At 45.5% G+C, this 57671-nt stretch carries 53 protein-coding genes (1 of these 53 running past the window's edge); 19 read left to right on the forward strand and 34 right to left on the reverse strand.

The genetic code is table 11. From position 1 onward, the window contains the following. Window positions 1-85 precede the first annotated feature (85 nt). The gene (locus GVO63_RS15455) at window positions 86-898 is read left to right on the forward strand and encodes an NAD-dependent epimerase/dehydratase family protein (RefSeq protein ID WP_159581082.1); all 813 of its coding nucleotides are present in this window, start codon (window positions 86-88) and stop codon (window positions 896-898) included. A gap of 109 nt (window positions 899-1007) precedes the next feature. On the opposite strand, the gene GVO63_RS15460 is transcribed toward GVO63_RS15455, so the two are convergent. The 3 genes from GVO63_RS15460 to GVO63_RS15470 all read right to left on the reverse strand — a co-directional run bounded on the left by GVO63_RS15460 (window position 1008) and on the right by GVO63_RS15470 (window position 3809). Beyond that, the gene (locus GVO63_RS15460) at window positions 1008-2429 is read right to left on the reverse strand and encodes a sodium-dependent transporter (protein WP_159581085.1); all 1422 of its coding nucleotides are present in this window, start codon (window positions 2427-2429) and stop codon (window positions 1008-1010) included. 269 nt (window positions 2430-2698) lie between these two features. Continuing rightward, window positions 2699-3424 carry an SDR family NAD(P)-dependent oxidoreductase gene (locus tag GVO63_RS15465; RefSeq protein WP_159581088.1) on the reverse strand — a complete coding sequence of 242 codons (726 nt, stop codon included), beginning with the start codon at window positions 3422-3424 and terminating at the stop codon, window positions 2699-2701. Then, window positions 3414-3809 (reverse strand): thiol-disulfide oxidoreductase DCC family protein, encoded by a 396-nt coding sequence (locus GVO63_RS15470; RefSeq protein ID WP_159494332.1) that lies wholly within the window; start codon window positions 3807-3809, stop codon window positions 3414-3416. Before GVO63_RS15470 ends, GVO63_RS15465 begins: the two co-directional genes overlap by 11 nt. 240 nt (window positions 3810-4049) lie before the next feature. On the opposite strand from GVO63_RS15470, the gene msrA reads away from it, so the two are divergent. Continuing rightward, window positions 4050-4595 (forward strand): peptide-methionine (S)-S-oxide reductase MsrA, encoded by a 546-nt coding sequence (msrA, locus tag GVO63_RS15475; protein ID WP_159581091.1) that lies wholly within the window; start codon window positions 4050-4052, stop codon window positions 4593-4595. Between the two features lie 102 nt (window positions 4596-4697). On the opposite strand, the gene GVO63_RS15480 is transcribed toward msrA, so the two are convergent. Further along, a complete protein-coding gene (locus GVO63_RS15480; protein ID WP_159581094.1) occupies window positions 4698-5819 on the reverse strand; it encodes a hypothetical protein in 1122 nt (373 codons plus the stop codon). Window positions 5820-6239: 420 nt separating this feature from the next. Between GVO63_RS15480 and GVO63_RS15485 the strand changes: the two genes are divergently transcribed. The 5 genes from GVO63_RS15485 to GVO63_RS15505 all read left to right on the forward strand — a co-directional run bounded on the left by GVO63_RS15485 (window position 6240) and on the right by GVO63_RS15505 (window position 11656). Then, entirely contained in the window at window positions 6240-8105 is a 1866-nt protein-coding gene (locus GVO63_RS15485) for an alkaline phosphatase family protein (RefSeq protein WP_159581097.1), read from the forward strand. Window positions 8106-8122: 17 nt separating this feature from the next. Then, entirely contained in the window at window positions 8123-8659 is a 537-nt protein-coding gene (fldB, locus tag GVO63_RS15490) for a flavodoxin FldB (RefSeq protein ID WP_159494335.1), read from the forward strand. 22 nt (window positions 8660-8681) lie between these two features. Next, the gene (locus tag GVO63_RS15495) at window positions 8682-9470 is read left to right on the forward strand and encodes a CLCA_X family protein (protein ID WP_159581242.1); all 789 of its coding nucleotides are present in this window, start codon (window positions 8682-8684) and stop codon (window positions 9468-9470) included. A gap of 142 nt (window positions 9471-9612) precedes the next feature. Next, entirely contained in the window at window positions 9613-10023 is a 411-nt protein-coding gene (locus GVO63_RS15500; protein WP_159494337.1) for a biopolymer transporter ExbD, read from the forward strand. 220 nt (window positions 10024-10243) lie between these two features. Beyond that, on the forward strand, window positions 10244-11656 hold the full coding sequence (locus GVO63_RS15505) for a collagen-binding domain-containing protein (protein WP_159581100.1): 1413 nt from the start codon (window positions 10244-10246) through the stop codon (window positions 11654-11656). Between the two features lie 40 nt (window positions 11657-11696). On the opposite strand, the gene GVO63_RS15510 is transcribed toward GVO63_RS15505, so the two are convergent. The 8 genes from GVO63_RS15510 to GVO63_RS15545 all read right to left on the reverse strand — a co-directional run bounded on the left by GVO63_RS15510 (window position 11697) and on the right by GVO63_RS15545 (window position 22444). Next, window positions 11697-14138 carry a cellulose synthase subunit BcsC-related outer membrane protein gene (locus GVO63_RS15510; protein WP_159581102.1) on the reverse strand — a complete coding sequence of 814 codons (2442 nt, stop codon included), beginning with the start codon at window positions 14136-14138 and terminating at the stop codon, window positions 11697-11699. Next, window positions 14135-15235: a glycosyl hydrolase family 8 gene (locus GVO63_RS15515; RefSeq protein ID WP_159581105.1), complete on the reverse strand. Its 1101-nt coding sequence runs from the start codon at window positions 15233-15235 to the stop codon at window positions 14135-14137. Before GVO63_RS15515 ends, GVO63_RS15510 begins: the two co-directional genes overlap by 4 nt. Beyond that, window positions 15229-17505 (reverse strand): cellulose biosynthesis cyclic di-GMP-binding regulatory protein BcsB, encoded by a 2277-nt coding sequence (locus GVO63_RS15520; RefSeq protein WP_159581108.1) that lies wholly within the window; start codon window positions 17503-17505, stop codon window positions 15229-15231. Before GVO63_RS15520 ends, GVO63_RS15515 begins: the two co-directional genes overlap by 7 nt. Continuing rightward, window positions 17502-19727: a UDP-forming cellulose synthase catalytic subunit gene (bcsA, locus tag GVO63_RS15525; protein ID WP_159581110.1), complete on the reverse strand. Its 2226-nt coding sequence runs from the start codon at window positions 19725-19727 to the stop codon at window positions 17502-17504. The genes GVO63_RS15520 and bcsA overlap by 4 nt, the downstream gene beginning before the upstream one ends. Beyond that, window positions 19705-20277 (reverse strand): hypothetical protein, encoded by a 573-nt coding sequence (locus tag GVO63_RS15530; protein WP_159581113.1) that lies wholly within the window; start codon window positions 20275-20277, stop codon window positions 19705-19707. The genes bcsA and GVO63_RS15530 overlap by 23 nt, the downstream gene beginning before the upstream one ends. Window positions 20278-20468: 191 nt before the next feature. Further along, the gene (locus tag GVO63_RS15535) at window positions 20469-20957 is read right to left on the reverse strand and encodes a YgjV family protein (protein WP_159581116.1); all 489 of its coding nucleotides are present in this window, start codon (window positions 20955-20957) and stop codon (window positions 20469-20471) included. A gap of 28 nt (window positions 20958-20985) precedes the next feature. Further along, entirely contained in the window at window positions 20986-21738 is a 753-nt protein-coding gene (locus GVO63_RS15540; RefSeq protein ID WP_159581117.1) for a tRNA1(Val) (adenine(37)-N6)-methyltransferase, read from the reverse strand. Window positions 21739-21823: 85 nt separating this feature from the next. Next, a complete protein-coding gene (locus GVO63_RS15545) occupies window positions 21824-22444 on the reverse strand; it encodes an NAD(P)H-binding protein (RefSeq protein WP_159494346.1) in 621 nt (206 codons plus the stop codon). Window positions 22445-22514: 70 nt separating this feature from the next. Here GVO63_RS15545 and GVO63_RS15550 point away from each other — a divergent pair, with 70 nt between their 5' ends. Both GVO63_RS15550 and GVO63_RS15555 read left to right on the forward strand, forming a co-directional pair. Continuing rightward, a complete protein-coding gene (locus tag GVO63_RS15550) occupies window positions 22515-24725 on the forward strand; it encodes a S9 family peptidase (RefSeq protein ID WP_159581120.1) in 2211 nt (736 codons plus the stop codon). Window positions 24726-24930: 205 nt separating this feature from the next. Continuing rightward, window positions 24931-26778 (forward strand): S8 family serine peptidase, encoded by a 1848-nt coding sequence (locus tag GVO63_RS15555; protein WP_159581122.1) that lies wholly within the window; start codon window positions 24931-24933, stop codon window positions 26776-26778. A 134-nt stretch (window positions 26779-26912) separates the two neighbouring features. Here the strand turns inward: GVO63_RS15555 and GVO63_RS15560 are convergent, their stop codons facing one another. Both GVO63_RS15560 and GVO63_RS15565 read right to left on the reverse strand, forming a co-directional pair. Then, window positions 26913-27287 carry a PH domain-containing protein gene (locus tag GVO63_RS15560; RefSeq protein ID WP_014950757.1) on the reverse strand — a complete coding sequence of 125 codons (375 nt, stop codon included), beginning with the start codon at window positions 27285-27287 and terminating at the stop codon, window positions 26913-26915. Window positions 27288-27298: 11 nt separating this feature from the next. Then, window positions 27299-27499 carry an EAL domain-containing protein gene (locus tag GVO63_RS15565; protein ID WP_268891654.1) on the reverse strand — a complete coding sequence of 67 codons (201 nt, stop codon included), beginning with the start codon at window positions 27497-27499 and terminating at the stop codon, window positions 27299-27301. 314 nt (window positions 27500-27813) lie between these two features. Here GVO63_RS15565 and GVO63_RS15570 point away from each other — a divergent pair, with 314 nt between their 5' ends. From GVO63_RS15570 to GVO63_RS15585, 4 genes are all read left to right on the forward strand, one after another. Beyond that, the gene (locus GVO63_RS15570) at window positions 27814-28854 is read left to right on the forward strand and encodes a serine/threonine dehydratase (RefSeq protein WP_159581125.1); all 1041 of its coding nucleotides are present in this window, start codon (window positions 27814-27816) and stop codon (window positions 28852-28854) included. Between the two features lie 73 nt (window positions 28855-28927). Then, window positions 28928-30619 carry an amidohydrolase gene (locus GVO63_RS15575; protein WP_159581128.1) on the forward strand — a complete coding sequence of 564 codons (1692 nt, stop codon included), beginning with the start codon at window positions 28928-28930 and terminating at the stop codon, window positions 30617-30619. Then, the gene (locus tag GVO63_RS15580; protein WP_159581130.1) at window positions 30616-31959 is read left to right on the forward strand and encodes an APC family permease; all 1344 of its coding nucleotides are present in this window, start codon (window positions 30616-30618) and stop codon (window positions 31957-31959) included. Before GVO63_RS15575 ends, GVO63_RS15580 begins: the two co-directional genes overlap by 4 nt. A gap of 3 nt (window positions 31960-31962) precedes the next feature. Further along, window positions 31963-32604 (forward strand): MBL fold metallo-hydrolase, encoded by a 642-nt coding sequence (locus GVO63_RS15585; RefSeq protein ID WP_159494352.1) that lies wholly within the window; start codon window positions 31963-31965, stop codon window positions 32602-32604. Between the two features lie 125 nt (window positions 32605-32729). Here GVO63_RS15585 and GVO63_RS15590 read toward each other — a convergent pair whose 3' ends face one another. Beyond that, window positions 32730-33245, reverse strand: coding sequence for a lactoylglutathione lyase family protein (locus GVO63_RS15590; RefSeq protein WP_159581144.1), 516 nt, complete (start codon window positions 33243-33245; stop codon window positions 32730-32732). 262 nt (window positions 33246-33507) lie between these two features. On the opposite strand from GVO63_RS15590, the gene GVO63_RS15595 reads away from it, so the two are divergent. Next, window positions 33508-34506 (forward strand): LysR family transcriptional regulator, encoded by a 999-nt coding sequence (locus GVO63_RS15595; protein WP_159581147.1) that lies wholly within the window; start codon window positions 33508-33510, stop codon window positions 34504-34506. A gap of 99 nt (window positions 34507-34605) precedes the next feature. On the opposite strand, the gene GVO63_RS15600 is transcribed toward GVO63_RS15595, so the two are convergent. From GVO63_RS15600 to GVO63_RS15615, 4 genes are all read right to left on the reverse strand, one after another. Further along, window positions 34606-35439: a class II glutamine amidotransferase gene (locus GVO63_RS15600; RefSeq protein WP_159581150.1), complete on the reverse strand. Its 834-nt coding sequence runs from the start codon at window positions 35437-35439 to the stop codon at window positions 34606-34608. A 189-nt stretch (window positions 35440-35628) separates the two neighbouring features. Then, window positions 35629-36087, reverse strand: coding sequence for an inner membrane protein YiaA (gene yiaA, locus GVO63_RS15605; RefSeq protein ID WP_159581153.1), 459 nt, complete (start codon window positions 36085-36087; stop codon window positions 35629-35631). Next, on the reverse strand, window positions 36071-36907 hold the full coding sequence (locus GVO63_RS15610) for a DUF2145 domain-containing protein (protein ID WP_159581156.1): 837 nt from the start codon (window positions 36905-36907) through the stop codon (window positions 36071-36073). Before GVO63_RS15610 ends, yiaA begins: the two co-directional genes overlap by 17 nt. Before the next feature lie 166 nt (window positions 36908-37073). After that, complete coding sequence (locus GVO63_RS15615; RefSeq protein ID WP_159494358.1) at window positions 37074-37493, reverse strand: hypothetical protein; 420 nt, start codon at window positions 37491-37493, stop codon at window positions 37074-37076. A 131-nt stretch (window positions 37494-37624) separates the two neighbouring features. On the opposite strand from GVO63_RS15615, the gene GVO63_RS15620 reads away from it, so the two are divergent. Next, window positions 37625-38359, forward strand: coding sequence for a helix-turn-helix transcriptional regulator (locus GVO63_RS15620; RefSeq protein ID WP_159494359.1), 735 nt, complete (start codon window positions 37625-37627; stop codon window positions 38357-38359). Window positions 38360-38456: 97 nt separating this feature from the next. Here GVO63_RS15620 and GVO63_RS15625 read toward each other — a convergent pair whose 3' ends face one another. From GVO63_RS15625 to rutA, 9 genes are all read right to left on the reverse strand, one after another. Continuing rightward, window positions 38457-39956 (reverse strand): NCS1 family nucleobase:cation symporter-1, encoded by a 1500-nt coding sequence (locus GVO63_RS15625; RefSeq protein ID WP_159581159.1) that lies wholly within the window; start codon window positions 39954-39956, stop codon window positions 38457-38459. Window positions 39957-40228: 272 nt separating this feature from the next. Further along, window positions 40229-42547, reverse strand: a complete 2319-nt coding sequence (locus GVO63_RS15630; RefSeq protein ID WP_159581162.1) for a TonB-dependent receptor — start codon at window positions 42545-42547, stop codon at window positions 40229-40231. Window positions 42548-42839: 292 nt separating this feature from the next. After that, window positions 42840-44330, reverse strand: a complete 1491-nt coding sequence (locus GVO63_RS15635) for a CoA-acylating methylmalonate-semialdehyde dehydrogenase (RefSeq protein WP_159494362.1) — start codon at window positions 44328-44330, stop codon at window positions 42840-42842. A 19-nt stretch (window positions 44331-44349) separates the two neighbouring features. Then, window positions 44350-44880, reverse strand: a complete 531-nt coding sequence (locus tag GVO63_RS15640; RefSeq protein WP_159494363.1) for a flavin reductase — start codon at window positions 44878-44880, stop codon at window positions 44350-44352. Window positions 44881-44902: 22 nt separating this feature from the next. Next, on the reverse strand, window positions 44903-45523 hold the full coding sequence (locus GVO63_RS15645; RefSeq protein WP_159581165.1) for a malonic semialdehyde reductase: 621 nt from the start codon (window positions 45521-45523) through the stop codon (window positions 44903-44905). 40 nt (window positions 45524-45563) lie between these two features. Then, entirely contained in the window at window positions 45564-46409 is an 846-nt protein-coding gene (gene rutD, locus GVO63_RS15650) for a pyrimidine utilization protein D (protein WP_201281919.1), read from the reverse strand. Between the two features lie 58 nt (window positions 46410-46467). Next, a complete protein-coding gene (gene rutC / locus GVO63_RS15655; protein ID WP_014950778.1) occupies window positions 46468-46851 on the reverse strand; it encodes a pyrimidine utilization protein C in 384 nt (127 codons plus the stop codon). 134 nt (window positions 46852-46985) lie between these two features. Then, on the reverse strand, window positions 46986-47720 hold the full coding sequence (gene rutB / locus GVO63_RS15660; RefSeq protein WP_159581168.1) for a pyrimidine utilization protein B: 735 nt from the start codon (window positions 47718-47720) through the stop codon (window positions 46986-46988). After that, window positions 47720-48808: a pyrimidine utilization protein A gene (gene rutA / locus GVO63_RS15665; RefSeq protein WP_159494366.1), complete on the reverse strand. Its 1089-nt coding sequence runs from the start codon at window positions 48806-48808 to the stop codon at window positions 47720-47722. The genes rutB and rutA overlap by 1 nt, the downstream gene beginning before the upstream one ends. Before the next feature lie 309 nt (window positions 48809-49117). Here rutA and rutR point away from each other — a divergent pair, with 309 nt between their 5' ends. Both rutR and GVO63_RS15675 read left to right on the forward strand, forming a co-directional pair. After that, window positions 49118-49789, forward strand: a complete 672-nt coding sequence (gene rutR, locus GVO63_RS15670) for an HTH-type transcriptional regulator RutR (RefSeq protein WP_159494367.1) — start codon at window positions 49118-49120, stop codon at window positions 49787-49789. An 85-nt stretch (window positions 49790-49874) separates the two neighbouring features. After that, complete coding sequence (locus tag GVO63_RS15675; RefSeq protein WP_159494368.1) at window positions 49875-50093, forward strand: VF530 family DNA-binding protein; 219 nt, start codon at window positions 49875-49877, stop codon at window positions 50091-50093. On the opposite strand, the gene GVO63_RS15680 is transcribed toward GVO63_RS15675, so the two are convergent. The 4 genes from GVO63_RS15680 to dinB all read right to left on the reverse strand — a co-directional run bounded on the left by GVO63_RS15680 (window position 50086) and on the right by dinB (window position 55796). After that, entirely contained in the window at window positions 50086-53250 is a 3165-nt protein-coding gene (locus tag GVO63_RS15680) for a glycoside hydrolase family 2 TIM barrel-domain containing protein (protein WP_236552179.1), read from the reverse strand. The genes GVO63_RS15675 and GVO63_RS15680 overlap by 8 nt on opposite strands. Before the next feature lie 122 nt (window positions 53251-53372). Then, window positions 53373-54263, reverse strand: a complete 891-nt coding sequence (locus GVO63_RS15685; protein WP_159581170.1) for an MBL fold metallo-hydrolase — start codon at window positions 54261-54263, stop codon at window positions 53373-53375. Between the two features lie 63 nt (window positions 54264-54326). Beyond that, window positions 54327-54575, reverse strand: a complete 249-nt coding sequence (locus GVO63_RS15690) for a DUF1653 domain-containing protein (RefSeq protein WP_159581173.1) — start codon at window positions 54573-54575, stop codon at window positions 54327-54329. 147 nt (window positions 54576-54722) lie between these two features. Continuing rightward, window positions 54723-55796 (reverse strand): DNA polymerase IV, encoded by a 1074-nt coding sequence (dinB, locus tag GVO63_RS15695; RefSeq protein ID WP_159581176.1) that lies wholly within the window; start codon window positions 55794-55796, stop codon window positions 54723-54725. Window positions 55797-56048: 252 nt separating this feature from the next. Here dinB and GVO63_RS15700 point away from each other — a divergent pair, with 252 nt between their 5' ends. Beyond that, window positions 56049-56291 carry a type II toxin-antitoxin system ParD family antitoxin gene (locus GVO63_RS15700; RefSeq protein ID WP_044583775.1) on the forward strand — a complete coding sequence of 81 codons (243 nt, stop codon included), beginning with the start codon at window positions 56049-56051 and terminating at the stop codon, window positions 56289-56291. Continuing rightward, window positions 56291-56536: a type II toxin-antitoxin system RelE/ParE family toxin gene (locus GVO63_RS15705; protein WP_159581179.1), complete on the forward strand. Its 246-nt coding sequence runs from the start codon at window positions 56291-56293 to the stop codon at window positions 56534-56536. The genes GVO63_RS15700 and GVO63_RS15705 overlap by 1 nt, the downstream gene beginning before the upstream one ends. A gap of 425 nt (window positions 56537-56961) precedes the next feature. Here the strand turns inward: GVO63_RS15705 and nqrM are convergent, their stop codons facing one another. Both nqrM and GVO63_RS15715 read right to left on the reverse strand, forming a co-directional pair. Next, a complete protein-coding gene (gene nqrM, locus GVO63_RS15710; RefSeq protein ID WP_014950791.1) occupies window positions 56962-57195 on the reverse strand; it encodes a (Na+)-NQR maturation NqrM in 234 nt (77 codons plus the stop codon). 9 nt (window positions 57196-57204) lie between these two features. Continuing rightward, window positions 57205-57671, reverse strand: the final stretch of a protein-coding gene (locus GVO63_RS15715; protein ID WP_159494689.1) for an FAD:protein FMN transferase. The gene runs 559 nt beyond the window's last position; the window shows 467 of its 1026 coding nt (coding positions 560-1026); its start codon lies off the right edge, out of view; the stop codon is at window positions 57205-57207.

A 57671-nucleotide genomic window follows, 5' to 3' on the forward strand; every position in this document is an offset into this window, starting at 1 on the left:
CAACTATCTATGCGGATTGGTATAAATGCCATAGTTTATGAAAATTGATGTACCCTAGCGTGACAACAGAAAAGGTATATAAACGATGACACAACATTTAGTAATTACTGGCTATGGATGGTTAGCAGGATATGTCGGCAAGGCGCTTGCGGGTAATGTTAAGATTACCGGAACAACAAGAAGTCACGAAAAATGCTTAACGTTGAAAGGTCAAGGTATCGACTGTATTGAATATGCGCTCGGTGATGATACTGAGACTCTTTGTCATTATCTGCCAAACGCAACGCTACTGCTCAATATACCGCCGGGCCGAAAAAGTACCCACTTAGAGACATTTACTGCCAATATGCTTGAACTCGTAGATGCGGCCGTGAGCGCTGGCGTTGCCCATATCGTGTTTATTAGTACCACGTCAGTCTATGGGGATAGCACTGATGAACATTTAAATGAGGACAGTGCTACGGCTCCTCAAACGGCTTCAGCCAAAGCGCACGTTGCTATAGAGAACCACTTGCTTGCAAAACGAGACCAAATTGACGTGAGTATTATACGATTAGCAGGTCTTGTTGGCCCCGACCGTCATCCTGCTCGTTCACTCAGTGGTCGTCAACTGGACGCAGGCAACAAAAGAATCAACCTTGTTCACATACAAGATGTTGTATCAGCACTTAAAAAAATTATTGGCAGTACGCCGATTAACGGCACATTACATTTATGCAGTCTGTCGCACCCCAAAAGAGGGGTCTACTATGTTGACGCAGCAAAAGCCATGCACATTGAAGCGCCCTGCTTTGCAGACACCGACAATGAACCCGCAGGCAAGGTTATAGATGCTCACAAAAGCTGGGAGCAGCTAGGCATTAAACCTGAGTACGGTGACCCCTACCTAATGTTTTAAGTCTCGCTGAGTGGGTAATTATCTATGCGGATGGGTATAACACAATAAAAAAACGGCAAGCTTATTTAAAGGCTTGCCGTTTTTGTTTGTGATTACTTCTACTTGAAAATTAGCCGAAAAGGCTCAAACCAAAGTATTTTACTGCAACGGTATTAACAAAAATCACGAGCAGAATGAGTGGTATAAAGGTTTTTAGAGAAACATCGACATACTTCTCAAACCAACTTCCTTTATAACCCTGACTACCCTCTTCAAGCGATGCATTGAAATTTGCGCTTTTCCAACGATAAATAACAAACAAGCAAATTAGCAGACCGTTAAGTGGCAAAATAGTGTCGTAGAACACGTCGTAGATCACGTCGAATAATGACTTATTCGCCCCTGCGTAGTGCATAAATGACGTGAGCATTTCAACTTTGCCAAATGACAGCGCGCTCAAAATTGCCAGTATGATCATAATGCTGCCAAGAGAGCCCAATGCCCATTTACGGCTAACGCCCTTCTCGTCCATTAATGCGGCTACAGGCACTTCAAAAATAGAGACAAGTGAAGTAATCGCAGCAAAGAACACGAGCAAGAAAAACAAGCTTGCTACAATCGATGCACCGATATATCCGATAGAATCTTGCAACGCCAAGAAAATGCTGGGTAAGTAGGTGAATATCATGCCTACTGACGATTCACTTAGTTCATCCGGGTTGATGTCAGGATTAAACGAGAAAATGGCTGGCAAAATCATTAGACCCGCAGTAAACGCGACAGCGGTATCGGTTAAGGCCACCAGTTTTGCGGCGCTTGGTACATCTGCACGCTTATCAATATAACTCCCATAGGTAATTAAGATACCCATGCCCAGCGACAATGAGAAAAACGCTTGAGACAGCGCGCCATTAACCACTTCAGCCGTTATCTTAGAAAACTCAGGGACGATATAGAACGTAACACCCGCCATGGCGTTGTCTTGAGTAAGCACAAAAATAACCAGGCCTATTAACATAACGAACAGCGCTGGCATAAGCAGCTTCGCCGCTTTCTCTATCCCTTCTTTTACCCCGCCTTGCAGAATAAGATAAACCACACCAACAACAACGGCCATGTAGGCAAAAATCGATTCGGAATTGATAAATATTCCAAAAGTATTCGGATCTGCCAGTTTATCTAAGTTACCGCTAACCGCTTCAAACAAATAACCAAAAAGCCATACGGTAATCACCATGTAAAAAACCGCAATCATGAAAGGAGTAGCAATCGCTAACCAGCCCGCCACCTTCCATTTCTTTTCGCCACCACTAATGTCGCTGTATGCACCTAATGGATCTTTTCTAGCATGACGACCCACTGACATTTCAGCCAGCATTACCGGTAAACAAATCGCAAAAACAAAGATAGCGTACATTAACAAGAATGCACCACCGCCGTTTTTAGCTGCACCGACAGGAAAACCCACTAAATTACCAATGCCCACCGCAGAACCTGCAGCAGCCAAAATAAAACCTATGCGCGATCCGAACTGTTCTCTGGCCCCGCTCATATCCCTTCCTCTTGTTGAGTTATTGTTATAGCAATTCGCAGGGTCTACACTTGATGTGTACGTTTTATTCGTACTTGTTTTACCGTGCGAACTGGTATTAATTATTATCAGGATGGCGTTTGTTATTATGACTCACGTTTGGCGTCAACGCGTTGTATTGCTACCTCTATGGGCTCATCAATACGCTGCACCATTCCCAAAAGAGCATGGTAACAGCAGTGAAATAAAAAGTCTTGATGTTGAACTTGTAGAAATAGTGATAAAGCGTATCACCAAGTTACCACTTCACCGTTCCAGTCGATAAAATGACACGTTTGTTCTCGATCTAGCTTAGAAATATGAGCAATAAGCTGTTTCGCAGTAAACTCAGGGGTGAATAGCTTTTTAGCGGCAACATTTTTCTGAAATGGCTTGGACAAGCCCGTATCAACGGTCCCGGGATGATAACAGACAAGCATGACATCCTTTACGCGGCGTTTATATTCAACCGATGCTGTTTTAACAAACATATTAAGTGCCGCTTTTGAAGCACGATAGCCATACCAACCGCCTAGTCCATTATCAGAAATACTGCCCACTCGCGCACTTAAACAAACAAGGGTTGAACCTTCTTTGCTGACAATATTGACAAGGTGCTTAAGCCATAACGCGGGGGTAATACTGTTAGTGGAGAAATACGCGGTAAGCGCTTGTTCGTTGATATCTTCCAACCGTTTCTCTGGATGTACGCCCGTATCTTCATTGTGTAAAAAGCCCGTTGTAATCACCACGGTAGTTAGCACAATATCCTGTTCTCTCAACTGCTTGACGAACGCACCGATGTGCTCATCGTCTTGCTGTGCTATCTGGTGATAGGTGACGTTTTCATGATGCGTTAGTTCAGAGGCAGGCGCTCTACTCACCGCGATAACGTGGGCATCATTAAGACAATATTGCTCAATGAGTGCTGTAGCGATTCCGCCTGAAGCGCCCACAATTAATACATTATTTTTCATTGGTATCTCCCGGGATACAGCGGTCGCACTGACGCTTTTTACCCGTCAGTAAATAGGAAATCGTGTACCTGTGCTTGGCAAACACGTTATAGCAGGCGTCGGCAACATAACGAATAAGCGGCCAGCGAAGCGGTGCATACAGCCAGCCTACCCCTACTGCTTTCCACGCTTCGTGGGTAACGTCAAGCCCAGTAATTAAGGTTCCGTCTTCTCGAAGACCATGAATTCTGGCATTCAGTGCATGCCAATCTAATGTGGGATATTGCTCAGAAAAATCAGGAGACTGGATGTCTACCAACGTTAACTTATTGTGCTTGTCTCGTTTGCTTAAATGTCGCATTTCGGCCATACAAAGTGGGCAATAGCCGTCGTAAAATATAATCACGTTCCAATACCTCTGCTAAACCAAGCGGACTTTATCTGTAACAGCGTGTTTGCGTTTGCAAATAATCGTGCTGAACTATCTGCATTAAATTCTATGGGCTGCTAGCTTAAAATCTTTTGCGAAAGCTTTGCGTTATTCTTATTTAATATTCGTTTATACGATAAAAAAACACGCTTGGATGACTTGTGTTGTAGGTAGGTCGCACCCACACTAGGGTGAAAGAATAAACGAGGTTTTACTATGGCAAATTTACAAGTCGCAACCTTAGCAGGCGGATGCTTTTGGTGCATAGAATCAGCTTTTAACAGTGTTGAAGGCGTAGAAAAAGCAGTGTCTGGTTATGCTGGAGGCGAAAAAGTAGACCCCACCTATGAAGAAGTATGCTCAGGTAATACAGGCCACGCCGAAGTCGTACAGGTGACATTTGATGCAGATAGCATCAGCTACCGAGAAATTTTAGAAATCTTCTTTGCGCTGCATAATCCTACTCAGCTTAATAGACAAGGAAATGATGTGGGCACTCAATATCGAAGTGCCGTGTTCTATCACGACGACGCTCAAAAGGCGGAAGCTGAGAAAATTATTGCCGAAATTACTGAAGAAAAAATTTGGCCAGACCCTGTCGTGACCGAAATCGTAGAAGTGAATAACTACTATGATGCGGAAGACTATCACCAGGACTATTTTAAAAATAATCCACAAAACCAGTATTGCTCAATGGTTGTTGCACCTAAGCTAGCAAAGTTTAAAAAGACCTTTGCATCGCGCCTTCGCAGCGAAGCATAGTGAAGTATCACTAAGACGTGTATTCGATAAGAAACGACGTTAACTCGTTAAGCTAAACCCAAAAAAAGGGTTGCAAGGTAAGCAACCCTTTTTCATGCTCAACTACTCAAACCACGCCTCACTAATCTTAAGCGAAAAAAGAAGGGGGGCTAAATCTTCATAGCGACCTCGGTGCGCCTCACACGTCGCGTTTTTTAAGTAATTCTTCTCCCAAGGGTCGTTAATAATCCAGAGCGTATCATTCATTGATACAAGACCTTCCATTGAAGCATTGTCCATTGTGTACTGGTCGCAACCCGAGTCTTTAGCCACATCAAAAGTAATTGGAATGCGTTTGGTAGCCTTGCTGCCGCTCGTATCAATTACCCAAAGTTCGTTGTCATTCCGCGCTGCGCCCATTAAGTAATGTTCCCCCGTTGAATGAGTGTAAACGGCTAATCCATTAATAGGATGATTGCCAGAAGTAAACGAAGGCAGTTGAAGCTTTGGCTCGCTTACTGTCGCGAAATCACTCGATGCAAAAAACGCGTCATCAATATTTAACGAAAAAATTCTCGGTTGAGCCGCTTTATCTTTCTCCAACGCTAAATAAAGCGTGCCGTCACTTGCCATCGCTAAACCTTCAATCCCATCGTTAGGAAAATTTCCCACTTCAAATTCAACGGGAAATTGCAATGGCCGCACTCCCGACATTTCAATCGCAGCATTATCTTTACGGGTTAGCTTTATTAGCAACGTGGGGTAGTCCGTAGAGCCAGTATCCTCGTACTTGCTTTCACAACGCGGACTTAGCGCACCTGTGCGCGTGGCATCCTCGGTGACCGTATAAATCACGTTAGGATCTCTAGGATCAACGGCTAATGCTTCTAAATCGGGCTCCTCATTGAGATAGCTGAAAAAGCAACTTCTTCGCACGCTCTGAGAATACGTAAAGCGTTCGCTCGAGGCAGCAAGCGTTGCAGTTTCAGGCGAAATTCGGTGAAGCTTTAACTGCTGCGTAGCATCAGCACTGGCATCTGAAACCGTAACAAGCATCCCCTCCATGGCCACCAACCCTGATGTTTGGGGGTCAAACATCACGTTACCATTCTCATCAAGTATCCACTTGCCCACCGCTACTTGCGAGAGATCTTGAGGCGCTGGCGTCATCACCACTTCTACCGGCTCACTGCAGGCGCTAATCAGCAATACAGTCACCACTGCACTTGTTAAGTATCTCAACATGTTTTGAAATCCTGTTTTGTACATCTCAAAGAGAGCCATTATCAATACTGAAAAATTTGTAAGGGAGTATAACGAGCATACCGTTTGTGCACAAAAAAGAGTAAAGTTACCTCGAAAATGAGAAACACCATTGATTACATTGACAATGCTACTCACGCTATGAAGCCGGCTATTATTGCGCGTTTTGCACAATAAATGATTCGGGCCTATCGATTACGGTGTGCCGTTTGAACACACCGGCTGTGTGAAGGCTTAACGGGCCTGAATTGGAAACGTATAAAGACAAACAGTGGGACAAAAGGATCGTCACAAAAGCACATGAAGAATGCCTTATAGCCCTAAAATAGGCACATCAAGGCTCAATGAGTATGTCGAGTATTAGATTATTTGTATAAGGAGAGCGTCATTTCTACGCAGCATTTGCCCCAAATTATTGCTGGGCCAATAGTTAGAAGAGTGACATCAAACACGTGTCATATGTGGCTAGTGAGCAGCACCGCTGATGCTCCCGTGCTGTCATTGTCTTACTGTGATACCGAATTGGCTGGCAACTGTAAGGCCGAAACCATTCCCGTGGGCGAGCACGCTTTTATACAACTCCTCACTTTCTCTGCGTCCTCGCCTTTTAATGACAGAGCGCGAATAAGCTACGAAATCACATTTCATGACCCCTTACAGCAAAATGCGTGGCAAGACGAGCAGCGTCCACTCCTGTATAAAGGCCAGACTCACCTTAGCTTTCATTACACTGAAACACCTGAAACAATTTTACACGGTTCATGCCGAAAGCCGCATTTTCATGGCGATGATGCCCTTGCTCAGGTAGATAACCTTCACCAAACTGCGTTTGAGGAAAAAGGACATTTTCCCGACTTATTGTTGATGACCGGCGATCAGATTTACGCCGACGATGTTGCAGGGCCGATGCTTAAAGCGATTCATTGTGTAATTGCTCGTTTAGGGCTCTATCACGAGTCGCTTGAAGGGGCTGTCATTGGCAATACCAGTGAACTTGCTACTCATGAATACGGATTTTATGAACGAGAGCGACTTCTTCCGCAAATAAGCACGAACACCGTCTTGTCCTCAATTTTCTTTGGGGCGAAGAAAAAGCCCGTTTTCACATCAGTAAACGCACAAAACCACTTGATTGGTCATGCTGAGATTATCGCTATGTATTTGCTGGTGTGGTCCGACACGCTGTGGGCCAATATCACCATAAACAAAAATGGCATCCCAGAAAAGTACCATGCTATCTTCGACAAAGAAAATGACGCGCTGACCGGGTTTGTAAAACAGCTTAAGCAAGTACGTCGCGCGCTGGCACACATCCCAACCTATATGATCTTTGACGATCATGATGTAACCGATGACTGGAATCTGACCCGCGGATGGGAACAGGAAGTCTATGGTAATCCTCTATCGAAACGCATGATCGGCAATGCACTCATTGGCTATTTGCTTTGCCAGGGCTGGGGAAATGCCCCCAAAAAAGTAGCCCCATTGATGACTAAAGTGCAAGAATCGATAGGAAAAGATGGCTTAAACGCTCACGATGAAATCATTGATGATTTGTTAGATTTTAATCAGTGGCATTACCGTTTAGATACCACCCCCCCTATTGAAGTTTTAGACACTCGCACACAACGCTGGCGTTCAGAATCCAACATGAACAAGCCATCGGGGTTAATGGACTGGGAAGCTTTATGTGATTTTCAGCATTCCATTATCGGCAAAGAGTCTGTCATTGTGGTATCGGCTGCCCCTATATATGGCGTGAAAGTGATTGAAGCTATTCAAAAGGTGTTTACCTTTTTTGGTAAAGCGCTCACGGTGGATGCAGAGAACTGGATGGCGCATAAAGGAACAGCTAACGTCATGTTGAATATCTTCAGGCATTACAAAACGCCGCCCGAATTTATTATTCTCTCCGGCGATGTGCACTATTCTTTCGTGTACGACGTGCGCCTGCGTTTTCGTCGCAACAGCCCTCACATTACCCAATTTACCTGTAGCGGTTTAAAGAACGCATTTCCTGATGGCTTGATAAAATGGCTAGACAGATTAAATCGCGTATTTTATCGCTCTAAGTCACCGCTCAACCTGTTTACCAGGCGCAGAAATATGTCGGTGAAAGCGAGGGAACCGAGTATGGGTTACGGCGAACTGTTCAACGGTTGCGCACTAGGTGTATTAAAAATTTCACAGAAAAACACCGATGTGCAGTGCAAGGCTTTGTTGAGCAACGGTAAAGAGGTAGAATTCCCCACTTCAAAAGACGACTAGTTCAAAAGAGGTATCTAATGAGTGATAGCGCACTGTCAATCGGGTTATTTTACGGCTCTACAACCTGCTACACCGAAATGGCGGCTGAAAAAATTCAAGCGCAGCTCAATAGTCTTTTTGACGAAAATATCGTTGAGCTTCACAATATTAAAGATGTGAGCTTATCTCGTACTGCCGACTACGACATCATTATATTCGGTATTTCAACGTGGGACTTTGGCGAGCTGCAAGAAGATTGGGAGTCTCATTGGGAAGATGTACACAGTTTAGATCTTTCTGGCAAAACCATAGCTTTATTCGGGTTGGGCGATCAGCTCGGATATGGAGAGTGGTTTCAAGACGCACTCGGCATGCTTCACGATGCCATCCTGCCTTCAGGCTGTAACGTCGTGGGCTACTGGCCGAACGAAGGGTATGAATTCACAGCCTCAAAAGCCTTGACTGAAGACAGATCACAGTTTGTAGGCTTGTCTCTTGATGATGAAAATCAGTACGACAAAACAGACGCGCGCATCGAAGCATGGTGTGAGCAGTTATTGGTCTCACTGGCCTAAAATTTACAATCGAGTAAAAACGTTGGAAAGCAAAGGCCGTATACATCAGCAATTTTATCGGAACGGCCCTAGCCACAGAGACGGCGCTGACGTTTCATTTCAAGATATCCGCAAACTTTTTAATTTCGCTACAATTACCGTAGGGCGATGGGTTACTGCGGAAGAACAGCAGATCGCGGCAAACCTTTTCTTCGATGCGCTTTATGACCTTGTTGCGATCCTCAATATTAACGAACAAGTGTTATCGCTAAACGGCTCCCTGTCTCTTGCTTTTGGCAGTGGCGGGCAAAAACACAGCAGCGCTCACTATAACAGCGCAAAACGACAGCTTGCGCTTGCAAAAAATGCAGGCGCTGGCGCCCTTGCCCATGAATGGTTTCACGCGTTTGACCACTATATTGCTCCGCGTATGTTTGATGGCGTTGCCCCGGGGTCGTTTGCCACTCAAGCATGGCTAGACAATGCACCAATGCACTCACATCCATTGAATCAAAAATTGAGCGATTGCTTCTCGTTATTGTTCCTAAATGATCAAAAGAGGCCCAATGAGTACTTTGTGCGATCCGTAGAGGCTGATCGCGCGCTGAAAATGTATTATTATGCTATGCCTCAGGAGATGGCTGCCCGAGCATTTGAAGCCTGTATCCAAGATCACGAGATCAAAAATGCGTTTTTGGTGCAGGGAACAAAAAAATCAAGGGAAGCTAGACTTGGCATTTATCCTCATGGTAACTTGCGTAAATCACTCAATCAGGCATTGATGTTGTATTTTTACCAATTAGGTGTCGCTATTTCACGAAAACAAACCTAGTTTGTTGTTTTATTACCGTGAAACTGAGTATTTTCTAAACAACAAGTGTTAATGAGCACACTGTTTTTATACAAAAGTCTGTATATTTTTGTAACAAGCAGTATACTAAATGGCTCGAACGTAACAGAAGAAAGAAGACGAGATGAAAAGAAAGAAGCATACCTCGGCTGAAGACGAGGCTCAGATTGATATGACCCCCATGTTGGACATCGTGTTCATCATGTTGATTTTCTTCATCGTAACGACCTCGTTCGTGAAAGAGAAAGGTTTAGACGTAAACCGTCCAGAAGACAATCAAGCTAAAAACGATAAGCCTTCAAAAGCGCTTTCTATCCGTATTGATGCTGATGGCACAATTATGATGGGCGGTCGTGAAGTTGATATTCGTCGTGTGGTTGCAAACACGCAAACATACCTAGCGGAAAATAACACGGATTCAGCGGCTATCCAGGCTCACGAAGACAGCGAGCACGGTACTGTGGTAGAAGTAATGAACCAAGTTAAAATCGCAGGTATTGAAAAAGTATCTGTTCTAGTTAAGAAGAAAAGCTGATAACTTCTAACTAGATTACATCGTTCAAAAGCCACCTTCGGGTGGCTTTTTTTGTTTATACCAATCCGCATGGGCAATTATCTATGCTGGTTGGTATAAGACCTTATACCAAAGTATCGCTTGTGCTATCGCATAAATTTTGTTCAGATCATATTATTCGGTGTGTCTGGAAAATCCATGTTGAAACTCGGTTCCAGACTCGGATGTCACTGGAGCCATAATGAATAAAAAAATACTCTACACTGCTGTGTTCGCGGCAGTTACGTCAGCCACACATGTGTCTGCGGCAAAAATTGAATTAAGTGAAGCATTCAATTACAACGCATTCATTTTCCAAAATTTCGAGGGCCAATCTTCTGATGTAGAAGGTCGTCTTGCGGTTGGTGGAGAAATGCGCGTCACCGACTTTAACGTTGGCTTATTGCTATCACCAGACTTATCAGAATCGGCGCTTGCTGTCGGCGGCAATCTGCATTTTACTCGCGGTAACGTGCACGGTGGTCCAACGACTGTGTCGGGTATGGTATTTGGCTCTGAGTTGTCATTCGACAATGCTATTAATGCACAACAAACCGTGAATTTGATCAACTCGACGGTAAAGTCTGGCGGTATCTCATCACAAGGTGACGTTAAACTGGGCAATTCAAACGTGGTTTCAGGCGATGTTCGCGCCAACACCATTAAGCTTGGTGGGCCTAATAGTGTTTACGACAGCGTTAGTAATACCAGCGTGTATGGCTCTCAAATTGAAAATGGTGATGTATTTGCTGAGTCAAACGTGGAGCTTGATAGCAGCGAAGTGAACGGCTCTGTAACACTTAACGATGTAAGCAACTACACTGGGATTAACGGGTCTACTGCAACTTCTGTCGTGCAAGGCAGCGTGAGTAAAGCGGATGTGAATAATATTGATTTCAACGCTATGGCTGCTGAGGTTACCGCTCAATCTCAAGCGTTTGCGTCTATGTCTGCAAATGGCACAACAACATTGTCGTGCACAGAAAAAGCAGATCCGGAAAAAGTGGTGGCTTGCAACGACCCTAACACGGCAAAGCTGAATACCATCACCTTCTCAGGCTCTGATGATATCAACATCTACAACATTGACTCTGCGTGGTTCAGTGCTACCGACAAAGGCATTGTCTATGATTTTTCTACCACCAGCTATAACATCATCAATGTATATGGTGAGTCGGTAGAGCTTTTCAATACTGGCTTTTTTAATACTGCGTTTACGCAGGAAAACAAATACTTCAGAGAAAACGGCCAGTATAGAGACAACGACAACAATATTGGTCAACGTCACGATGGGCTTTACACCAACAACATTTTATTCAATTTTGTCGATGCTGATTTTCTTACGCTGCATAGTGTAGGAGTTAAAGGCAGTGTATTGGCGCCATATGCAGAGCTTAGCTTCTATAATGGTCATGTAGATGGAAATGTTATTGCTAACAGTCTAACAACCCCATTGGTGCCACTGGTTAACGACGAAGGTCAAAACTACAATGCACCAACAGGCCAAGTGAATAACTATCGTTTCGGCGCAATCAACGTAAGTGAACCTGCTTCAATCGCGCTTTTATTCGGTGCAGGTTGCTTTATGTTAGTTAGACGAAGAAAAGCGAACTAACGCTCGATTAACGACAGTTCGCCTTCACATGAAAGCGGCTTTACAATGCAAAGCCGCTTAATCGCGGCGATGACAATATCAGTTCATCACTCGTTACGCCGTCGCCCTGCCCTTCTCGCCATCTAATCTGAATTCCTGCCTCGAACGCTTGATACTCGACCGCGAATGCTTTGCCAATATAACCAGACATGATCCAATTATTGTTGAAACGGTACTGCCCTTCCGCCATAAGATTGCCGCTTAACCCTGTATCGGTGCTTTTACCAAGAGAAACGTCCTCTTCGACACCGGCCCCTTCCCCACCAAGAGGAAAACGTAGGTCATCGTCCTGTTCTACACGAGATAGCGCAAGTGAACTGCGCAGTCTTACTTGCCAGTTTAAAGCTTCAAGCGTTAATAACTCTGAATAGCCCCCAACGCTCATAAGCTGGCTTGGGCTAAAATAGCCGCCGTTACCTATCGTGAAGCCACTCAGGTTTTTATCATAACTCGTATGGCTTAAAAACGGCCCAACGCGCCAATAGTCAAGGCGTGATGACACCTTATTGGCAATGTCATAACTTACATCGCCACGCAGCGATAGCATACTATTGTCGGCAACGCGCTCTCCTTCAAGGCGACTCACTTGCGCAGTGCCCGCGACAGACCAATTGTCGGCTACGGCATAAGCCACTAATCCTCGCACCCCACTTTCTATTACATAGCCCCATGGCTGGGCGTGCGCGGCATTAAACGTCCCCGCTTGACTTAACAGGCTGTCGTCCTTTGCTCGTCTAAACAAAGTGGCAGCTACCGTTGAGCGAGTAAGAAATTGCGTTGCTGAAATTTGACCTGTCACTTTAGCGCCTACAGGCTGATCGAACATGGCATACTCTAGGTTGGCGTAAAAGTTAAAGCCTGGTGACTGGTACTGTGCTTCAGCGCGAAGACCTTTGTCTTCAAAACCACTTATTCCGTTAAAGCTATCGCCAATTTGATTATTGCCAAACCAATCGCCGCTTTGTGGTCGTCCGCTGTAGAACTGCTTATAATCGAGGCTCACTTGCCACAGCCAGTTTTGATAACCGCTGCCGATACTAATATACTGTGATAATACATCGAAGTTACCCAACCCTTCTTGTCCACTTCGGCTACGCGTATTAAGGCCGTATATCGCACTCAGGCCGTTTTTGCTTTGCGCTGCAACAGCGCGTTGTTCTTGGCTGTTATAAGCAAGCTGAAACTGCTTTCTTGGCCACGCATTTTGCGCATTGGAACGTTGCAAAATAGCGTTTACCGCAGCATGCTTGAGCGCTAAACGGCGCAACGTTGCCTCATCTTTTTGGTTAAGCGTGACTAACTCGTTAGCGATAATGGCGTTTTGGGGTGTTTTCGAGAGCACCTTGTCAAACGCTGTGGTTGCTGTTGCAATATCCTGTATCTCTTTGGCAGCCCAACCAATGAGCGCTTGTTCATCGAGACTTAGCGGCCTTAGTTGAGCGAGCGCTTCTCCAGCTTCAACACTTTGTTTGTAGCGCATCGTGTCGTAAAACTGTGCTTGTCGCGATGCCAGCGCATCAGCACACCGTCGAATAAAGGCTTCTGTATTGATACCACATGCCAACGTAAAGGCATCGTGCTTTGCTGCGTCTGTTTTCTGTGCGATGAGTGCTAAATACTTGCCTTCGTTGTCACCCACCAAGTCAAAAAGCGCTTCAGCAAATGTATAATTTTCAGCATCGTATTGCTGCCACGCCTCACCCTGTAGGACATCGATGACATACTTGCTGTTATCAGACTCAAGAAACCGCTTAAGTGCTTCAACGTCGCGCAATGATAATGCTTGCTGTAACCTAATTCCCGTAACGCTGTTGAGTCCTTGTTGGGCTGATTGTTTATCCACGTCACGAACAGCCACCTTTAATGCCTGTGCAAATTGCTGCCCCGCCGTATCGAGCATGCCCTTATCAATGGCGGTCCACCCCATTAAAAGGTAAAAATCTGTTCGCATTAACCGGTTACTCAGTGCAATGAGTCTCTTCACTTCTTGTACTGAAGCGTTAGCGCGGGCCTTTGGCGTAAGTTGGGCAAATTGCTCTAACGGTGCAGCAGGAGAAGCCGTTTTAGAAACCGCTGGCTCGCGCTCTTGGGGAACAAGCGTTAACTTTTCTGGCTTAGACAGCTTTGTAGCATCAGGCTTTTTGGCAACGTTTAATCTACCGTTAATTCTGTTTAATTCAGTTTCAATGTCTTTTGGCACTTGCCACCCAGGATAAAGCGCCTTTAATCGACCAAATTCTTCATTGGCCTGCTTTACCTGTCGCTCATTAATATGGTACCAGAGACCGGTTAAATCAGGCTGCGCTTGCGGCGCTGGTAAAAGTCCGAGATCTTTCTCTTTATAGGTTGTTTTGGTTTGCCCAAGCACTTGGGTTGGTGCAATCGCCATGGTCAATGCGCCCATGGTAAGGGCTAGAGAAGTACGTTTGAATAGATCTTTCACGAGGGATTATCCGCTACCGCTAGCATTGACAGTAAAGTTAAACTTGCCGAATAGTAATCCATTTTACGATTGATCGTTGGCCAATCCGTTGCCTCTGAATGCATGATGCTGTTCACTGCCATTTTCACCGCACGCATGCCGTCAGTCATTTCGTATTCCGCCGTTTTCTCGGTAAGTAAATTTACCGTCGCAGGCGTAGGGGTTAGCGACCACCACGCATAGTATGGCGCGAGCATGCGCTCTGCTAGTGCACTATCGCCACGAAACGCCTTTGACCATACGAGTTGAAGCGGGATCCTTACAGCATTAAAACCAAATTCAGCCGATATGACATCTTCTAATGTTAGATTGCTTACCGAGCCTATGGGCTTCACACCGGCATGATTAGGTTCAAATCGTACCCAATCACTCGGCAAACGGTAGGATGAGAACTGCATGCTTGAGAGCAAGGACACCCCGGTTTCATAAAGTTCTTTCCATTTGGATGGCGTTGAGGAAAGCGATGATAAATCGGTAAGTGCAGGGAAAACCCAGTAAGACATATTTAGCTGCAAGCTGGTTTTTCCCTCTGTTTTTGCAATGAACCCGTATTCTCCGGGCAAAAGCAAAACAGCCTCGTCATATTCAACCAATAAGGTATTTTCAATCGCGCTGACTATGGCTCGTGCGTCTTCTTTAAACCCGTCGACGCCCCATTTTTCGCTGGCTCTCAACAGTGCCCACGCAATTAATATATCCCCGTCTGATGCGTTATTCGGGTCATCAATGCAAGAAGATGCATTGTCTGCGCAGGGGCGGTAACGCCAGCTGAAGAGCCCATCGTCACGCCTAAGCGTATGCTTGGTCCATTGCCATAATGCATTAAAGGTGTCTTGATCATCCGCTGCAACAGCGAAGAGCATCCCGTACCCTTGGCCCTCGCTATGAGAAACGTCGTCGTTCCCCGTATCGACCACACGGCCCCCATCAACAAACAGCGCTTTGTAGGCAATAAACTGCGTTTTAAAAGCACTTTCTTCTTTATTAGTACAGGACACTATCAAAAAAAGAAAAACGACTATTGATAATGCCCTTGTTGCTTTTTTTGGCGTTACCATGAGTCTTGTACTTGCTCATTTCTACGTTTCAGTAAAATGTAGATGATCATGCTGACAGTGAAGACCAAAACGATAAAGCCAATTAACCAATACCAAGGGTTGTTGGAAAGCCACAGTCTTAAGTGCAACCAGCTATCGTCAGCTTCACCCAATTCAAACTTTTCACTCACTTGCATAATAAGCGAGGGCGATAACGGGTCTTTCCACGCAAAGAAGTCTCCGGCCATTTGCCCCCATAAAGACAAGCTAACCAAATCTTCTACTCTCGCTTCAAGTAATTCTGGTGTTTGCGCAGCAATGATAAAAAGGGTATCTGTTTGCGACGAAACGGGGTGTGCTTGCGCGGTGAGTATCGCCTGCTCGCCCAACTCATTTTCTTGTACCGTGTGCCCGTCGACGCGCATTTCCTTGAAGGACTTGTCATCTGTCAAATTTCTTACTTGGTTATGCAGTGTATTTTGCAGCCTGTAAGACCAGCGCTTGGTCGCCTCTATTGCCGTACTGAATTCGGCTTGTTCAATGCTTGAAAGCGTATCTGGTGTTCCCAGAACAATGACTGAGCCATCAACAGAAATATCACTTCCCCTTGTTATCTGAAGATTAAGCAAAGGCGCTTGTGCCGCCTGCGCCAACTTTGCAGAAAGCGTTAACGCAGCATTGAAGTAATCGTCTGACGGGATTGCAATTGTTGAAGCCGGAGCTGATTTGTAACGAGCAAACGGATAGGCGGTTTCAGACAGCATGGCAAGGTTAGGCTGCACAGCTACGTTGCCGGCATCAGGAAGCTCAATCACCGAAGAATTATCAAGCTGAAAAACCAAGTGTGACCCCGGCACATCGTCGCATGCGACGCCAGCAAGGGGAGGTCTCATCGTTACCGCAAAGTCCAAATTATTTACGCCACCTTTGAAGAACCTTGCAGGAATGCGTAACTGGTAATCTCTGTACGACTGACCATTGATATTATTCAGTGCCAAACCATGGACCAATTCATCGTTCACACTTACATTCATCACCGAGCCAGGTCCAAAACCAGCACCATAGCCAAAATCTAAGAGCAAACTCACCGACGCATTTTCAGGAACATAAAAATCAGCAGGCAGTCTGAATGAAACACGCCTATTGAAGTCGCCTTCGTCTCTAAATTGTGTGGTCGTTGCCCCAAAGTCTTCAAACGTGTAGTGGTTGTCAGGATTGAGAACTCGATTGCGCTGGAGTGAATTCGCCTGCATTTGCGACTGAGACAAAACCTTGACTTGAGAGATTGGGTTAATAGCATCATCCATGACTGCCAAGGCCTTTGCAGCCGCTAGCACTTCATCTTGGGTTGTCCCACTTACAATTAGTCGATAGCTAGCCGGCACGATAACTTGACTGTCTTTGACGAACGCAGGGGTGCGCTCTGCCTTTAAAAATGCTCCGTCAATATCGTTAATTACTTCGTCAGAAAGCACCGGAGATAATGCATCTACAGTACCCACTAACACATGAACCGACTGTTGTTGCTTTGCCTTTAAGTACCACGCCGTGCGCTCATATCGAGCCACGTTTTGTTCATCCCAATAGTTATTATCGGTTTGCTCTAGCTGCGGAAGGACGTATTCATCAGCGAAATAATCTTGTTGAATAATTAGCGGTTGATACTGGTTTCTGAGGGCCAGTGCCTGCGCAACAATCGGTAACGTTTGCTGCTTAATAACTGGGTCTGTCTCGCTTGCCGTGTAAAGTTGTACGTTACGTTGACCGCCAATACCCGGGTTAAAAAATCCACTCAATGCCTCTAAGGTAAAGCGCTTTTCATTTACTGACGTTGTTATTTTCAACGTAGAGTTATAGACGTTGATTTCACTCCATAGCTCCGGCGCATTACCATCGACACATTGTTCAGCGTAGTGCTGACTTACAGCAAGAGTGAGTGAGTTGAAACCAGCTCGCCACAAAGACTTCGGAATAGTAACCTCAGACACGAGGGAGGGTCTATCGGGGTCAAACGCAATCTGCCCAATGGTTGCATTGTTGAATCTGACGTAAAGCTGAGAACGTTTCTTTATCAACGCTTGTGAACTCACTACTTCTAGCGTGAGCAATGCGCTGTCTACATCAGCCACTGAACTCAGTGGAATAGAAATGTCTACTGACGCTGATTTACCTTGCAGGCGAACCGTACTTCCCGCCCCAAAGAAATCGGTTAATCGGTATGAATTTGTTTCTGCTACCAGGGTAAATGGCAGGCACAAACACAACAGCGAAATAAGGTATTTTTTTATCATTGATTTTCCTTTGCCGGATTAGCACGTAGACCTAATTTACCGGCGAATTTCCCCATTAATACAAGCAAATGCATGAAAACTGGTTTTAACCCAACTTTCAACACATGTTTCGCGCCGAACCAGTATGAAATAGCTCTTGTTCTTCTTCGTTGAAACGACATCCAACGTAAACTATCACACAGTGAAAAGGCAACGACTTCGTTTTCTTGTTCTTCATTTTGAGGGGCAAAGCGCACCCTTAACATTTTTGACGAACTGTCGTAGTGCAACACCTTAATTGGTATATGCACGTTTTTATTTAATGCATGACTCCATGAGGTGAAGGTCGCATTTTCAGGCACAAGCGCCCCTGCTCCTTTTAGTCGCAATCGCGCCCCACCTAATGACAAATCCACCAAGTCCCCCACCCACGCTTCATCATTGCTTGTTTTGATAACAACGCTATTGGTTGCCGGTAGTCGCGCTTGGCTTCTTACTTGCTTTCTCTCTAGTAAAACACTGAGAACCGACAACAGTAATACTAAATTGAAACCATTCCATAACATTACTACTACCGTTAACTCTCGCGTGAGTGGCTCTGTTATGAATTTATAAATTCCACTGCCCAGCGCAAAAGTAATCACTAAAATTAACCAATAGAAAATAGAAGATAGGGGCGATACGAACGTTTTTTCTAAGCTTTCGCCCTTAGGCGTCACTACAAATGAAGGCGCCCTTGGCTTTAAAAAAACCTTAGTCAAAGCATTCAGCGTAAACGCACATTGGAGTATTTCGTAAAGCTCAGAGACCAAAGGCCATCGAGTTCGCCCAAATAACATGGTGGAAATCATGTAGGTTGCAATCACATGAGGAAGCGTATAAGCAAAAATCTCAAGTATTGATGCATGGTAGACCTGAAGACCAAACACCAGATATGCCAGCGGCATAAGGAGAAAGATAATTCGGGCGAAGGGAAATAGCCAAAACATGATTGAACTCATGTAGCCAACGCGCTGATACCACTTCAAACCTTCTGCTTTGTAAGGTTTCTTAAGTAGTAAAATTTGGGTCATTCCCTGTGCCCAGCGCATGCGTTGCTGGATGAAGGCGTCGAAGGTTTCTGGTGCCAACCCACTCACCATGGGTCTATCGACATAAACAGACTCATAGCCCATTTTATGTAAATCAAGTGCCGTTTCTGCATCTTCAGTGATAGACTCTCCAGAGATGCCGCCAACCAAATCTAAATGTTTTCTGCGCATCAGCGCAGCAGAACCACAAAAAAATGAACTTCCCCAGTAATCAAGCCCTTTTTGTATGGTGCCATAGAACATATCGTTCTCTGACGGCATACGGGTAAATGCTGAGAAGTAGTTGCGCTCAACGGGATCAGGGTTCGCCATAAAATGAGGCGTTTGAACAAGAAAAACGTTCTCGTTCCTGAGCATCCAAGGTACGGTTCTATCTAAAAAGTCTGATGTAGGGACATGGTCAGCGTCTAAGATAACGATTAAGTCGCTGGTCGTATTTTGGATTGCGCTATTCACGTTACCCGCTTTTGCAAACTCATTTTTTGCCCGCGTGTGGTAAGTGATACCTAGTCGCTCACAAAGGGCCTGAAGGCTTTTTCTGCGTTGTTTTGCTGCTGCCGCTGCCTCTGGGTTATCAGCGTTAATTTTTTGATCTGTTCCGCCATCATCCAGCAGGTGGATATAAAGTTTGTCCTTGGGATAATCGAGCATTTGCGCTGCCCGAATGGTCACTTCTAATATATCTTCGTCTTCGTTGTAGCTTGGAATCATAACATCCACACTGGGCAACGTAGATTTGTCGATGCCTTCGAGTGAAAGCAAAGGCCGACTGAGCGGGAACGCGTTAACAATCGCCCCTAATACTGACGTGACGCCCGCATATATTTCAGCGCCAAACAGCAACCAGACGGCAATCATTGACAGAAAGTCAGAATACGTCAGCGTATAAATACCTCGCCATAGCAAGTATCGAACACTGAGGGCTATGCCCAACACCAGTGCGAAAACACGAAATAAATGCTGATATTTTTGAGTATGTCTTGCTTCACTGCTGCAAAGCGATATGACGATGAGAATGACGATTGAGGAAAGGAGTTGTCCTAGCGCATCCATTGGCGCTAGTAGCAGCGCCCCAAGGACAAGAGACGCGACTACCAATACTGTAATTAGCTTAGAAGTATAATGATGCTTATGTGTTTGCGGGTAATCCAAGTTTGCGATCCAGTATGTGTATTTGCGTTACACTTGCATAGTTCGCCCTGTTGATTAACGTCATCTTGCCGTCTGACGTCTCCACTTCATGATTACTTTTGTAAAACAAGCCAGAGATTTGGTCTCTTCGTTTCCTATTGCTTTTCGAAATTAAAAACCACGCTGGATAGGTGGCCGCACCAAATGCTGCCACAGCGGCCAAGCTGTAAAACGCCATAGGAGACATCGAAGGGGCCACGAACAGGGAAAATATAAAAACAGCCACACTCAATACGGTAAATATACCAGTGATTTTACGTAAACGTATCACTTTTAACAATTTATTTTCAGCTTCCAACAGCATGAAAAGGCGTTTTTGCCAAAGTGTCTCTGTCTCGAGGCTGGTTCTGGCTTCTACAAGGCGAGGTTTATCATTTGCTGACGCAGCATTTCGGAAAACTTTTGCTTGCTCATAGACATTGATTGCAGCGCCGTTGTTAATGGCGCTTTGAAATGACTGTTCAAGCCAATTAGAGCGTTCAATTTCTTTAGAATTATCAAATGAGTTCATCGCGCATACTCCCTTCACTACTGCATACAGAGTCTACTTCCACTCATCTCGAGGAAAAATTACTGAAACTATACTCACTGATTGATAATCATACGCTTATATACCTAATTTGAAATTGAACTTTAGCCCATTGAACTTTGGTATATGCCTTTACTGACGCGGGATTGGGAAGTATTCGTAGTTAGGAATAGCTAGGGCTTGCGCAGCTTACTCACGATGCTTATTAAATTGCTTACGTTAAACACCGTACCAAAAATACTGCCAACAGAGATGGCGTAAATGAGCCCTAACGTTTCTGCGATAAGGAACACCTTCCTAATAGTGTGTGTATCGCGAATAACAAGTGAGCCAATGGTGAAAATAAGTGACGAAGTATAAGCGACAAAAATTATCCAATCGTGCTGGAGTACAAACCATTCATAGGCTAAAAACCCCATATTTATCGCAATGAAAAAGAATAAGATGATGCGACTTCTGTGCTTAATCGCAATAAAGTTCCGTGCGCTCGCAAGTAAGGTGCCTATCCCTGCCGCCATTGCATCGAGCATAAAAAAGTGAACACTCAAGGCGGCTAATGCAAAAGCCGAAATAAGTAAGTATTTATCTACATTGAATTGACGGTACCCTATAAAATTTAGGACAACAGCGACCGCACCAAACGCTTCTGCGACAATATTCATTAAGACGATTTTCCTGTTTAACTACTCGTTAGAAATTTAAATAAAAGGGCTGGCAAAGGCTTTTATACTCGTCCGTGTAATCTCCCGCTTCATTTCTTATAGTCAGTGTATTTTTACTGTCCATTGCGTTTAGTTCAGACATTTTTTCACTGCACGATATAGATGAAGACTTATTGAAATGAAAAGCGCAGAGATAAGGTGTTTTGCGTGCCGAATGCCTGATATGCAGTACTCTATCCAAATATAGGCCACAGTTGGCGGCTATTTGGCTTACGTCAACTTTAATACTCGAAGGGTATAAACAATACATGCTCCCCCCGTCACTTAAGGCAGCGCTGCTTGCGCTAAAAAGCGCGTTAGGATCGAGGCTTGCTGTTTGCCTTGCAATATTGCGAGCTTTGGTCTGATTGCCGTAAGCGTTGGTATTTTTGCGTGCTTCGCCAAAGTAAGGTGGGTTTGACACAACCAAATCATACGCACGAGAGGGCGCAAAATGACAGATATCACCGTGAAAAATGGAAAGTTGACGAGACCACTTAGCGTTCTCAAAGTTTGACGTTGCCTGCATTGCGGCACCGTCGTCTATTTCAATGGCATCGATTCGCGCTGAGGGAAGGGCTTTTTGGGCCATCATGAGTGCCAATATACCGCTGCCAGTGCCTACATCTAAAATAGATTCAGCAGAACCAACATCCACCCAACTTCCCAGAATCAGGCTATCTGTATTCACTTTCATTGCACAATGATCTTGTGCCACTGTAAACTGCTTGCAGCGAAACATAGCGGATTGAGTTGCCTGTATGTTTAAAAGCCGCGCATTCTATATCAAGTGATAAAACGCTTCACGTTAAGGTTATGATAATTCGCTACCAACGCTGCAGCGACATCATATTCCTTGCCACATCAACAGCATGAACCGGTCGGTATTTCTTTAATGGCCCTTTCATTATACTTTGCCAAATGGGCGCTGTTTTCTGCGCTATATCTTCCAGTGTTCGCGACTCATCGCGACTGCCTAGTAATAACGATGGACGTACCGCTGAGGCGTGGGGTAATTGAGGCATCCGCATAATCGCATTTTCTAGCTCACCTTTTACTCGCAAATAAAAGTTACTGCTTTTAGCATCGGCCCCCACCGAAGATATCCATACAAAGCTATCTGCGCGCTGCGCACGGGTAAGCTGCGCTGACACGTGGACATACTCAAAATCAACCCGGCGAAACGCTTGCTTAGAGCCGGCTTTTTTGAGCGTGGTACCTAAGCAGCAGTACACATGGTTTACACTGAAGTATCCTTGATAGTCCTGAAGATTTTCAAAGTCGATAACCACAGGTTTTAGTCTATTGTGCGGGTCTTTAAACATGCTAGAAGGCAGCGGTTTTCTGACCAAACAGGTGACTTCATTGTACCGTCTATCCTGTAACAGCATATTTACAAGCGTTCGTCCTACTAAACCTGTCGCTCCTAGCACCATTGCGGATTTCATACGTCGCACCTTGTATCATAAATTGATATAACTACAATCAAACCTTCGACAGTCAAATATGCAGATAAAAATGAAAAAAGCCCTTTTAATTGGAGCCGCTATGCTCTCTACTGCTTTAAACGCCGAAACGCTCACTATTGAGCGTATTTTCTCTTCGCCGTCACTGGATGGCAATGCACCACGTTCATTAAAAGTATCCCCGGATGGTCAACGGGTGACGTTTCTTAAAGGTAAGCAAACCGATTACGAACGTCTAGATTTGTGGGAATACCATATTGAAAGCGGTCAAACCCGAATGCTGTTCGATTCAAACGACCTACAAAGCGGTGAAGAAGTGCTTTCTGATGAAGAAAAAGCACGTCGCGAGCGCATGCGCTTATCGGGTAGCGGGATTGTTAGCTACCAATGGTCGGACGATGGAAAAGCCTTACTGTTCCCATTAGGGGGCGACGTGTTTTATCACAAGCTAGGCGAAAAAGGGGCGAAGCAACTTTTAGATACTGACGCTTTTGAAACCGATATTAAATTGTCACCCAAAGGTAACTACATTTCTTTTATTCGCGACCAGAACCTTTACGTAAAGCACATTGAGTCAGGGAAAGAGACCGCGATCACCAAAGAGGGTGGCGGTAACATCAAATTCGGTATGGCTGAATTTGTAGCGCAGGAAGAAATGGGCCGAATGACTGGATATTGGTGGTCGCCGGACGAAAGCAAGATTGCCTTTACCAAGGTTGATGAAAGCCCTGTAGATGTTATTACTCGCTCTGAAATTTATGCTGACGATATCAAGCTTATCGAACAAAAATACCCTAAAGCAGGAACGCCAAACGTGTTGGTGGAGTTGGCTATTCAAGACATCAACTCTGGCGATCGCACTTGGGTTGATTTAGGCAAAGACAAAGATATCTATTTTGCCCGCGGTAAGTGGATGCCAAATAGCACCACTTTTACCTACCAATGGCAAACACGTGACCAGCAAACACTGGAGCTTCGTGCGTTCGACCTTAACAGTAAAAAAGAAAACGTATTACTGACAGAAACAAGTAATACCTGGGTAAACCTGCATAACGATCTTTACTTCCTAAAAGACAAAGGCCAGTTTATTTGGGCGTCTGAGCGCGACGGCTTTAAACACCTTTACCTGTTCGACAACGAGGGTAAATTAGTTAAGCAATTAACGAAAGGTGATTGGGTAGTCGACAGCGTTGAAGCCATTGATACGGCCAACAATCGTTTATATTTCTCTGGCCGTAAAGACACACCACTAGAGAGCCATGTTTACAGCGTGCCACTAGACGGCGGCGAGATTTCACGCATCACGGAACTAGGTGCATACCATAGCGCAGCATTCAGTAAAGATGCCTCTATCTTTATCGACCGTTTCTCAACCGTTAACTCGCCTGCTCAAGTTAGCCTGAATAGTGCCACCGGCGAGCGAATTACCTGGCTTGAAGAAAATAAAGTTGAAGAAGGCCACCCTCTGCACGCTTACATGGATAGCTGGACGGCACCTGAGTTTGGCGACATCACTACAAAGGATGGCGCAACCCTTAAATACCGTATCTACACACCTGATAGCGCCAAGCAGAACCCTAAGCAAAAGCACCCTGTTATTGTTTACCTTTATGGCGGCCCGCACGCACAAGTTGTAACAAACAGCTGGGCGGGTAACCGTGGTTTGCTATTCCAACACTGGGTTGACCAAGGTTATGTGGTATTTACGCTAGATAACCGCGGCTCTAACTATCGCGGCAAAGGCTTTGAAGATCCTATTTATAAAAAAATGGGCTTTATCGAAGTGGACGACCAGGTTGCAGGCGTAGAGTTCTTGCGCACACTTCCTTTCGTTGATGCTGAACGCATTGGTGTTCACGGCCACAGTTATGGCGGTTACATGACCCTAATGACCATGTTTAAGGCCGGCGATTACTTTGCAGCGGGTGTGTCAGGTGCGCCGGTAACCGACTGGCGCTTATACGATACCCACTATACTGAACGCTACATGGGCAACCCAAATACGGATGACGATGCTTACACCGCGTCTTCGGTATTCCCTTACGCAAAAGACCTGAAAGGCGACCTTTTAATTTACCACGGCATGGCGGATGACAACGTATTGTTTACTCACTCGACTATGCTATACAAGCACCTTCAAGACTTGGCCATTCCGTTTGAAACCATGGACTACCCGGGCAAGAAGCACAGCATTCGAGGCAAGCAAACGGGCATTCACTTATATAAAACCATAACCAACTTTTTCAATAGAACGCTTAAGTAGCCATAAGTAAATGAAATATAAGGGCATAAGGATTATTTATCTTTATGCCCTTTTTTTGGTTATTAAACTTTATAATAATTTTTTACTACAAGGTTTGTTTAATTTTTTTTCATAGTGTAGGTTCGAAAGTGAGCAATTTGCTCACCCACCACAAAAAACAATCAAAAAGGTGGGATTACACAACAGGTGAAACAGAGTGGTACCTATGAAAAACAATAAATTTACCCCTTCTTTAATCGCTGCTGGTTTGGCACTTTCAAGCTTCGGCGCACTGGCAGACGACGACCGTTACATCATTCAAGTAGACAACAACGCAAAAGGCATTGTTAAAGCACTTGCGAAGCAATCTGGCGCACAAATACACGTTGATGCCGATGGCTTTATTGCTGCAACGTTCAGCGGTAAGTCATTAGATGACGTAAAAGGTTTACTTAACAACCCACATGTAAAGCTGGTTGAAGCGGACCAAAAGCGCGCACCAATGGCATTGTTTAATGACGATGCTGGCGATCCAACACAAACCCAATTAACACCCTATGCGGTTTATCAATCGCAAGCTGACCAAGTTGTGTTTGATAGCAACGCTGGCATGAAAGTATGTGTTATCGACTCTGGGCTAGATTCATCGAATGCCGACTTCAATTGGTCTGCGATTACCGGTGATAACGATGTTGGTACAGGCAACTGGTTTGAAAACGGCGGTCCACACGGCACACACGTAGCAGGTACCATCGGCGCAGCCGATAACGGCTTTGGCGTAGTGGGCATGGCACCAGGTGTTGATATGCACATCATTAAGGTGTTTAACGCTGCAGGCTGGGGTTATTCATCAGATTTAGCACAAGCAGCACAGCTATGTTCTCAGGCGGGTGCCAATATCATCAACATGAGCCTCGGCGGCGGTGGCGCAAACTCTACAGAAGAAAATGCGTTTAAAAACTTCGTAGCAGCGGGCGGCCTTGTAGTGGCAGCGGCGGGTAACGACGGCAATAGCGTGCGCTCTTACCCTGCAGGTTACTCGTCAGTTATGATGATTGGCGCAAACGATGCTGATAACAACATTGCGGACTTCTCGCAGTACCCTTCTTGCTCTTCAGGTCGCGGTAAGCGCGTCACTACCGATGAAACCATTTGTGTAGAAGTAACGGCAGGTGGCGTAGACACCCTGTCAACTTATCCTGCAGGTGGTGCTTCTCTATCTGCGATGAGTGCTGACGGTGTTGGTTTTGCTTCATCAGCCATGGAAAACACCGGAACGGCATCGGCTGCGACCTACTTCTTAGGTTTAGGTGATGCGGTAGATACAGGCGCTACGGGCAAAGTTTGTGTTATCGACCGCGGTAGCGTGTCGTTCTATGACAAAGTAAACAACTGTGAATTATCTGGTGGTGTAGGTGCCGTTATTGTTAACAACGAACCAGGCATGCTTTACGGTACGTTAGGTGATACAAACAACACATCTATTCCTGCCGTTGGTGCAGCGTTCGAAGATAGAAGCGCACTAGTTGCAGCATCTACAATCGATATCTCGATTGGCGCTAGTGACTACGGCTATATGAGCGGAACGTCAATGGCAACACCAGCTGTTGCAGGTGTTGCTGCGCTAGTATGGTCTAACCACCCAACCTGTACAGGTGAAGAGATTCGAAGCGCGCTGAAAGCGACGGCCATGGACGCAGGAGCTACAGGTAAAGACGATTTCTTTGGCTACGGTATTGTTCAAGCGGCTGATATGAACGATTACCTAACACAAAATGGCTGCGCCGGAGGCAACGGCGGTGGTACTGGCGGTGGCGGTACTGGTGGCACAGGTGAATTAACTCTTACTGCCACCGGCTATAAGGTAAAAGGCACACAAAGAGTGGATCTTTCTTGGGCTGACGCTACGTCATCAAATGTTGATGTATATCGCAACGGAAACGTGATTGCTACAACAGCTAATGACGGAGCATATACAGACGCGCTTAACGTTAAAGGCGGTGGCAGTTACAGTTACCAAGTTTGCGAAGCTGGCACAACCACCTGTTCAGCAAGTGTTAGCGTTGTTTTCTAGACCTTATACGGTTGATGTTTCTGGCATGATGTTGCGTTAGTAAGCAAAAAGCGTGTCGAAACTAAATTTTATAGAAGCAAACAAAAAAGCGGGCAGTTCACACACTGCCCGCTTTCTTTTTTATCGCCGTGTTTCTAGCTAAACATCTGGGTTGCAAGGTTTTGCTGTACCGCCTGAGCAGACGATGCACTTAGTTCAATCTCAATAGGATCGGCTTTGCCCGACAGCCAAATTTTAAGCTCTGCGTCGGTATCAAAATGCCCTGCCGTCTCAACAATAAACTGGGTGATCGATTTATAAGGAATAGAGTGGTAGTTTACTTTGCGCCCGGTCAGGCCCTGCTTATCAATAAGAATTAGGCGCTTGTTTGTGAATACGCTCAAATCGCGCACTAATTTAAACGCAGAAGTAACGGTTTCGTTAGCAGCAAGTATAGGCGTAAGCTCTTCTTGAACATCTGAAGCGCTCGTCTCGCTGGCATTACCCATGATGGTATCAAATAAACCCATGACATTTCCTTTTAGGCAGAGGCAAGTTTCACTCGCCATTGAACTCTATGCGCCAGCGGCTTGGGTTTATCTAAAGCAAAGCCTTGACCGAAATCTACTTTAAGGTCTCGTAAAACCTCAGCGGTCGCGTTATCGACCACAAACTCGGCCACGGTCTGTTTACCCATACTGTGCGCGATATTATTTATCGCAGTTACTGTAGCATGATCGATAGGATCTTAAACGATATTATGCATAAGGTATTTTGCATAAGGTGCTTTGCATAAGGTACTTTGCATCCGCACTGCGATTTTGTGCGGCGCTTAAATGCATTTGCGTGAGAAAAATTTTAAGACTAATTTTTTACCTGCTTAGCCACTGACTGGGTAATTATCTATACGGACTGGTATTATGCACTTTGCGGTATAGGCTCTGGCGTAATCGAACAGTATCTGGCACTGTAAGACATCTGTTTACTTTTAGTGCGTAAAAGCCCCTGTTGGCGCTATAACCCATTAAAGGATTAAGATAAAAAGAACGTTATGTTATGAGTACTTCCCCAAATTTCGAAGATATAAAACAAGCCTATGAACGTATAAAAGGCGACGTAAAACAAACGCCAATTGTCGAATCTTCGTTGCTCAACGAATGGATGGGCAACCGTATTTTGTTTAAAGCGGAGTGCCTACAGACCATTGGAGCATTCAAAATTCGCGGCGCTATGAATTTTTTAGCCCGGTTGAAAGAGGAAGGTCGTTTACCGAAACATGTGGTTGCCAATAGTTCTGGGAATCATGCACAAGCGGTGGCCTATGCTGCAGCTCACTTTGGTATTAAGGCAACCATCTTCGCAAGCGAAACCATTTCGTCAATAAAAGCTGCTGCTACGCAAAGCTATGGCGCCGAATTAAAGCTATTCCCTACCCGTCCTGAAGCAGACGCTGCGGTAAAAGATGCGTCAAAAGCTCCTGATACTGTTTGGATCCCGCCATTTAATCACGAAGATATTGTGGCCGGGCAAGGTACTGCGGCGCTTGAGGCACTTGATGAAGTGGGCAGAATAGATGCCGTTTTTGCGCCATGTGGCGGAGGCGGATTACTGTCGGGGACGCTTTTAGCAACTCGCGCACTGCAACCGGACGCCTTGGTCATTGGTGCAGAACCTGCTGAAGCCAACGATGCTTCAATGTCACTTCAAGCCGGGGAAATTGTTGCCCTAGAACACGCGCCGAATACGTTAGCAGATGGCGCAGCCACACCCTCTGTAGGCGATATCACGTTCCCGCTTCTACAAGAACTTGACGATTTTTACGAAGTCGATGAACTCCAGATTGCCTATTGGACCCAATGGCTTCATCACTTGTTAAAACTTCATATAGAGCCTACGTGCGCCATGACAATGGCTGCGGTTGCAGCATGGGCTGCCAACACGCCACCGGGTCAAACCGCACTGGTGATCTTAAGCGGCGGTAATATTAGCCAAGCGAGTATGGCAAAGATCTGGGAGCGGGATTTTTTATTGCAGCCCCCTATTCTCGATTTTACTGACGCTAGCGATTTAGACGAATCTCACAAGGTTGAGGCCTAATACCGGTCCGCATAGATAATTACGACTACTCAGAATAATAATTCCAGAAAAAAACTCAAGGCAGAAGATAACTATGAACTCTACGCAATCTAAATTACAAGGAAGAAAGACAATACGACTAGCCGCGATAAGCTCAGCGCTACTCACCGCGCTATCTTTCACAACCGCTGGCAGTGTAAGCGCTGCAACTCTTGTTGAAAACGTGAAAGGCTATACGCTCAATGAGGCAGGTGAACTTATCTCATTTAAGAACCTGGTGATAGATGAAGGCAAGGTACTTGCGCTAAATATCGATAAAAATAAAATAGCTATTGACGACACCATAGATGGTGAAGGCAAAGTCATGCTGCCAGGCCTAATTGATGCCCACGGACATTTACTTGGCTTAGGTGCAAACTTACTTGAAGTAGATTTGCGAGAAAGCAGTAGTGCGCAAGACGCGGCCAAGATGGTTGCCGATTACGCCTTTGCAAACGCTCAACAAACGTGGATTACGGGGCGTGGTTGGAATCAAGAGCTGTGGTCTGACAGAGCGTTTCCGACGGCCGCCGATTTGGATAAAGTGGTCTCTGAAAGACCGGTCTTTTTAACTCGTGTTGATGGCCATGCTGCGTGGGTAAATACTAAAGCCATGGAACTAGCAGGCATGACAAAAGACACTCAGTCTCCCGTTGGCGGAGAGATCATTAAAGACGCTGACGGCAATCCTACCGGTGTTTTTATTGATAACGCGTCGCTATTAATCGAAGAGTACTTACCCAAAGCCAGCAATGCAATATATGAGCAACAGCTCAACGCTGCAGGTAAGCACTTACTAGCAAATGGTATTACGTCAATGCACGATGCTGGTGTGGGAAGAGATGTGTATGACTTCTATTTAAAAGAGGCCGTAGAAGGCGATTTACCCGTGCGTATCTATGCTATGGTTAGCGCCACAGACCCGGAGCTTTCAACCATGTTGGGTAATGGCACCATTCGTGACGAAGACGACTTTTTATATATTCGCTCAGTCAAAGCCTACGGTGATGGCGCATTGGGTAGTCGAGGGGCTGCACTACTTGCCCCGTACTCGGATGCACCTCATCAGCATGGCCTTTTGTTGACTCAACCGGAAGATATGACAGCGCTTTTCACTACCGTTATTGGCGCTGGCTTTCAGCTTAACTATCACGCCATTGGTGACAAAGCCAACCATGTCGCACTCAACGAATTTGAAGCCACGTTCGAAAGTATTGGCGGCAGCGAGTTGCGCAACCGTATTGAGCATGCGCAAGTTATTGCCCCTGACGACTTAGCCCGATTTGCGTCGCTAAAAGTATTGCCTTCCATGCAGCCCACTCATGCCACCAGCGATAAAAACATGGCTGAAGATCGCATTGGTAAAGACCGCATGAAAGGGGCTTACGCGTGGAAAACGCTCCTCGACTCAGGTATTGCACTACCCTTAGGCTCTGACTTCCCCGTAGAATTGGCCAACCCATTCTATGGCCTTCACGCTGCTGTCACCCGCCAAGACAGAAATAATCAGCCGGTAAAAGGTTGGTATGCACACGAAGCGTTAACCGTACAGCAAGCGTTCAAAGGTTTTACCCTAGATGCGGCCTATGCTGGGCATATGGAAGATACGCTAGGTACATTAACACCAGGTAAATGGGCAGACTTTATCTTGGTAGACCAAGACATTTTCACTATTGATGCCAAGGACATTTGGAAAACCGAAGTGCACGCTACCTATGTAGCTGGAGAAGAAGTTTTTTCTAAATGAGTAATGTGAACAAAGGTCTGTTAACAAAAGGCATTGGCGGCATTGGTGCCGCCCTTTTAGTATTAAACGGCCTTATTGGGGCAGGCATTTTTGCCTTGCCCGCCAAAATGGCCGCAGAACTCGGTGCGTTTAGCCCCTACATTTTTCTGATTTTCGGCGCACTTATGTTGGCTATCGTATGGTGCTTTGGGCAGCTGGCGACCCTTTACCAAGAAACCGGTGGACCTGTGGTGTACGCCCAAAAAGGCTTTGGTAACGCAGCGGCATTCCAAACGGGCTTTATTTACTACTTAGCTCGCGCAACCGCGATTGCCGCCAACATGCACGTGTTGTTGCTGTACGCGGGTTATGTGTGGCCCGAGCTTAATACTGGGGTAGGCAAGTCATTTGCCATTATTGTGCTTACAACAGCCTTAATTGTGGTGAATATTATTGGCCTTAAAGCCGCCATGCGCTCACTCGATACTATCTCGGTGCTAAAACTGTTGCCTTTTGTCATGCTCATTGTAGCTGGCTACTGGCAGCTCGACTTTTCCATCGCGCTCACCAGTACTTCGGCATCCATCGTTCCTGCATTTGACACCGTATCTGCCGGAGCACTACTTACGCTTTATGCGTTTATTGGTTTTGAAACGGTAGTGGTAACGAGCGGTGAAACCAACTCGCCGAAAAAGACCATACCTCGCGCTCTAATGCTTACCGTCTCGGGTATTGCTATATTTTACTTTTGCGTGCAGTGGCTTTATTGGCACACCGTAGGCCCTGCTAAGCCTGATAGCGCTCCACTGATTGCTCTAGCCGATATGATATTTGGCGAAACCGGCGCGCTTGTTATGACGCTTACTGCAGTCGTATCCGTTGCTGGCAATTTGTTAGCGAATATGATTTCCACATCACGCCTTACCTTTTCTATGGCCCAGCAGTCGCTTATCCCAGGTCAATTGGGCGACGCGCTAGGTAAAGTTCACACTACTTATTCAACGCCGTTTATTTCCGTCTTTGTGCTAGGCGTATTTGCCGGAGCTATGGCGCTTAGCGGCAGCTTTGTGTGGCTGGCAATTTCAAGTGTGCTTGCGAGGCTTGTTGTCTATGCAATATGTGTAGTCGTACTGATAAAAGCGCAGCGCCATTCAGCGCAACATGCAACGCACGCGTTCGCAAGCCCTGTAAACCTGTTAAAGCGTTTGATACCCTTTGTTGCATTAGCAGTTTGCGCATGGTCTATTGCACAATCATCAACTCACGCGTGGCTCTTTTTATTAGGTGAATTAGCGGTTGGCGCGTTACTCTATTTTGCGCTTTTTCATTTCACTCTAGGCAACAAAATATCAAAAGGTTAAGCAGTGGAAATTCAAGTTATACCCGTTACGCCCTTTGCCCAAAACTGTTCATTAATTTGGGACCCATCGACTGACAAAGGCGCATTTGTAGACCCAGGTGGCGACATTGAAAAGCTCATTGATGCGGCGTCTAGCAAAGGGGTAAGTATAGAAAAAATCATACTGACTCATGGGCACTTAGATCATGTGGGTGGCACCGTTGCCATCGCACAACATTACGGCGTTCCTATTATTGGTCCCCATATTGGCGACAAATTCTGGTTAGATGCACTTATGCAGCAAAGCCAGATGTTTGGCTTTCCGCCTGCCCAGCCTTTCACTCCCAATGAATGGTTGAACGACAATGACACCATTTCAGTCGGAAATTTAACGCTAGAGGTGCTCCATTGCCCGGGTCATACGCCTGGACATGTGGTGTTGGTAGAACGCTCAAGTAATCGCGTTATCGTAGGGGATGTCATTTTCGCAGGCTCAATTGGTAGAACTGATTTTCCGCAAGGCAACCATCAGCAGCTTATCGACTCTATAAAACAAAAGATCATGGTATTGCCCGATGATATGACGATTTACCCTGGCCACGGACCAACCACTACGGTTGCCACCGAAAAGGCTACGAATCCTTATGTGTCTGGCAGGTTCGGTTAGGCTAATTGCAAATAAAAAGGCGAGGTACGTTTAACTGCTATTAACGCCCTCACCTTCCCGCTTTATTTAACGCCTGCTACATACAAGCTTGTAGCGATATGTAACAGCCCCCTACCAACTAATGCTTATTCATATGCACCGCTAGCATAATGCAACTCATAGCTGTGACTATATATTTCAAGGATGTTGCCAAACGGGTCTTCCATGTAAATCATGCGATAAGGCTTTTCTCCTGGGTAATAGTAACGCGGCGCTTTCATCCGTTTTTTACCACCAGCGGCAACAATCTTTTCAGCTAAACCTTCTACGTCTGGGTCTTGAACGCAGAAGTGGAAGATACCGGTTTTCCAATATTCAAAGTTGTTTTCTGGGTTCTCTTGGTTGCTAAATTCGAAGATTTCTACGCCTACGCGGTCGCCCGTTGATAAATGTGCAATGCGGAATTTACCCCAGCCCGGACCAAATACGTCGGTACACATTTCACCAATAGCCGAGTCATCTTCAACAATCTCAGTTGGTTTCATGATGAGGTACCAGCCAAGTACTTCAGTGTAAAACTTCACGGCGGCGTCTAGGTCTGGTACTGAAATACCAATATGAGAAAACGTACGTGGATACGGTGTTTTTACTGCTTCAGTCATTACTTACTCCTATGTAGTGCAAGTTAACAAAATGGCTTAAGCGGCCGCCCTCTTGGCTGTTTCGGTGCCAAAATCAAAGCAAGTTCAATTCAAGACCAATGCGGGCTCAAAAACGCGTTTGATATAGACGTTGTTACAAACCTTCTCGCTAGAAGACCATCTCGAACACCGCTTAAGTGAACGTGCATACATAGTAGCTAGACAAAGCAAAAACATGAAATTATGATATTTTCTAAATTTGATAATTTTAAATTATACCAAGATGTTCAATCCTCTCTGGCTAGACACTTTCATTACGTTAGTAGAAACAGGAAACTTCACTCGAACCGCTGAACAACGGTTTATGACTCAGCCGGGGGTAAGTCAGCACCTTAAAAAACTTGAAGAGGCATGCCAGTGTGAACTGGTGGTGCGATTAGGTAGAGGTATTCAACTCACTGAACAGGGCCAGCGGGTATACCATTACGCCAAAGAACAGCAGGCAACAGAGCAAGATTTCATTGCCAGCTTAAAGTTTGACGCCCCCTATGAAGGTAAATGCATCGTTGCGTGTTCTGGCGCAATTGCTCAACGCATTTATCCCGCCCTACTAGCACTGCAAAAAAAGCATAGCGCGCTCAATATTCACGTGGAAGTGGCTCCCCGCCGCACAATTTTATCTGGTATCGCAAACAACACGCTAGAACTGGGTATTGTAACGAACAAGCCTGACAGCGAAGACGTCCTTAGCGAATATTTGGGCGAAGAAGCATTGGGACTTATTTTACCCCGAACCCTACCCGATGCACTTGCAGCGCAATATTCAACATCGCTTGACAATAAACCGCGTTCTGACATGGGTTCTCAAGCTACACCAAACAGTTTGTCTAAAAGAGAAGCACGTGCAGCAAATGAGAAAATTGATTTAAAAGCCGTTATCCACACCCTAGGGCTCATCAATCACCCCGATGCCATGCATTATTTACAGCGCTACTTTCACGATTGTGGAGAGTCGGAGCTCGCTAATATTACGCCAAATAAGCTACCTCATACCGGCTACATTAACCAGCTTTCACAAATTCTGCTGCCAGTAAGTAAAGGGTTAGGTTTCACCGTGCTCCCTACCAGCACGCTAGACTTTGTGTCATTTGCTGACAAACTTACGGTTTATAAAGCCAAGAATGAAGTAACCGAGCCCTTATACAGTGTTCAAACGCCTCACAGCGCCTTACCTGCACGCTACCAAGTTATAAAACAGGCCATCACCGAAGTATTGAGGTAAAAATTTTGGTCAGAGTTCATTATTAAGCTGGCTTACCCACCAAGCGCTAAGCATGTTGAGAGCGGACTATTAAAATTACTCTGACCCCACGATTCGCGATTAGTCGTGCAGCGACGGGGCGGGCGCTACCATCTCCGCTTCCCTTTTATGTTCAGGCACGTCCACTTTACCTGAGGCAATCACTTCGCCTTCCTGCCATAGCTTCCACTCGCCCCGCTCGTAAATGTCCCACTTTTCATCGTTGGTTAACGGTTCAGTTGCAATAATACTCACCACATCCTTGGGCGTGGTTTCAGCGGCGAAATCTATTTCAACCTCTACATCACTTAAACAGGCGGGGCCGAAAGGCGCTCTACGTGTAATGCTGGCTAACTTTGTACTACAGAAGGTAAATAGCCATTCGCCGTTGCTCAACAAACAGTTAAAAACGCCCTGCTGAGCATACTCTTGCGCTAGTGCCACCAGCGTTTCAGCTAACTGTTCAGGCATGGCGTCTCGGGATAAATTCTGTCTTACATTGTTCATGATGTCGCAGAAAAGCGCTTCGCTATCGGTATCGCCGACCGCCTCATAAATACCGGCTCGAGGTGAGAAGTTTGGGAGTTGCCCATTGTGTGCAAATACCCAATATCGACCCCACAGTTCACGGGTAAAGGGGTGGGTATTGGCTAAATTGATGTTACCTACATTAGCCTGACGAATATGGCAAATCGCACTTTTGCTTTTTATAGGCAGCTTCGAGACAAAATCAGCGATGGGTGATGTGGCGCAAGGTTCGGGATCGTGAAACATACGCACTCCCTTGCCTTCATAAAACGCAACGCCCCAACCGTCTTTGTGCGGCCCAGTTTCACCGCCTCGGCGAGTTAGCCCAGTAAAACTAAAACAGAGGTCGGTTGGCGTGTTCGCACTCATGCCTAAAAGTTCACACACAGCGTTTATTACCTATAGCAGTTATTTCTTAAGTACATTGAGAATACGCAAGCTCTCGGCTCGAATCAATGCGACATTAGGTAGGCGTATCAATTTTGGGTGACGGTATAAGTGCGCCTCACCCTTAGCAAAGGTATGGGGTATGGGGTCAGAAGACATTACTTGAAAAAGTACTCTGACCCCACCTTTCTAAGCGGCTTTCTCTTCGTGCTCTGCAGTGTTGCTTTTTCTATCGCTACTTCCGTCAAATGACTCGCCCATAATTTGGCTGTCGCGTACGTTCTTCTGTACCGTGATAGCGGCAAATAAGCTTAAAGTGAAAGCCATACCGAAGAAACCTTTTTCACTGAGTAAAAGTTCGGCGTTCACTAATCCAATGATTAACAGCAAAATGGCTGATGCAGTAGCTACAGTGGATGCCAAAAAGTACGCTTTGGTCGTAGGCACGCCTTCCATTTTGTCACGTACCGTTTTCTGCAAGCTCACCACTGAAAATAAGCCAAACAACATAATGGTGAAGTAGTATCCTTTTTCGTTAAGCGCCATTGGCGCATTGTACAGGCCGATAAAATAAGCACTTACACCCACAATTAGTGCTGCCAGTGAAGCAATGCGAAACGCTTTGGTTGGTTTATTCTGAGTCTGCATTGGAAAACTCCTCAATATTAGTTATCTGCTCGTTACTTGTAAAAATAACGGTTTTTTCCGATAAGTCGTATTTCTGCATGTAGCGAGCGAGGCTACCAAAAGTAGTCGTTTCTACCTTACGGCCGTGATCAGACAGTGTTACGCCATCGCTGAACATACTTGCTAAGCCAAGTTTTGCGCGGCTCATATTGACTTTTTGCGGCGTAAAATGCGCTTTGGCATTAGCTTTAAGCTGGGCAATATCTGTAGTGGAGTACACCGCAGCGTTTAACACATCTAAGGTATACTCTGTACAGTTCTGACGTTCGCTGTTAAATGGGTTGGCGACTACTGAATAGCGTGGATTGTGCAACAGTTTCGCTTTATCTTCGCTGTACATACTAATAAGCGCTTGCTGCACAGCAACTGAAGGAATAATAATGCCCGCTTCTAGCGCATAAGCACTCCAGAAAAAGTCCACGGGATAGTCAGTAATTAAGTGACTAACGTCTTGTTTGTCAGCATCTTGATACAAATTGTGAATGGCATAGCCCTTGGCCGTTTCTCCATTCTCTAACTGTATATTTGAATAGATAGCAATGGCCGTGTGTGTAAAGCGAATCCCCTCTGGCATGTCTTCAACAGGCCTGCCTCGCCTTGCAATTATAAAGGCGCGAGCCCCTTGACCTGCCGCATACTTTTCAACATCTTTTGAAAAGGTGGCAATGGCCTCTGGTGAAAACGAAGGCTTCCCATGTTGCTGACTCCCTGCCAGCGCATGATCTACATTTACAACAAGTAATGCCATTAGCAAAACCATTGAATACAAGAATGTTTTCATACTTTCTCTACCTTGATAGCCTAAACCTTGGTTGCTTATAGCCCGTTTAGCGCTCGCTACTTTTTTGCGGAACACTCAATATCCCGCACGTTCGCTCTTGTGTATCTTTCATAAGCTAGAGCTAGGTTTATAGGAGCGCTTGATGAGGGCTAGCCGTCAACCTTACTTAACGTTTAGTGGTGGTAGTCGTTGTCGTTGTTGTGTTAGTGGTCGTCGTGTTTGTAGTCGCGATAACTTTGTTTGGCGCAGGGTCGGCAGTAATGATTGTTTCGGTAATTACCAACGGCTGGTTGTTATCAACGGAAGACTGATGACTCGCTGCATGAACATTGCGAGCACTTTCATCAACTGCGCTTTCTACAACAGCGCTACCTGCAATGACAACACTGCCTGTGAGGATCACTGGTACTGCAACCACCGCACTGGCCACTGACGCCGTTGTTGCTAGGCCTTCAGATGCTGCAAGCGCACTATGCTTGCTGGCTTTGCCACTGTGATCGATAGAATCATCTGCTGCTGCAGTCTGGATAAGAAGAGCACTACTGAATAGTGCAGTTAACATCAATGTTGAACGCGAATTTTTCATATCACTAGCTCCTAATACGTAGAGGCGAAATGTGCCTCAACACGTTCTACACTAGAACCAAGAATAAATTTCGTAAACCATAATTACTGATGTAGTATTAATTTACACCACTGGTATAAAATTTTAATACTATGAGCCAAATCAGTCTTGTATACGATACGATGAAACAATGTTTACGTGAGAAGCGAATTACGTATAAACAGCTTGCTCAAACACTGAATGTTAGCGAAGCCAGCGTGAAACGAAATTTCTCACTGCAGGCTTTTAGTCTCGAAAAATTAGAGCAAATCTGCGAATGCCTGAATTTGTCACTCAGCGACCTGTTTAGCCTATCCCAGAAACAGCAGGAAAAAATATCTCAGCTATCTGAGCAACAAGAGATGGAGTTACTCGCTAATCCCAAGCTACTTCTCGCGGCAGTATGTGTACGTGATGGTTGGCGCTTTTCGGAAATTATTAAGTACTACAATATTTCCGAGGTTGAAGGCATCAAACTTATGACGACTTTAGATAAACTTAAGCTTATCGAGTTGCTGCCGAACAATCGTTACAAGCTACTTATTGCGCAGAATTTTCGCTGGATCCCAGGCGGTCCGCTAGAGAAATTTATGGAGCAGGAAGTGATGGTTAAATTTATGGCCCCAAAGAAAAACGAACCATGGATGTTCCGTTTTTACCTGCGTGGGCGCTATTCTAAAACCTCGATTTCCATTATTCAGCGCCGTCTTGAACAGCTGCGACAAGAGGCAGCAAAACTCAGTAGTGAAGATAATGCTCTGCCGATTGAAGAACGTCAGCACATAGGGCTATTAATGGCCATGCGCCCCTGGGAGCCATCGCTTTTCGAAAATATGAAGCGAAAATAACCCTGTCGAAGTATATTTGGAGGGTCAGAGTACATTACGTAGAAAAGCACCCTTCCCCCAATAGTTTAGTGCCCAGAAATGTACTCTGCCCCCCTTATTAGGAGACGCTCTTTACCTGCATGGTAACCGGCACTCTGTTAGAGAGCAGTAAGTAGATAACGCTGGCGATTATTAGGCCCACAAACCACGCATAAGCGTAAAGTGTATCGAAAATAACAGGTACACGTTCCACGAACCCTGCGGCGTGAAGAAAGCCAGGTATGTTTGGCAGAATACCTACAATAAGGGCTGTTACACCAGCGATGTTCCAGCCGTTGCTTGCACCATATTCGCCAGAATGCTGAAACAGTGCATCAATGTTTAATGTTGATTTTCTCAAAATGAAGTAGTCAGCAATTAAAATACCCGCAATAGGACCAAGCAGCGCGGAATAGCCCGTAAGCCAAGTAAACAAATATCCACCGGCTGTTTCAAGCAGCTTCCAAGGGAAAATAGCCACGCCAATACCTGCTGTAATATAGCCCCCCATTTTGAAGCTTATTCTCGATGGCGCCATATTAGAAAAGCCGTAAGCAGGTGCTACCATGTTAGCCGCTAGGTTCGTTGTTAACGTAGCCAGTGCCAATGCAGCAAGGGCAAACACTACCCCCATGCCCCCCATTCGACCAGCTAGGGCAACAGGGTCCCAAATAGCTTCACCGAAAATAGTAACCGTTGCCGACGTTACCGCTACCCCGATGAAAGCAAACAATGCCATAGGTAAGGGTAAGCCAATCGCTTGTCCTAGCATTTGGTCTTTTTGTGATTTGGCAAAACGGGTAAAGTCGGGAATATTCAACGCCATGGTCGCCCAAAAGCCCACCATAGACGTAAGGCCTGCGAAAAAGGCTGTCCAAAACTGCCCTTCTTTAGCGCCGCCTTCCACAAATTGAGAGGGTGTGGAAAGCATTTGTCCAAAGCCACCCGCATTCACATATGCCCAACCAAGAAGCGCCAGGCCCATTAAGATCAAAAATGGTGCAGCGAACGTCTCTAGCCAGCGAATGGATTCCGTGCCGTGTTTGATAAAAACCAGGTGCATCGCCCAAAAGGCGAAGAAGCATAAGGTTTGTGTGAGATCGATACCTAAAAATGGCAGCGCCGGCCCCACAAAAGCATCGCCGCTCACGCTATTTAAAATAACATAAATCGCACTGCCACCTACCCATGTGTTAATACCAAACCATCCGCACGCGACAAGGCCTCGCGCCAATGCAGGAATCTTCGCGCCTTTAGTTCCAAACGCGCTACGCAGCAAAACAGGAAAGGGTAAACCGTATTTTGCCCCTGCATGACCAATCAACATCATGGGGACAAGCACAATAATATTGCCCAGCAGCACGGTGATCACCGCTTGATACCAATTCATGCCTTCTGACACCAGTCCTGCTGACAAGAGATAAGTAGGTACACATACCACCATGGCCACCCACAATGCCGCATAGTCTTTCCAACTCCAGGTTCGCGTTGCCTCGCTGGTTGGCGCTAAATCTTCGTTCCAGAGGTCGCCATCGTAATGGGAAGGTTTGGTCATGGGTTGATTGTTGGTGTTATCCACGATTTATATCCTTATTGAGTTTGGTATTGCTTGTTGCTTCTTTTAACAAAACGTCGATTCTCTCAATGGCTTTTTAGTAGCGTTAAGTCCATAACATGTAGTGTTTAAATCTGTAAGAAATAATGAAAGCAAAAATGCTGCCGTTTCTCTCTTGTTGAAAGAGCAAATCTACATACCCGTCTGTACAAGTCGGCATATAGATTTGCTACTCACGTTTTTTTTAAGCTAGGTTTGACGCCTTACTAAAGTAAATAAAACGGATACCTAACAAATTAGAAATTACGCCTTATTGTTACGCCATAAGTTCTAGGTTTCGCATAGGAAATTTGACTGGTCCCATAAAAGCCTGTCACGTCAAAGCCAATAAGCTCGTGGTCTGAATCGAACAGATTATCTACGTAAGCTGCTAGCAGCCATTTATCTTGTGCATCTACCCAGGTTAAACGTGTATCGGCTGTCGCATAACTATCAATTTCATGCGCAGTAAAATTACGCGCGTTATGAAAGGTTTCCGACTGATAGCTTGCCGATAGCTGGGCTGCCATATTGCCGTTGAACGCATCCCAGTTATATCTCACCATGGCTGACGCTTGATATTCGGGGGTAAATGGTGGTGTAGTATCGGCAAAATAGCCCGAAGCAACTTCTAAGTCTTCTACGACCGCGTCGGTATATGAGAAGTTAACCATTACATCCAAACTGTCTGTCGGTGTTAAAAAGACCTCTAGCTCGACACCACTAAACGACGCCTCTTCATTGGTGACCACACCCGCGTTATTTACCCATGAAAAAGACTGGTAATCGTTATAGTCATAGTAGAATACATTGGCATTGAATACGCCGCTGCCCTGCATAAAGCTGTGCTTTAAGCCTGCTTCATAAGAGGTGAGTTCTTCAGGTTCATAAAAGCTGAAACCACCGAACAACGGGGCATTAAAGCTTCCCGCTTTCACACCGCGGTTCACGCCAGCGTAATACAAGCTATCGCCTACGCTGTATTCCAATTGAAGTTTCGCAGACCATAAATTCTGGTCATTGCTTTGCTCTACGAATTCAAGCGACGGCGTACTGGTATCAATTTCAATGACACGATCATTCGTATTCTCGTTTTGATACACGTTGCCTACAAAGTCTTTATCCTCGCGGGTGTAACGTAACCCACCAACCAGAACAAGGTCGTCGCTTAGGCTGTAGTCTACCTGTCCAAATACTGAATATGACTCGGTTTCAAGTGACACTAAGGTATTGTTCTCTTCGCCACCTAAGAAAAAGGTTGTTGGAGAACCGGCTAAGCCTTGGCTGTAGTCTGTATCAATTGAAAGATAATAAAGCCCGCTGACCCATTTTACGTCTGCAGTTTGCCCAGAGACACGAAACTCTTGGCTGAACTGCTCTATAGTGCTGTTAGACTGGAAAATAAGCTCTGGTGACGCAGTTTGGTCAGAATCGAGCCCTACTGTGCGCTTGAATTCCTTGTAATCAGACATAGCAAAGAAATCGAATGTTTCGAAAGCATAGTCAAGCGTTGCGGCGAGCCCTTTTGACTTTATTTTATTTTGATCATCAAACGCAAAGTCTTTATTTACTTTGTTGCCCGAGCCGTCAGGATCGAAGTTACCGTTGAAATCGCCACCTTGAACAGGGCGAAATGGATCGCCGTTAAAGTTTCCATCTACGCACGCGCCAGCTTGAATCGTGTCACAGCCAAGGGGATCGTCGGCAGCGTATATAACGTCAATAACATTGCCGTCGGCATCTTTTATTTCAGTGGTATTCACTACCTGATACGGGCCTTCACTTTTAGTCGTATCAGACCAGTTACCGCTTAGAAGTAACGCACCTTCTTCGCCAATATCAAACATCAGCTGGGCACGAAACGCTTTGGTATCATCGTTGTAACCATCTTCGCCACCACCCACAGAGCCCAATCGAGTATCGGGCGCAGCGCCGTCTTCGTAGATGTTCTCTAAAATTTCGCCTTGCTGATTGGTAAACCCAGAAAAACGACCATACACGCCGTCGGCGATTTCACCTGATATAGCACCTTCAAAACGGTATTGCTCGAAGCGAGCGGCAGTAAATTCTGCGTAGCCTTCAGTATCGGCTGTAGGCTTTGCGGTAATGGTATTAACCAATCCACCTGTGGCATTCCGACCAAATAATGTTCCCTGAGGACCTTTGAGAATTTCTATACGAGCTACATCGAACAAACCAAAGGTTTGCGCTTGGGTACTCGCTAAGTAGCCACCGTCGACATAGACCGCCACGGGTGCTTCAGCTAAATCGGCATAGTCGTTTTGCACCACGCCTCGAATATTGAAAATAGCGCGCTGCCCACCAATATCCCCGGCCAACGATACACCCGGTGTAAAGGCGATGAGCTCGGTACTACTTTCAAGGCCAAGTGCCTCTAGTTGTTCGCCAGAAAAAGCGGTGATGGCGATCCCCACATCACTGATATTCTCATTGCGCTTTTGCGCGGTGACTTCAATACTTTCCCAAACATTCTCTGCAGCAAAAGCCGCAGGCGCACTTAACGCTGTAGCTACGGTTAACGCCAGCAGACGCTTGTGTGTGTTTAACGTATGCATGTTTTACTCTCGTTTATAGTTCTTTTTAACAAGCCTTGCGGCGGTGTTGTCCCGATATTTTTTATAAGAGTAACGGTCGATGTGAACTGCATATCGATTGCCACTAGGTTGCAAACCTAAGGCAGGACTGGAGAGGAACTGCCAAAGGCTTGCAGGTTTAAATTGTTATTATTAGTGACTTAGTGTTAAGCCGAATTTTTAGATTTACTGCCTGCTGAACTCGATTGGCTGCGATAGTGTCAATCAAGGCACAGCGGACAGATAACATTGCCAAGGTGAATACATAACGGTATTAACTTGGAAATGAAAAGCTCACTCCTTCTCTAACGCCACTTGAAGGCCAACGTTGCGTAATGGTTTTGCGCTTAGTATAAAAACGTACACCGTCGGGACCATATGCATGAAGGTCGCCAAACAGTGACCGCTTCCATCCACCGAAACTGTGATATGAAACAGGAACGGGCAGCGGTACATTGATGCCTACCATACCCACCTGAATGTTGTCGGAAAAATAACGGGCAGCTTCACCGTCGCGGGTAAAAATACAGGTGCCGTTGCCATACTCATGATCGTCAATTAACTGCATGGCTTGTTCCATGCTTTGAACACGCATAACTTGTAGTACAGGGCCAAAAATTTCAGCCTTGTAACTTTTCATTTCCGGCGTGACGTTATCGATAAGCGTAGCGCCCAAGAAAAAACCCGTTTCATAGCCTTCAACTGCGGGGCTTCGCCCGTCAACGACCACATTGGCGCCTTGCTCAGCCGCACTTGTTATGTATCCTTCGACTTTTTCCTTGTGCTCAAGGGTAATCAACGGGCCGAAATCATTGGTCGCATCGTTAAACGCCCCCACTTTTAGGCCTTTCATAGCCGACTGCATCTTCTCTACAATTTCATCAGCCACCTTGTCACCCACGGCAACCACGACAGATAGCGCCATGCAACGCTCGCCCGATGAACCAAAAGCCGCTCCTAAAAGCTGATTCACGGCATTGTCAACGTCTGCATCAGGCATCACTATCGCGTGATTTTTCGCTCCACCTAGTGCTTGGCAGCGCTTCCCATTAGCATTGGCTCTTGAATAGATGTATTCGGCGATAGGTGTTGAACCGACAAAGCTCACCGCTTTAATGCGTTCGTCATCAAGTATTTGATCGACGGCTTCTTTGTCGCCGTTTATTACGTTAAATACGCCGTCAGGTAACCCCGCTTCTTTGAGCAATTTTGCCAAGAAAATGGCGCAACTCGGATCTCGCTCAGAGGGTTTTAAAACAAAGGTGTTTCCGCACACAATGGCCAACGGAAACATCCAAAGCGGCACCATGGCAGGAAAGTTAAACGGCGTAATTCCCGCAACTACGCCAAGAGGTTGAAACTCACTCCATGAGTCAATGCTAGGCCCAACATTTTTACTGTGCTCGCCTTTTAACAACTGCGGTGCACCGCAGGCAAACTCGACATTTTCTATGCCGCGTTGCAATTCGCCCGCCGCATCGTGGCTGATTTTGCCGTGCTCTGCGCCAATAAGGGCAATAATTTCATCAGCATGTTCTTCCAGTAAATTTTTGAACTTAAACATGACTCGGGCGCGTTTACTCACTGGCGTATTGCGCCACTCGACAAACGCATTTTGCGCGCTAACAATGGCCTCGTTTACCGTAGATTTTGACGCCAGTAAAACCAGTTTTTCTGCCTCTCCCGTAGCGGGGTTATAGACATCTTGCATACGCCCTTTAGGCGTACAGGTCTCACCATTTATAAAGTGACCTACTACTTTCATTACTTGTCTAATCCTTTAGTTATGCGTTTTTGCACGCACTGTGATAGCCGCGCTGGTAATATAAAAGTGCGTCAGCTTCCGGGTCTTGTTTGATATCCACCACTTGGCAGAAAATAACATCATGTGTGGCCACACTTTTCACATCGGTAATAACGCAATCGAAGCTAACTGCGGCATCAAGGAGACGTGGGCATCCGGTTGCAGACTCTATCCAATTCCCAATTTTAAAGCGCTCATTCATGGGCGCTTTGCCACCGAACGCGTTGGAAATAGACTGATGCTGTGAGGTCAGCGTATTGATAACCAAGTGGGTGCTGTTTTTAAATACTTCATGCACAGACGCGCTACGGTTTAAGCACACTAAAAGCGTCGCTGGATTATCGCTAACACTGCATACGGCTGTTGCAGTGAAACCTGCATTGCCCTGTGGGCTGGTAGTTGTAACGACGTTTACCGCGGCCGCTAAGCTAGACATGCCTTGTCGATATTGTTCAGGTGTTACCGGGGGAAGCACTTCTGTTACTGCGTTATTGATTGCTGTAATAGTCATACATATATCCTTTTAGGTGGCGCTACAAAATTTGACAGGCTTGTTCGAAGCTTAAGCGTGGCAAACGTTTATGTACTCTCTCGCCGTCGCCATAGCCAATGTTGAGTAAGAAGTTCACCTTCCACGTGCTATCAGAAAAGAAAGTTTCGTTGAGTAATTTGGGGTTGAAGCCTGACATGGCACCAGCGTCAAGGCCGAGTGCACGTGCAGCACTGATAAGGTAAGCCCCCTGCATCGAACTGTTACGCATAGCCGTTTCATAAGCGGCTTCTGGGCTTGAGGTAAACCAACTCTTGGCGTCCGCATAAGGGAACAGCGTAGGCAATTCCTCATAGAATTCTTCATCATAAGCAACAATAACCGTACAAGGCGCAGTCATAGTTTGCTCTACGTTGCCGCTTGAAAGACAAGGTTTAAGTTTTTCTCGCCCCTCGTCTGAAGTGATAAAAACAAAGCGCGCAGGGCTGCAGTTTGCCGATGTTGACCCTACCTTCACCAAGTCGTAAAGCTGTTTTAAAACTGTTTCTTCGATAGTTTTGTCTATCCAGGTAGTGTGCGTGTGGGCATCAGTAAATAGCTGGGCTAAGCCACTTTCACTAAGTGGGCGCTTTGTTTCAAATTCAGTTTTCTGTGATACTGTCATTTTACATTCTTTCCAATTTTTAAATTTATTTGGCTGTGTTCTAGGCTCGTTGTCTTAGGCGCTGCAAGTATTCCAATACCAATTTATTGAAAGCGCTAGGGACTGTTATACTCGACGCGTGACCGCCGTATTCCATCACCGACAACACTGCATTAGGCATGGCGTCTGCTAGTGTTTGTGAGCGCTGCCATGGCACCAAGGTGTCGTCTTTGTTCGCCACTGCGAGCGTTGGCGTTTTGATCTCAGGTAACTCACCGTCAATGTCAAATGCACTAAGAGCAGCAATACGAGCTAGCAAGTTATCTACATTCGGAAAATGATTGAGTAAATGCGCCTCTTCCTCTTCTAAGTGCCTAGCATTCGCGGCAATCCAATCAGGGGGATACAGCAGTAATGCCTGCAGTTGTAGATACATATCTTTTCTATTTGCGGCGAGTAAGGCTTTGCGTATATCAAAGCAGCGCAATGTGTGTGGGTTTGGGCTGCTCCACGCATTCACAAGCACTAAACTCTGTAATAGATCAGGCTTAGACAAACTAAGCTGAAGCCCCACTAACCCACCCAACGCGTGACCGACGAAGTGGCACACTTGCACTTCAAGTTTTTTAAGCAGTGCAGCGAGTTCATCCGCCATGTCTGAAATGCTGTAGTTCGCAGGTAGTTCACCCACACTTTTGTTGGTGCCATACTGATCGTACGTGATCACTCGGTAGTCTTGGGTGAAGTCAGCCAACTGGGGCTGCCAAAACTTAGCTGCCCCGCCAAGCCCCGAACTCAACACAATCGTAGGGGCATTGGGCGACGTAAGACCATGTATCTCGTAATGCATCGTGTTGCGCATTTCACTGTTCTTAGGGCCGTAACTCGCAGGCGTGTCAGAATGCATAGAGCTCACCTATATAGAACCAGTGGGCACAGTTCGCGGGAAGTCCAAACATCATCACTTACCCAATGTGCGCTACTGACGCAATTTCTATTAAGGCTTCGGGTTTTACCAGCCCAACCTTAATGCAGTAGCGCGCTGGCTTCTCACCTGGAAAGTATTCGGCATACACCTTGTTTACCGCAGCGTAGTCGTCCCAATCTGTAATAAAGATTGAGTTGAAAGTAACGTCATCCATTGTGCCACCGGCTTCTTCAATGACACTTTTTATGGTTTCTAATACATGGCGAGTCTGTGCTTCGGCATCGCCTACGTGAACCACATCATTGTTTTCGTCAAACGGTAACGTGCCCGACACGTATAAAATATTGTCAGCCATAGACCCTGGAACAAAGGGGGCAATTGGCGTAGACGTACCTGCTGGAATAATCGCTTTCTTTGGCATGTTCTTATCCTTCTCGTTGCGCTATCGATGCATTGCTACTCTGGCTAGCGCGTATAAATGGTTTCTTTCAATTTGTGCTGATTGCTTTACCGTTCTGCTTTGTTTTTGGCGAGTTTTGGCCAATAAAACACCGCCTAACTCGCCCCTTCAAACACTTCACAGAACTGTGCTGTGGTAGACACCCACCCAAAAAATGTTTGTATATTAAAAAGTGAGGCTTCATGAATCTCAGGCGGCCCTGCTTGATAGGCTGCATCAGCGAGCACAACACCAAAATATTCCAGGTGAAAGCCATCGCGCAGGGTTGATTCCACGCACACGTTGGTCGCAATGCCCGTAAACACTAAATTACGAATTCCCCTTGCGCGCAGCATGCTATCTAGATTGGTGTTATAAAAACCGCTGTAGCGGGTTTTTGGAATAACGATATCGCCATCTTGCGGCTTTAGCGCATCCACAAGGGCATAGTCCCACGTCCCTTTTGCGAGCAAACTGCCTGTTAACTCTGGTTGTTTGCGCATGGTTTTAAGGGCATTAGATTTGTACCAGTTCGGTGAACCGGGGCCCCCAGCCTCTTTGTAATCGGCATCCCAACCGTTTTGTAAAAAGACCACTGGCATACCAGCAGCACGCGCGGTATCAAGCACCTTAAGAGTGTTTTCAATAACCGGGGCTGTGGTGGATACATCAAACCCAGCCTTATCTAAATAACCATTTTTACTCGCATAGGCGTTTTGTAAATCCACCACAATCACGGCAGTTTCACTAGGGTTTAGGGTTAAGGGCTCTGGGTTAGCAGGCAGTACGGGCTGCCCGGTTTGACGCGCTTGAAAACACCCCGCTACATCAAAAATTTCACCGGCAGACATTAGGCCGCTCCCGATGCATCGAGCAAGTGCTGACGGGACTTCATTAGCGGCTGTATTTTTGTACCGAAATCGTCCATTCCTTTTAGGAAATCGTCAAACGTAAGCAGTACGCCTTCACATCCGGGCACTGTCGCAATTTCATCTAGCATAGAAGCAACCGACTCGTAAGAGCCTACCAGCGTGCCCATGTTCAGGTTAACTGCTGACGTGGGGTTGGTCATATCGCGAATGTTAGTGTCTTTGCCAGATTTCTTATCCGCAGCGCCTTGTGTCGCCATCCAATCTAACGCCGACTGATCTTTTCCGTCTTTATAACTTTCCCATTTAGCCATGGCTGCTTCATCAGTCTCATCGGCAATGACCATGATAAGTACCGCTGATCCTACGCTGCGACCGTGCTTTTCAGCCGCTTCGGTTAAACGGGCTGCCGTAGGTGCAAACGCGGTAGGCGTATTCACACCTTTACCAAAACAGAAGTTATAGTCGGCGTGGCGAGCTGAGAAATCCATTCCTGCCGCGCTTTGCCCCGCACAGATAAGTGGAATTTTGCGCTGTGGCTTCGGCAACATGCGACAATCGTCCATTTGAAAGTGTTCGCCTTTAAAATCGCTTTTTCCCGTTTCCCATAGTTCTTTCACTACTTTGATGTACTCATCAAGATACTCATAGCGGTTACCAAAGAACTCATCGCCAGGCCACATGCCCATTTGTGAATATTCAGGACGCTGCCAGCCAGTCACAAGGTTTACGCCGAAGCGTCCATTAGAAATAGAGTCGATAGTGGTAGCCATTCGAGCCATAATGGCAGGAGGCAGTACCAGTGTGGCTGCAGTTGCATATAGCTGTATTTTAGAGGTCACGGCGGCAAGCCCAGCCATCAGCGTGAACGATTCAAGGTTATAGTCCCAAAATTCAGTTTCTCCGCCAAAACCTCGCAACTTGATCATAGAGAGTGCGAAGTCCATATCGTACTTTTCAGCTTTCATCACAATCTCTTTATTGAGATCGAATGTGGGTTTGAACTGAGGCGAATTTTTAGAAATTAACCAGCCGTTGTTACCAATTGGAATAAATACACCTATATCCATGTTGTTCCCTCTGCTTGTATGCGTTTTAAGCGGTTTACTCCGCTTTTTTTAAGGTTGCCGAATTCAAAACAGTGAAGTGGCAGTATGCATAGTGAACAGCATAAAGCAGGCCAATTTATTAAAACTATATTTATCAATTACTTAATTGAATCTAAAAATGAAATTAGACCTATTGGTTCATTTTGGAACACCAAGTCCAGTGCAAATGAACTTAATTGGTGCATTATTATGCAAATGGGTTTATAGCGATGAAAACTCCGCGTAAACTAAGCAGCAAATCGCAGAAATCCGATTAAGAAGAATTGAGAAGTGAGTAGATCTGAAGGACACGTAAGTACGAAAACAGTGAGGGCATTTAGCCCTACAACCCAAAAGCGGCGTGAAAAGGCGCTCTTAGAAAAGCGCACGCGCATTATGGATGCTGCGCTGTCTTTGTTTGCAAAAAACGGCGTGAGCGGCACTACGGTCGAGCAAGTCTCTGAGTTAGCGAATGTCTCAAAGAGTAACTTACTCTATTACTTTAAAAGCAAAGACGGTCTTTACTTATCGGTAATCACCCACCTGTTGGATGTTTGGTTAACGCCACTTCAAAGCTTTTCCGCAGAACAAAAGCCCATTGAAACACTCAGTGAATACATAAAAGTGAAACTTGAAATGTCGAGAGACAACCCCGCCGAATCAAAACTTTTTTGTATGGAAGTGGTTCAGGGTGCCCCCCTGCTTTTAAAAGAATTAGAAACGCCGCTTAAAGCGTTGCTAGATGCGAAAAGTGCTGTCATCAACGAATGGATCAATACCGGCAAGCTAAAACCTGTCGACCCCATACATTTGATATTCAGCATTTGGGCCATTACTCAACACTACGCCGATTTCAGCGTGCAGATAAAAGCTGTCACCGGAAAAGACTTGAGTGATCCCGCTTTCTTCGATTCCACGCTGAGTAATATTCAGCACATCATTTTAGATGGGCTAAAGCCTTAGAGAGGAATGGGGTCAGAGTGATGACTCTGACCCCAGAGTTTGTGATAAACTAACCGCTCAAATTAAGAAAGAGCAGCGACACGTTATGAACCAACAACCCAACAATCCGCTTCACGGCCTAACGCTAGAGAAAATCGTAACGCAACTCCACGAGCGCTACGGTTGGGACGGATTGTACTACCGCATAAAAGTAAACTGCTTCAATAATGATCCATCCATTAAATCGTCACTTAAATTCCTTAGAAAAACGCCATGGGCTCGAGAAAAGGTCGAACATCTGTATATTCAGACCTTTGTCAATTAAGCGCCATCTCGAACTGATAGTGATAGTCTCTCCAAGGCAGTGTGTATTTGAACAATGGCGGAGTCATCCATGAGTCTGTACCCGCAACACCACGCTGCTTAAAGTCAATATTGATAAAAGCATTTGACTTAACCGGGATTTCATGAGGGTGTAGTCCGGTTTTTTCCGTTGTGTCGTAGTCCAACCAATCTGTATATTGCGCATTGAAGCCTATCAATGGCCTGCCCTTGAACGTAATGGACGGTGTTTCTGCATTATTTTTTTCAGAGAAACTCACTTCGTAAACATCTGCTCTGTGTCCGTTTTCTTGAGGCCTCACGTAGCCATGGCTTAATTCAGCAATGGGCAATGAGTATCGCCCAAAAAATGCAGAGCTTTTTCGATCCCAGTAATTTTCGTGTGGGCCACGGCCAAACCATGACGCACTTTCATAAACGTCGACGAGCTCAAAGCGATAACCAATTCTAGGAAGCGCTGGGTAATATTGGTTTGGTGCGGCGAGAAACCATGCATCAATCAGTATGTTGCCCTCATCCGTCAGGGTATATGTTGTGTGATATTCACTTTGTACGGTAGGAAAACGGTGTTTCGTTACAACACTTATCGCCCCGTTTTCTTCTTTTTCCGTTATAGAAATTAATTCAGCATGTTCAGCGACGTCTATCCAAACCTTACTTTTTTGCGGGAAACCCTCACCGAAGTCGTTGTCGGTTGGCGCTCGCCAGAACCAAGGGATCATAGGCGTTTTTAATACCTCTTTTCCTTTCTTCTGTACTGAAGAAAGCCACCCCGTATTTTTGCTCACCGTGTATTCGTTATCTTTAAAGTGAAGTATTAGTGCATCACTTCTCTCTTCAATACCGCCTTTTGACTTAATAGTCCCTTTTTCGTTATTTTGAAATGGTTGCGACAGCTGTATTTGTGCAACCACATCCCCTTTTTTATGACTCAGGGAGTCTGTTTTTTTAACAAAGTACAGATTAGTGTGATAACGATTTTCGTTTTTCATCTGTGAGATGTTGGGGATGGCTATTGTCGAGCTCTCGCCTGGTGGTATCGAGAGCGATTCAACTATTCCACTTCGAAGCACCTGTCCCTGTTCAAGCCTTTCCCATCTAAGATAGACATCGTCGAGTCCCGTAAAGTAACGACCATTTCTGATAAGAACCTTGTCAGCACGGCTAGAATCCCACTCTGCAAATATGTTTTGATAAACGTGTTGCACCTCATAAGCGTGAGGATGGAATTCGCGATTAGCGGTCAGTAGACCATTTGCAGAAAAGTTACCGTCGTGATATTGACCTGCTTTTTCAAAGTCACCTCCATAACCTTGATATTCAACTCCTTCATTGGTTGTGGTGGTTATCGTTTGGTCGACCCAGTCCCAAATAAACCCGCCTTGTAACGATTCATGTTTATAAATGAGATCCCAGTACTCTTTTAAATTCCCAACCGAATTTCCCATAGCGTGCTGATATTCACACAGTATCATAGGACGGTCACTGCCTATCTCAACGAAACTCTGCATGAGGTCAAGGGAAGCGTACATTTGGGCATAGACGTCAGTATGAGGACGCAATTGCGCTTGCTCAAACATGACAGGAAGCGATGTTCGTTGTTTAAGCCAGTGATATAAATATTCTGTGTTGTCGCCATCTCCACTTTCGTTACCCGGTGACAACATCACGACAGACGCATGGTTCTTACTCGCTTCATACATATTTCGAATACGATCTACATACGCGTCTCGCCACTCTGGCATGTTAACCATGTGATTTTCAGCAATATAACTGTGCCCTTGATTTGCGGCACCTACGCCATGCGACTCAATATTCGCTTCGTCAACAAGATACATTCCATACTCATCAGCTAACGCGTACCATAGAGGGTGGTTTGGATAATGTGAGTTGCGCACCGCATTTATATTGAGCGACTTCATTAGTGTAAGGTCTTTTCGCATCGACGCTTCTGAAATGACATGGCCGGTGAGGGGATCATGTTCATGACGATTTACCCCTTTGAACAACACCGGTTTGCCATTAATCAGGACGTTGCCTCCTTTAAGTTCACTCGTCCTAAACCCTGCACGAAGCCACGCGACCTGTGTTACCTCTTTCGCTTTATTCAGCAGCCTTAACCTCACCGAGTAAAGTGTGGGAGATTCATGGCTCCAGAACTGTACCCCTTTTGCAACCGTGGGCTGAACGATAACGACAGACTTATTTTCTTGAATGCTAATTGGCTGTTTATCACGTAAAACCACATCACCGCTTTCATCATAAACAGTGAAATCAACCATGCTGTTGCTGGCTTGATTTCCTACTATAGAAACCTCTGCACCAAATAATCCATTTTGGTAATCTGCCGTGGTCGTGGTATTTAATGTGATATCTTGGATGCGTGTCTTAGGGGTCGCATAAAGATATACATCCCGTTCAATGCCATTTAATCGCCACATATCCTGTAGCTCTAAATAACTTCCATCGGACCATCTGTAAACTTCAATAGCCATAGCATTCTGACTGCCCGGAACGATGAATTCTGTGATATCAAACTCGGCGGCAGTTTTACTGTCTTGTGAATATCCAACATAGTGCCCATTCACCCACAGTTTAAACGCTGATTTTACAGCGCCTAAATAGGCAATAACGGTTTTTCCCTCCCATTCTTCAGACACCGTAAAAACACGTTTATATCGCCCTGTTGTGTTGGTGTCACGAGGGATCTTATTAACCGTGAGCGGATTTTCATCAGGTGCAAAATCAGCGCGCATATTGACGTAATTGGGCACGCCGTAGCCGTTTAAAGACCAATTTCCAGGCACCTTTATCGTGCCCCAATCCGCTGTCGAGGCGTCGTTTTCGTAAAAACGCGTAGCACCGGTAAAAGGTGACGAAGACAATTGAAATTGCCAAATACCGTTTAAGTTCAGGTAGTTTTGGGCATCCCATGGTGTGTAGACGAATTTGTTGGGATCTTGAAAAAAAGAAAAAAAGTGTGATCGTGCTGGAAGACGATTCTCTTGCACAATTGTGGGGTCTTCCCACAGCGCTTTAACTTCTTCGGAATGAAGATAATGAGAAAATACGCATAGAAACGCAACAAAAATCAGGATTACTTCCCTAGGTAACGTCTTTATTTTCTTATTTTTCAGCACACATTATCTCCACCATTATTTGAAAATTCATTATAGGTAAACGTTTACCCTAGGTAAAGCGAAGTGTGAAAGAAATGTAAAAAAAAAGCGGCCTGCGCCGCTTCTTCTTTCGATTGATACTGCTATGCGTCGTTATAGAGCGTCGCTATCCACTTCTCTTCATTAATAAAGTTCCAGCTCCAGTCCGCCCACTTTTCATCTAAACCCATCGCTTTAACTTCATCAAGGGTTTTGCCGTTTTGCTTCAGTGCCTTAACATAGTTAAACGTGTCGCTAATCATGGCTAAAAATGCACTGTATTCTTGCTTATTGCTAATCTCGCCGTGACCAGGAATGATGACAGTATCATCGTCTATTTTAGCAAGTAGCTGCTTTACTGAATCCATGTAGCCTTCAACATTGCCACCTGCGCCTTGGTCGATATAGGGGAAACGACCATTAAAGAATAAATCGCCAGTATGCATGACGTTAGGCTGCTCAAACCACACTACGCTATCGCCATCAGTGTGGCCCACCGCCAAATGCATCACATGAAGGGTTTCACCATTAAAGTAAATTTTAATCCCGTCCTCATAGGTAATAGTTGGCAGCGCTTCTGGCTTTATTTTCTCGTCATTAGCTAAGCGAACACGCACATTTTCATGAGCAAGAATGGTTGCGCCTTTATGACTATGAAAAAACGCATTAGATCCGGTGTGATCACCATGGTAATGCGTGTTGATCACGTATTTAGGTTTGTCACTACCGAGCTCTCCAAGCTGTGCCGCTATTTTTTCAGCAAGTGGCGCGAATTGATCATCGATAATCAACACACCGTCATCTCCTGCTGATACGCCAATATTTCCACCTGCACCTGTAAGCATGTGCACAGAGCCCTTTATCGCTGTCGCTTTAACTTCGACATCAGCAAATCTATCTTGTGCATTTGCAGTGCTAATTGTTGAAAAAACCAAAGGGCTGGCAGCAATGAACGCAGCCATAATGCGTGCGCTAAAACGAGGTGCAGTTTTCATTATTATTTCCTTGAAAGAAACCTGTTTATATAAGACCTCTTACACTATGACCTAAATTCACAATTAGATCATTTTTTCCTCATCAGGAATCTCACCCACATAGGCAAAGCGAGAGAGTATTTCTCCGTCTTTTTCGACCGACTCGACAAACATGTCAAGAGGACGAACCCACAATGCTCTTTCGCCATAGCATGGGCGATAGACAACGAGCTTGCTTTCGTCTTCTGAATGGGTAGCCACTTCGTATACATCGTATAAATTTCCTTTGTAGTGCTTGTAGCGACCTGGGGTTTTTAGTTGTTTCGAGTCCATAATGTCCTTCGGTAAAAGTAGAGTGAAAGCGTAAGGGTGTATATATTGAGCGCTGTTTCGTGTAGCGCTATCGTGTGGAGTATATCAAGCGACTGGGGTGAGGCTATAGCACATGAGTATTTAACAAAAGTCTGTGGTGTTTTTCACCTAACCCTGTTCAAAAGGCAACACCAACTGCTGTGTTGATTGGTCGGCGGCGAGCCCTATGTGCACGCCTACAAGACGGATGCCACGCCCTGTTGCTCGCTCGAAAGCTTCCTGCATTAGTGTGCGAAAATACGCTTCATCTAGCGTGGCGCTGCGATGCTCGACGGTAGTCAGCTGAAAATCATTAAACTTAAGCTTCACGCCCTGCGTGCGAATACGCACGGGTTTACCCGTTCGCTTCTTGTGATTTTCCATTCGCTCTTGAAGCTTTTCAAATAAATGTGGCAAGAAGTCAATGCACTGCTCAAAGGTGTGGATGTCTTCGCTTAACGTGCGTTCTACGCCGATGGACTTGCGTTCACGAGATACCGATAGTTCACGCTCGTCAATGCCATGAGCACGTTCCCACAGCACACTACCGAATTTACCCAGCTCTTTTTGAATGCGCTCAAAAGGATACTGGCGAACATCGTTACATGTATTTAGCCCCATGCGCTGAAGCTTTTGCATGGTAACTTTTCCTACACCCGGTATTTTCTTTAGCGGCATATCGCGTACAAACGCATCGAGTTTATCAGGAGTGATAACACAAATACCGTCAGGCTTGTTTTCATCGCTTGCTACTTTTGCCACAAATTTACAGGGCGCCACGCCTGCTGAGGCGGTCAGGCCGAGTTCGTTTTTAATACGCTCGCGTAATTCTTCGGCAATTAAAGTGGCGCTTCCACCGCAAAACTCACTGTTCGTGACGTCTAAATAGGCTTCGTCTAAGGATAAGGGCTCGATAAGGTCGGTATAGTCAGCAAATATCTTACGTATTTTTTGCGACTCGGCGGCGTATACGTCCATGCGCCCCTTTACCAGAGTGAGGTTAGGACATAGTTTTAGCGCGTACGCAGTAGCCATGGCTGAGCGGACACCAAATTTGCGGGCGGGATAGTTACAGGTAGAAATAACTCCCCGACGGTCGGCACTGCCGCCGATGGCAATGGGAATATCGCGCAAGGCAGGGTTATCGCGCATTTCAACTGCGGCGTAAAAACAATCCATGTCGACGTGGATAATTTTTCGCATTACCTGCCTTTGCTCTTAACGTGCTCACACGAAACTGTACAAAAAGACAGTATATTATCAATAGCGTTTAATTACACTATGTCGTTGTCGATTCTTGATAAGCTTGATGCCTCACAAGCATGATTCAAGGCAAAGTTGAACAGGAATTAATACAAATAAGCCCATTAATAACGCTTACTTTTACTTAGGCGTAATTGCGAGTGTGAAACGATCCGGCTATATTGTAAGTAATTTACTTACAGGGTTTGTCATATGGCTAGAACAATTACATTTCAACCAAGTAGAAGTATGAGCGAATTTATCGAAGCGATGGTAAGTTCAGGCAATTATAACAATCAAAGCGAGGTAATTCGCGCTGCATTGAGACTGCTTCAAGAACAAGACGCATCGTCAAAGTTAAATGCGCTGAGGCTCTTGATTGAAGAAGGAGAACAAAGTGAAGACGACATTAATTTTTCAATGGACTCTCTTAAGAAACGGCTAGATAGTAGATAGTGACTAAATTCCGCGTTTCAAAAGCTGCTGCCAATGATCTATATGAGATCGGTGTTTATACCGAAGAGTACTGGGGCAAGGAGCAACGCAATAATTATTTAGATGACCTTGAGTCAAGATTTATCGAGCTTGCAAACGATGCTAACTCGGCGTTAGCTATACCGAGAAATGATATTAAGTGGGGGTGTTTTTCTAGCAATGTAATACCAGTCAGCATAGATAATTACCCACTCAGCGAGAGTTAAAATGTTCGTAATCGCGGCGTGTTACCGCAGGTATAGTGGTGCTACATCAAGGTGACACAACAAAGAGTACGGACATTTTAAACTCGCCCTACGGGAAAGTCTGGCAAGCTTCCTAGCTTCATTCTGGGAATTTGAAAGGGAACAGCCATTCCTGCATTCCCACGCTTTGCTAGGAAACTTGCCAGCACCTTCTGAGGGGGCAATTATCTATGCGGATTGGTATAGATAAACATATGATCGTTTTTAGAAAGTTCAAATACGGTATCAGAATTATAAGGGTTCTTCATCAATCAATGGATATCGTTCGGCAACTTCAATAGAACTCAACGTTAACGAGCTAGATAGATATACTCACAGAAAAAAAAAGCGCTGTCGACTAGCATCAAACAGCGCTTTTAAACCCTAAGCCAACAATGGTTTCAGCATTACAGTATTTGGTTTTGCTTCCACTCGTTTAGCTTTTTCTGGCGGGCTTCTTCTTTTTCCATGCGTGACTTCTTACGGTCACACGGTTCTGGACAATCACAGGCCTTTTCAATACCTAGTGCACCTAAGCCACCACAGCTTCCAGAAATTGATTTTTTCTGAAAAAGGTAACCTACGGCCATAGCCAGTACCATTGTGAGAAAGAAACCAAAAGCAAGGATGAATGTAGACATTGCTACCCCCTAATTATGAACTGTGACCAGTTTATCAAATTCTGGCGACGCATACTCTTCAAATCCGTCTTCCGTGCGACGAATGAGAAATACAGCAAGTTGTTCTTGCTCAGCAACCGCTATCGCCTGCTCCCACCCCATTACGTTAAACGCCGTTGCTAAACCGTCTGACGTCATTGAAGAAGGGTGTACTACCGTAACCGAAACCAAATTATGTGAAATGGGTTTGCCCGTTGTGGGGTCGATTAGGTGCGAGTAGCGAACACCATCTTCTTCATAATAGTTGCGATAGTCTCCTGATGTGGCAACTGCATTAGTACCAATAGACACAACTTTCTGAACGGCACGTTCAGTGGTAACCGGTTTTTCAATGGCAATTAGCCATTCACTGCCGTCGCCGCGTTCACCTTTCACGCGCATTTCACCACCTATTTCTACAAGGTAGTTTTCAATGTCGTGCTTTTCAAGAATCTCTG

The sequence above is a fragment of the Alteromonas sp. KUL106 genome, from assembly GCF_009811415.1.
Taxonomy (GTDB): Bacteria; Pseudomonadota; Gammaproteobacteria; order Enterobacterales; family Alteromonadaceae; genus Alteromonas.

What these genes read in the sequence shown, in the direction of transcription:
- GVO63_RS15675 (WP_159494368.1), top strand. Translation starts at nt 49,875, where the DNA reads ATGAACCAACAACCCAACAATCCGCTTCACGGCCTAACGCTAGAGAAA.
- GVO63_RS15580 (WP_159581130.1), top strand. Translation starts at nt 30,616, where the DNA reads ATGAGTAATGTGAACAAAGGTCTGTTAACAAAAGGCATTGGCGGCATT.
- GVO63_RS15545 (WP_159494346.1), bottom strand. Translation starts at nt 22,444, where the DNA reads ATGAAATCCGCAATGGTGCTAGGAGCGACAGGTTTAGTAGGACGAACG.
- GVO63_RS15560 (WP_014950757.1), bottom strand. Translation starts at nt 27,287, where the DNA reads ATGGGTTTATTTGATACCATCATGGGTAATGCCAGCGAGACGAGCGCT.
- GVO63_RS15530 (WP_159581113.1), bottom strand. Translation starts at nt 20,277, where the DNA reads ATGAACTCATTTGATAATTCTAAAGAAATTGAACGCTCTAATTGGCTT.
- GVO63_RS15535 (WP_159581116.1), bottom strand. Translation starts at nt 20,957, where the DNA reads ATGAATATTGTCGCAGAAGCGTTTGGTGCGGTCGCTGTTGTCCTAAAT.
- GVO63_RS15575 (WP_159581128.1), top strand. Translation starts at nt 28,928, where the DNA reads ATGAACTCTACGCAATCTAAATTACAAGGAAGAAAGACAATACGACTA.
- fldB (WP_159494335.1), top strand. Translation starts at nt 8,123, where the DNA reads ATGAGTGATAGCGCACTGTCAATCGGGTTATTTTACGGCTCTACAACC.
- nqrM (WP_014950791.1), bottom strand. Translation starts at nt 57,195, where the DNA reads ATGTCTACATTCATCCTTGCTTTTGGTTTCTTTCTCACAATGGTACTG.
- GVO63_RS15480 (WP_159581094.1), bottom strand. Translation starts at nt 5,819, where the DNA reads ATGTTGAGATACTTAACAAGTGCAGTGGTGACTGTATTGCTGATTAGC.
- GVO63_RS15515 (WP_159581105.1), bottom strand. Translation starts at nt 15,235, where the DNA reads ATGGTAACGCCAAAAAAAGCAACAAGGGCATTATCAATAGTCGTTTTT.
- GVO63_RS15590 (WP_159581144.1), bottom strand. Translation starts at nt 33,245, where the DNA reads ATGACTGAAGCAGTAAAAACACCGTATCCACGTACGTTTTCTCATATT.
- rutC (WP_014950778.1), bottom strand. Translation starts at nt 46,851, where the DNA reads ATGCCAAAGAAAGCGATTATTCCAGCAGGTACGTCTACGCCAATTGCC.
- GVO63_RS15550 (WP_159581120.1), top strand. Translation starts at nt 22,515, where the DNA reads ATGAAAAAAGCCCTTTTAATTGGAGCCGCTATGCTCTCTACTGCTTTA.
- GVO63_RS15520 (WP_159581108.1), bottom strand. Translation starts at nt 17,505, where the DNA reads ATGATAAAAAAATACCTTATTTCGCTGTTGTGTTTGTGCCTGCCATTT.
- msrA (WP_159581091.1), top strand. Translation starts at nt 4,050, where the DNA reads ATGGCAAATTTACAAGTCGCAACCTTAGCAGGCGGATGCTTTTGGTGC.
- GVO63_RS15615 (WP_159494358.1), bottom strand. Translation starts at nt 37,493, where the DNA reads ATGAAAAATTCGCGTTCAACATTGATGTTAACTGCACTATTCAGTAGT.
- GVO63_RS15595 (WP_159581147.1), top strand. Translation starts at nt 33,508, where the DNA reads ATGTTCAATCCTCTCTGGCTAGACACTTTCATTACGTTAGTAGAAACA.
- GVO63_RS15500 (WP_159494337.1), top strand. Translation starts at nt 9,613, where the DNA reads ATGAAAAGAAAGAAGCATACCTCGGCTGAAGACGAGGCTCAGATTGAT.
- GVO63_RS15645 (WP_159581165.1), bottom strand. Translation starts at nt 45,523, where the DNA reads ATGACAGTATCACAGAAAACTGAATTTGAAACAAAGCGCCCACTTAGT.
- GVO63_RS15460 (WP_159581085.1), bottom strand. Translation starts at nt 2,429, where the DNA reads ATGAGCGGGGCCAGAGAACAGTTCGGATCGCGCATAGGTTTTATTTTG.
- GVO63_RS15555 (WP_159581122.1), top strand. Translation starts at nt 24,931, where the DNA reads ATGAAAAACAATAAATTTACCCCTTCTTTAATCGCTGCTGGTTTGGCA.
- rutD (WP_201281919.1), bottom strand. Translation starts at nt 46,409, where the DNA reads ATGCATTCTGACACGCCTGCGAGTTACGGCCCTAAGAACAGTGAAATG.
- GVO63_RS15465 (WP_159581088.1), bottom strand. Translation starts at nt 3,424, where the DNA reads ATGAAAAATAATGTATTAATTGTGGGCGCTTCAGGCGGAATCGCTACA.
- GVO63_RS15640 (WP_159494363.1), bottom strand. Translation starts at nt 44,880, where the DNA reads ATGACTATTACAGCAATCAATAACGCAGTAACAGAAGTGCTTCCCCCG.
- yiaA (WP_159581153.1), bottom strand. Translation starts at nt 36,087, where the DNA reads ATGCAGACTCAGAATAAACCAACCAAAGCGTTTCGCATTGCTTCACTG.
- GVO63_RS15630 (WP_159581162.1), bottom strand. Translation starts at nt 42,547, where the DNA reads ATGCATACGTTAAACACACACAAGCGTCTGCTGGCGTTAACCGTAGCT.
- rutB (WP_159581168.1), bottom strand. Translation starts at nt 47,720, where the DNA reads ATGTCTGCCGGTGAAATTTTTGATGTAGCGGGGTGTTTTCAAGCGCGT.
- dinB (WP_159581176.1), bottom strand. Translation starts at nt 55,796, where the DNA reads ATGCGAAAAATTATCCACGTCGACATGGATTGTTTTTACGCCGCAGTT.
- GVO63_RS15570 (WP_159581125.1), top strand. Translation starts at nt 27,814, where the DNA reads ATGAGTACTTCCCCAAATTTCGAAGATATAAAACAAGCCTATGAACGT.
- GVO63_RS15685 (WP_159581170.1), bottom strand. Translation starts at nt 54,263, where the DNA reads ATGAAAACTGCACCTCGTTTTAGCGCACGCATTATGGCTGCGTTCATT.
- GVO63_RS15700 (WP_044583775.1), top strand. Translation starts at nt 56,049, where the DNA reads ATGGCTAGAACAATTACATTTCAACCAAGTAGAAGTATGAGCGAATTT.
- rutA (WP_159494366.1), bottom strand. Translation starts at nt 48,808, where the DNA reads ATGGATATAGGTGTATTTATTCCAATTGGTAACAACGGCTGGTTAATT.
- GVO63_RS15635 (WP_159494362.1), bottom strand. Translation starts at nt 44,330, where the DNA reads ATGAAAGTAGTAGGTCACTTTATAAATGGTGAGACCTGTACGCCTAAA.
- GVO63_RS15455 (WP_159581082.1), top strand. Translation starts at nt 86, where the DNA reads ATGACACAACATTTAGTAATTACTGGCTATGGATGGTTAGCAGGATAT.
- GVO63_RS15690 (WP_159581173.1), bottom strand. Translation starts at nt 54,575, where the DNA reads ATGGACTCGAAACAACTAAAAACCCCAGGTCGCTACAAGCACTACAAA.
- GVO63_RS15505 (WP_159581100.1), top strand. Translation starts at nt 10,244, where the DNA reads ATGAATAAAAAAATACTCTACACTGCTGTGTTCGCGGCAGTTACGTCA.
- GVO63_RS15610 (WP_159581156.1), bottom strand. Translation starts at nt 36,907, where the DNA reads ATGAAAACATTCTTGTATTCAATGGTTTTGCTAATGGCATTACTTGTT.
- GVO63_RS15540 (WP_159581117.1), bottom strand. Translation starts at nt 21,738, where the DNA reads ATGTTTCGCTGCAAGCAGTTTACAGTGGCACAAGATCATTGTGCAATG.
- GVO63_RS15620 (WP_159494359.1), top strand. Translation starts at nt 37,625, where the DNA reads ATGAGCCAAATCAGTCTTGTATACGATACGATGAAACAATGTTTACGT.